This window comes from Pseudomonas sp. Xaverov 259 (genome assembly GCF_019352915.1).
Taxonomy (GTDB): domain Bacteria; phylum Pseudomonadota; class Gammaproteobacteria; order Pseudomonadales; family Pseudomonadaceae; genus Aquipseudomonas.
In genome coordinates, this window is record NZ_JAAAFV010000048.1 from 60367 (window position 1) to 104712 (window position 44346).

Annotated in this window: 46 protein-coding genes (1 of these 46 only partly in view); 21 read left to right on the top strand and 25 right to left on the bottom strand. The window is 60.3% G+C overall.

Annotated elements, in window-relative coordinates:
- The 6 genes in view from K0H48_RS21010 to K0H48_RS21035 are tightly spaced (at most 57 nt apart) and all read left to right on the top strand, a layout consistent with a single transcriptional unit that may run on beyond the window.
- Nucleotides 1-69, top strand: partial view of an antibiotic biosynthesis monooxygenase gene (locus K0H48_RS21010; protein WP_219268993.1) — the 3' portion only. The gene continues 489 nt to the left of window position 1, outside the view; only the last 69 of its 558 coding nucleotides appear in the window; the start codon falls outside the window, past its left edge; it ends in the stop codon at nt 67-69.
- Between the two features lie 57 nt (nt 70-126).
- Nucleotides 127-837, top strand: a complete 711-nt coding sequence (folM, locus tag K0H48_RS21015; protein WP_219268994.1) for a dihydromonapterin reductase — start codon at nt 127-129, stop codon at nt 835-837.
- Between the two features lie 20 nt (nt 838-857).
- On the top strand, nt 858-1418 hold the full coding sequence (gene folE, locus K0H48_RS21020; RefSeq protein ID WP_017135090.1) for a GTP cyclohydrolase I FolE: 561 nt from the start codon (nt 858-860) through the stop codon (nt 1416-1418).
- A 2-nt stretch (nt 1419-1420) separates the two neighbouring features.
- On the top strand, nt 1421-1792 hold the full coding sequence (folX, locus tag K0H48_RS21025; protein WP_017135091.1) for a dihydroneopterin triphosphate 2'-epimerase: 372 nt from the start codon (nt 1421-1423) through the stop codon (nt 1790-1792).
- A 16-nt stretch (nt 1793-1808) separates the two neighbouring features.
- On the top strand, nt 1809-2105 hold the full coding sequence (locus K0H48_RS21030) for a DUF1244 domain-containing protein (RefSeq protein ID WP_016971058.1): 297 nt from the start codon (nt 1809-1811) through the stop codon (nt 2103-2105).
- A complete protein-coding gene (locus K0H48_RS21035) occupies nt 2098-2436 on the top strand; it encodes a HopJ type III effector protein (RefSeq protein ID WP_017135093.1) in 339 nt (112 codons plus the stop codon). Before K0H48_RS21030 ends, K0H48_RS21035 begins: the two co-directional genes overlap by 8 nt.
- Nucleotides 2437-2624: 188 nt before the next feature.
- On the opposite strand, the gene trxB is transcribed toward K0H48_RS21035, so the two are convergent.
- A complete protein-coding gene (gene trxB / locus K0H48_RS21040) occupies nt 2625-3587 on the bottom strand; it encodes a thioredoxin-disulfide reductase (protein ID WP_158877550.1) in 963 nt (320 codons plus the stop codon).
- Nucleotides 3588-3879: 292 nt separating this feature from the next.
- Here trxB and cysZ point away from each other — a divergent pair, with 292 nt between their 5' ends.
- A complete protein-coding gene (gene cysZ / locus K0H48_RS21045) occupies nt 3880-4644 on the top strand; it encodes a sulfate transporter CysZ (RefSeq protein ID WP_138813878.1) in 765 nt (254 codons plus the stop codon).
- 54 nt (nt 4645-4698) lie between these two features.
- Complete coding sequence (locus K0H48_RS21050) at nt 4699-5901, top strand: glycosyltransferase family 1 protein (RefSeq protein ID WP_219268995.1); 1203 nt, start codon at nt 4699-4701, stop codon at nt 5899-5901.
- On the opposite strand, the gene K0H48_RS21055 is transcribed toward K0H48_RS21050, so the two are convergent.
- The 7 genes from K0H48_RS21055 to rplU all read right to left on the bottom strand — a co-directional run bounded on the left by K0H48_RS21055 (nt 5870) and on the right by rplU (nt 11578).
- Entirely contained in the window at nt 5870-6973 is a 1104-nt protein-coding gene (locus tag K0H48_RS21055) for an NADH:flavin oxidoreductase (RefSeq protein WP_219268996.1), read from the bottom strand. The two genes, K0H48_RS21050 and K0H48_RS21055, sit on opposite strands and share 32 nt — an antisense overlap.
- 286 nt (nt 6974-7259) lie before the next feature.
- Complete coding sequence (locus tag K0H48_RS21060; protein WP_065930526.1) at nt 7260-7742, bottom strand: glutathione peroxidase; 483 nt, start codon at nt 7740-7742, stop codon at nt 7260-7262.
- 101 nt (nt 7743-7843) lie between these two features.
- Complete coding sequence (locus K0H48_RS21065; RefSeq protein WP_017137940.1) at nt 7844-8308, bottom strand: CreA family protein; 465 nt, start codon at nt 8306-8308, stop codon at nt 7844-7846.
- Nucleotides 8309-8324: 16 nt separating this feature from the next.
- Nucleotides 8325-9443 carry a glutamate 5-kinase gene (proB, locus tag K0H48_RS21070; protein ID WP_219269035.1) on the bottom strand — a complete coding sequence of 373 codons (1119 nt, stop codon included), beginning with the start codon at nt 9441-9443 and terminating at the stop codon, nt 8325-8327.
- A 111-nt stretch (nt 9444-9554) separates the two neighbouring features.
- Entirely contained in the window at nt 9555-10778 is a 1224-nt protein-coding gene (gene cgtA, locus K0H48_RS21075; protein WP_016976186.1) for an Obg family GTPase CgtA, read from the bottom strand.
- 193 nt (nt 10779-10971) lie between these two features.
- Nucleotides 10972-11229: a 50S ribosomal protein L27 gene (gene rpmA / locus K0H48_RS21080; RefSeq protein WP_003176049.1), complete on the bottom strand. Its 258-nt coding sequence runs from the start codon at nt 11227-11229 to the stop codon at nt 10972-10974.
- Nucleotides 11230-11263: 34 nt separating this feature from the next.
- Nucleotides 11264-11578, bottom strand: a complete 315-nt coding sequence (gene rplU, locus K0H48_RS21085; RefSeq protein WP_007950961.1) for a 50S ribosomal protein L21 — start codon at nt 11576-11578, stop codon at nt 11264-11266.
- 377 nt (nt 11579-11955) lie between these two features.
- On the opposite strand from rplU, the gene K0H48_RS21090 reads away from it, so the two are divergent.
- The 3 genes from K0H48_RS21090 (at nt 11956) to K0H48_RS21100 (ending at nt 13888) form a co-directional block, all read left to right on the top strand.
- Nucleotides 11956-12924: a polyprenyl synthetase family protein gene (locus tag K0H48_RS21090; RefSeq protein WP_015372944.1), complete on the top strand. Its 969-nt coding sequence runs from the start codon at nt 11956-11958 to the stop codon at nt 12922-12924.
- 205 nt (nt 12925-13129) lie between these two features.
- Entirely contained in the window at nt 13130-13471 is a 342-nt protein-coding gene (locus K0H48_RS21095; protein ID WP_003230858.1) for a zinc ribbon domain-containing protein YjdM, read from the top strand.
- 159 nt (nt 13472-13630) lie between these two features.
- A complete protein-coding gene (locus tag K0H48_RS21100) occupies nt 13631-13888 on the top strand; it encodes a hypothetical protein (protein ID WP_138813875.1) in 258 nt (85 codons plus the stop codon).
- Between the two features lie 153 nt (nt 13889-14041).
- Here the strand turns inward: K0H48_RS21100 and K0H48_RS21105 are convergent, their stop codons facing one another.
- Together K0H48_RS21105 and K0H48_RS21110 are read right to left on the bottom strand one after the other, a co-directional pair.
- Nucleotides 14042-14659 (bottom strand): FKBP-type peptidyl-prolyl cis-trans isomerase, encoded by a 618-nt coding sequence (locus K0H48_RS21105; RefSeq protein ID WP_219268997.1) that lies wholly within the window; start codon nt 14657-14659, stop codon nt 14042-14044.
- A gap of 104 nt (nt 14660-14763) precedes the next feature.
- Complete coding sequence (locus tag K0H48_RS21110; protein WP_219269036.1) at nt 14764-15960, bottom strand: OprD family porin; 1197 nt, start codon at nt 15958-15960, stop codon at nt 14764-14766.
- A 212-nt stretch (nt 15961-16172) separates the two neighbouring features.
- Here K0H48_RS21110 and K0H48_RS21115 point away from each other — a divergent pair, with 212 nt between their 5' ends.
- The 4 genes from K0H48_RS21115 to K0H48_RS21130 all read left to right on the top strand — a co-directional run bounded on the left by K0H48_RS21115 (nt 16173) and on the right by K0H48_RS21130 (nt 22536).
- Nucleotides 16173-17069 carry a LysR family transcriptional regulator gene (locus K0H48_RS21115; protein ID WP_219268998.1) on the top strand — a complete coding sequence of 299 codons (897 nt, stop codon included), beginning with the start codon at nt 16173-16175 and terminating at the stop codon, nt 17067-17069.
- Nucleotides 17070-17178: 109 nt separating this feature from the next.
- Entirely contained in the window at nt 17179-18606 is a 1428-nt protein-coding gene (locus K0H48_RS21120) for a YfcC family protein (protein WP_219268999.1), read from the top strand.
- A 19-nt stretch (nt 18607-18625) separates the two neighbouring features.
- On the top strand, nt 18626-20452 hold the full coding sequence (locus K0H48_RS21125) for a CocE/NonD family hydrolase (protein WP_219269037.1): 1827 nt from the start codon (nt 18626-18628) through the stop codon (nt 20450-20452).
- Between the two features lie 164 nt (nt 20453-20616).
- Nucleotides 20617-22536, top strand: coding sequence for a methyl-accepting chemotaxis protein (locus tag K0H48_RS21130; protein WP_219269000.1), 1920 nt, complete (start codon nt 20617-20619; stop codon nt 22534-22536).
- Nucleotides 22537-23188: 652 nt separating this feature from the next.
- Here K0H48_RS21130 and K0H48_RS21135 read toward each other — a convergent pair.
- The 4 genes from K0H48_RS21135 to K0H48_RS21150 are packed head-to-tail and all read right to left on the bottom strand — an operon-like array spanning nt 23189 to nt 27302.
- Nucleotides 23189-23557 carry a glyoxalase superfamily protein gene (locus K0H48_RS21135; protein WP_219269001.1) on the bottom strand — a complete coding sequence of 123 codons (369 nt, stop codon included), beginning with the start codon at nt 23555-23557 and terminating at the stop codon, nt 23189-23191.
- A 29-nt stretch (nt 23558-23586) separates the two neighbouring features.
- Nucleotides 23587-25050 carry an amidohydrolase family protein gene (locus tag K0H48_RS21140; protein WP_219269002.1) on the bottom strand — a complete coding sequence of 488 codons (1464 nt, stop codon included), beginning with the start codon at nt 25048-25050 and terminating at the stop codon, nt 23587-23589.
- Nucleotide 25051: 1 nt separating this feature from the next.
- On the bottom strand, nt 25052-25912 hold the full coding sequence (locus K0H48_RS21145; RefSeq protein ID WP_219269003.1) for a MurR/RpiR family transcriptional regulator: 861 nt from the start codon (nt 25910-25912) through the stop codon (nt 25052-25054).
- 40 nt (nt 25913-25952) lie between these two features.
- Nucleotides 25953-27302: a gluconate:H+ symporter gene (locus K0H48_RS21150; protein ID WP_256666221.1), complete on the bottom strand. Its 1350-nt coding sequence runs from the start codon at nt 27300-27302 to the stop codon at nt 25953-25955.
- Between the two features lie 247 nt (nt 27303-27549).
- Between K0H48_RS21150 and K0H48_RS21155 the strand changes: the two genes are divergently transcribed.
- Nucleotides 27550-27942: a lysozyme inhibitor LprI family protein gene (locus K0H48_RS21155; protein WP_056858351.1), complete on the top strand. Its 393-nt coding sequence runs from the start codon at nt 27550-27552 to the stop codon at nt 27940-27942.
- Here K0H48_RS21155 and K0H48_RS21160 read toward each other — a convergent pair whose 3' ends face one another.
- The 5 genes from K0H48_RS21160 to K0H48_RS21180 all read right to left on the bottom strand — a co-directional run bounded on the left by K0H48_RS21160 (nt 27943) and on the right by K0H48_RS21180 (nt 32988).
- Nucleotides 27943-29388 (bottom strand): SulP family inorganic anion transporter, encoded by a 1446-nt coding sequence (locus K0H48_RS21160; protein WP_219269004.1) that lies wholly within the window; start codon nt 29386-29388, stop codon nt 27943-27945.
- 196 nt (nt 29389-29584) lie between these two features.
- The gene (locus K0H48_RS21165) at nt 29585-30478 is read right to left on the bottom strand and encodes an NAD-dependent epimerase/dehydratase family protein (protein ID WP_219269005.1); all 894 of its coding nucleotides are present in this window, start codon (nt 30476-30478) and stop codon (nt 29585-29587) included.
- A 103-nt stretch (nt 30479-30581) separates the two neighbouring features.
- Nucleotides 30582-31478: a LysR family transcriptional regulator gene (locus K0H48_RS21170; RefSeq protein ID WP_219269006.1), complete on the bottom strand. Its 897-nt coding sequence runs from the start codon at nt 31476-31478 to the stop codon at nt 30582-30584.
- A 30-nt stretch (nt 31479-31508) separates the two neighbouring features.
- A complete protein-coding gene (locus K0H48_RS21175; protein ID WP_219269007.1) occupies nt 31509-32099 on the bottom strand; it encodes an NAD(P)H-dependent oxidoreductase in 591 nt (196 codons plus the stop codon).
- A gap of 124 nt (nt 32100-32223) precedes the next feature.
- A complete protein-coding gene (locus K0H48_RS21180) occupies nt 32224-32988 on the bottom strand; it encodes a sulfite exporter TauE/SafE family protein (protein WP_219269008.1) in 765 nt (254 codons plus the stop codon).
- A gap of 190 nt (nt 32989-33178) precedes the next feature.
- On the opposite strand from K0H48_RS21180, the gene K0H48_RS21185 reads away from it, so the two are divergent.
- Nucleotides 33179-34069, top strand: coding sequence for a LysR substrate-binding domain-containing protein (locus K0H48_RS21185; protein WP_219269009.1), 891 nt, complete (start codon nt 33179-33181; stop codon nt 34067-34069).
- Here the strand turns inward: K0H48_RS21185 and K0H48_RS21190 are convergent.
- Together K0H48_RS21190 and kynU are read right to left on the bottom strand one after the other, a co-directional pair.
- Complete coding sequence (locus tag K0H48_RS21190; protein ID WP_219269010.1) at nt 34015-35421, bottom strand: amino acid permease; 1407 nt, start codon at nt 35419-35421, stop codon at nt 34015-34017. The genes K0H48_RS21185 and K0H48_RS21190 overlap by 55 nt on opposite strands.
- Before the next feature lie 164 nt (nt 35422-35585).
- Nucleotides 35586-36836, bottom strand: coding sequence for a kynureninase (gene kynU, locus K0H48_RS21195; RefSeq protein ID WP_219269011.1), 1251 nt, complete (start codon nt 36834-36836; stop codon nt 35586-35588).
- 144 nt (nt 36837-36980) lie between these two features.
- Here kynU and K0H48_RS21200 point away from each other — a divergent pair, with 144 nt between their 5' ends.
- The gene (locus K0H48_RS21200) at nt 36981-37454 is read left to right on the top strand and encodes an Lrp/AsnC family transcriptional regulator (RefSeq protein WP_123715915.1); all 474 of its coding nucleotides are present in this window, start codon (nt 36981-36983) and stop codon (nt 37452-37454) included.
- A gap of 112 nt (nt 37455-37566) precedes the next feature.
- On the opposite strand, the gene catA is transcribed toward K0H48_RS21200, so the two are convergent.
- Genes catA through K0H48_RS21215 form a run of 3 tightly spaced genes read right to left on the bottom strand, consistent with a single transcriptional unit; the run spans nt 37567 to nt 39968 of the window.
- Complete coding sequence (catA, locus tag K0H48_RS21205) at nt 37567-38496, bottom strand: catechol 1,2-dioxygenase (RefSeq protein ID WP_219269012.1); 930 nt, start codon at nt 38494-38496, stop codon at nt 37567-37569.
- Nucleotides 38497-38537: 41 nt separating this feature from the next.
- Entirely contained in the window at nt 38538-38828 is a 291-nt protein-coding gene (gene catC, locus K0H48_RS21210; protein ID WP_138813859.1) for a muconolactone Delta-isomerase, read from the bottom strand.
- A gap of 12 nt (nt 38829-38840) precedes the next feature.
- Nucleotides 38841-39968, bottom strand: coding sequence for a muconate cycloisomerase family protein (locus tag K0H48_RS21215; protein WP_219269013.1), 1128 nt, complete (start codon nt 39966-39968; stop codon nt 38841-38843).
- A 114-nt stretch (nt 39969-40082) separates the two neighbouring features.
- Between K0H48_RS21215 and K0H48_RS21220 the strand changes: the two genes are divergently transcribed.
- The gene (locus tag K0H48_RS21220; protein ID WP_219269014.1) at nt 40083-40958 is read left to right on the top strand and encodes a LysR family transcriptional regulator; all 876 of its coding nucleotides are present in this window, start codon (nt 40083-40085) and stop codon (nt 40956-40958) included.
- A 133-nt stretch (nt 40959-41091) separates the two neighbouring features.
- Here the strand turns inward: K0H48_RS21220 and K0H48_RS21225 are convergent, their stop codons facing one another.
- Nucleotides 41092-42084: a helix-turn-helix domain-containing protein gene (locus K0H48_RS21225; protein ID WP_138813856.1), complete on the bottom strand. Its 993-nt coding sequence runs from the start codon at nt 42082-42084 to the stop codon at nt 41092-41094.
- Between the two features lie 312 nt (nt 42085-42396).
- Between K0H48_RS21225 and antA the strand changes: the two genes are divergently transcribed.
- A complete protein-coding gene (gene antA, locus K0H48_RS21230) occupies nt 42397-43788 on the top strand; it encodes an anthranilate 1,2-dioxygenase large subunit (RefSeq protein ID WP_219269015.1) in 1392 nt (463 codons plus the stop codon).
- Nucleotides 43788-44279 (top strand): anthranilate 1,2-dioxygenase small subunit, encoded by a 492-nt coding sequence (antB, locus tag K0H48_RS21235; RefSeq protein WP_219269016.1) that lies wholly within the window; start codon nt 43788-43790, stop codon nt 44277-44279. The genes antA and antB overlap by 1 nt, the downstream gene beginning before the upstream one ends.
- The last annotated feature ends 67 nt before the right edge of the window (nt 44280-44346 follow it).

Consider the following 44346-nt stretch of genomic DNA (forward strand, 5'->3'; position numbering starts at 1 on the left):
TCGACCCATCTGCTGGCGAGTTGGTTGCATCCAACGCCGACGCCCAAGCCGACCCAAGCCGCTGCTTGAGTACAGGCGAGGCCGGTCGCTGGTATAGTTTCAACCTGCCAGCGACTCGAGCCTCCCATGACGGTAACCAACGCCCCGATCCTGATCACCGGTGCCGGCCAGCGTGTCGGCCTGTATTGTGCCGAGCGCCTGCTGGACGAAGGCCACACGGTGATTTTCAGTTACCGCAGTGAGCGCCCAGGCGTTGAGGCCTTGCGCAAGCGTGGCGCGCTCGGCGTGTTTGCCGACTTCTCCACTGAAGCCGGGATTCTGGCGTTTATCGCCGAGCTGAAAACCCATACCGACAGCCTGCGGGCGATCATCCACAACGCGTCGGCGTGGGTTGCGGAAACACCCGACGAAGATAGCCGCGCTTTTACCGACATGTTCAGCGTGCACATGCTTGCGCCGTACCTGATCAACCTGCATTGTTCACCATTGCTGCAACGCTCGACACCGGCCGATATCGTGCATATCAGCGATGACGTGGTGCGCAAGGGCAGCCGCCAGCACATCGCCTACTGCGCCACCAAGGCCGGGCTCGACAGCCTGACGTTGTCGTTCGCCGCGCAGTTTGCGCCGCTGATCAAGGTCAACGGCATTGCGCCGGCGATGGTGATGTTCAACGAAGGCGACGATGCGGCGTACCGCGCCAGGGTGCTGGCCAAGTCGGCGCTGGGCATCGAGCCTGGGCCTGGGGTGATCTACCAGAGTGTGCGTTACCTGCTGGACAATCCGTATGTCACCGGAACCACCCTGACCGTCAACGGCGGGCGGCATATCAAGTAAGCCGTTTGTGAGGATGTTGTATGACCTTGTCCCTGCCCCAACACTACCGCGAGATCCTCAAAGGCCTGGGCGAAGACCCGGAGCGCGAAGGCTTGCTCGACACCCCCAAGCGCGCGGCCAAGGCCATGCAGTACCTGTGTCATGGCTATGAGCAGGACCTGGAAACCATCGTCAACGGCGCATTGTTCGCCTCCGATAACGACGAGATGGTGATCCTCAAGGACATCGAACTGTATTCGCTGTGCGAGCACCACCTGCTGCCCTTTATCGGCAAGGCCCATGTGGCCTATATACCGACCGGCAAGGTGCTGGGCCTGTCGAAGCTGGCGCGCATTGTCGACATGTACGCGCGGCGCCTGCAGATCCAGGAAAACCTTACGCGGCAGATCGCCGACGCGATCCAGCAAGTCACCCAGGCCGCAGGCGTGGCGGTGGTGATCGAAGCCAAGCATATGTGCATGATGATGCGCGGCGTGGAAAAACAGAATTCAACCATGAACACCTCGGTGATGCTCGGCGCGTTCCGCGAGTCGAACACCACGCGCATGGAGTTCCTGCAACTGATTGGACGGAGCAAGTAGCAATGCCACAACTTCAACCAGGCATGGCGCGCATCCGGGTCAAGGACCTGTGCCTGCGCACCTTTATTGGCATCAATGAAGATGAGATCAACAACAAGCAGGACGTGCTGATCAACCTGACCATCCTGTATGCCGCCCAGGAAGCCGTGCGCGACAACGACATCGACCACGCGCTGAATTACCGCACCATCACCAAGGCGATCATCGCCCACGTCGAAGGCAACCGCTTTGCGTTGCTCGAGCGCCTGACGCAAGAGTTGCTGGACCTGGTGATGAGCAATGAATCGGTGCTGTACGCCGAAGTCGAAGTGGACAAGCCCCATGCGCTGCGCTTTGCCGAGTCGGTGTCGATAACCCTCGCAGCCAGCCGCTGATACTTAAGTGAGCCTTATGAACGATCAACAACGCCTCGAACTCGAAGCCGCCGCCTTCCGCCGGTTGGTGGCCCACCTGGACAGCCGCAAGGATGTGCAGAACATCGACCTGATGAACCTCTCGGGCTTTTGCCGCAACTGCTTGTCGAAGTGGTACAAGGCCGAAGCCGACGAGCGCCACATCGAGCTGAGCCTCGATGACGCCCGTGAAGTGGTGTACGGCATGCCGTATGCCGAGTGGAAAGCCCAATACCAGAAAGAAGCCAGCGCCGACCAACAGGCGGCGTTCGCCAAAGGAAAACCCCATGACTGACCTGAACACCCTGCGCGCCAGCCTCAACAGCGGCGAACATGTTTTTGCCGACACCTTGGCCTTTGTGGCTGCCGGTTACGATTACCAGCCGCAGGCTTTCACCAATGGCGGCGTAGAAAATGCCGCTGGCCAGAATGAAGGCTCGTGCAAGACCTTGGGCCTGGCGCTGCTGGAAGGCTTGAGCGATCAGGAAGCATTGCTGGCGTTTGGTGAGCATTACCGTTCGGTGGTGGCAACGCCAGAGGGCAGTGATCACGGCAATATCCGCGCGTTGATTGCCCATGGTTTGGCCGGTGTGAAGTTCACCGCACAACCCCTGACCCGCCGCTGATTCAATCTGATAACCCGGTTTAAGGTGGGAGCTGGCTTGCCTGCGATAGCGGTGTGTCAGCCACCACCGCTATCGCAGGCAAGCCAGCTCCCACATTGAATCGGGTTGGCACATCAGCACTGTGGTGCGGTTTGAATCGTGCGCATAAAAAAACCGGCCTCTCAGCCGGTTTTTTCATTTCAGCGGGTTTAGAACGAAGCGTCCTTCAAACCGTCGAGGTAACGCTCAGCGTCCAACGCTGCCATGCAACCGGCGCCGGCCGAGGTGATGGCCTGACGGTACACGTGGTCAGCCACGTCACCGGCGGCGAAGATGCCTTCGATGTTGGTCGCAGTGGCGTTGCCTTCACGGCCGCCTTGTACCACCAGGTAGCCGTCTTTGGCTTCAAGCACGCCTTCGAACAGCGAGGTGTTCGGGGTGTGGCCGATGGCGATGAACACGCCGTCGACTGTCAGCTCGTCGAAGCTGCCGTCGTTGTTCTTCAGGCGGGCACCGGTCACGCCCATGTTGTCGCCCAGGACTTCATCCAGGGTGGCGTTGAGTTTGAGGATGATCTTGCCTTCAGCCACACGGGCGTGCAGTTTGTCGATCAGGATCTTCTCGGCGCGGAAGGTCTCGCGGCGGTGAACCAGGGTCACGGTGCTGGCGATGTTGGCCAGGTACAACGCTTCTTCCACGGCGGTGTTGCCGCCACCGACCACAGCGACCGGCTTGTTGCGGTAGAAGAAACCGTCGCAGGTCGCGCAGGCCGAAACACCTTTGCCCATGAACGCTTCTTCCGATGGCAGGCCCAGGTAACGGGCGCTGGCGCCGGTAGCGATGATCAGCGCGTCACAGGTATAAACACCGCTGTCGCCGGTCAGGCTGTATGGCTTTTTCGAGAAGTCGACTTGGTTAATGTGGTCGAAAACGATCTCGGTTTCAAAGCGCTCGGCGTGCTCTTTCATACGCTCCATCAGCACCGGGCCAGTCAGGCCGTGCACGTCGCCCGGCCAGTTGTCGACTTCAGTGGTGGTGGTCAATTGACCGCCTGCCTGCATGCCGGTAATCAGCAGCGGCTTGAGGTTGGCCCGGGCAGCGTAGACGGCAGCGCTGTAACCGGCAGGGCCGGAACCGAGAATAATCACTCGCGAATGACGGGTATCAGACATGACTCACTCCTATCGACCGCCCGGACCACAAGGCAGCTGGAATAAAAAAGGACCGCGAAGCACTTGGGGAAGGCTTGAACTCGCAGGCCCTGAAAATAATGGGTGCAGCGTATAGAGGGGGGCAAGATTAAGGAAATACGGAATAACAATCCAGCTCATAGGTGGTCTCTATGCAGTCGCCGCGGTTAATCGACACCCTGGTTGCCCAGATGTTACCGCTGATGTCGCCGCTTTCGCCGAAGAGGCAAAGCCGGTAAGGTCGGCGCGTTCGTCTTCTTGCTCGGAGTTATCCATGCCCGCCCCTGCCCTTTCTGGCCCGCAATACCTGCGTGAAGGCCTCAAACTGGTGTTGAGCCCTGGCCTGCGCCTGTTTGTACTGCTGCCGTTGGCGATCAACTTGGTGCTGTTCGTCGGTTTGATCTATTTCGCCGGCCATCAGTTCAGCCTGTGGGTCGACACCTTGATGCCGACGCTGCCTGGCTGGCTGAGTTTCCTCAGCTATATCCTGTGGCCCTTGTTTGTGGTGCTGGTGGCATTGATGGTGTTTTTCACCTTCACCATGCTCGCCAATATCATCGCCGCGCCGTTCAACGGTTTTCTTTCGGAGAAAGTCGAGGTGGTGGTGCGCGGTACAGACGACTTCCCCGCCTTCAGCTGGGGCGAGTTGATTGCCATGGTCCCGCGCACCCTGGCGCGGGAAATGCGCAAACTGGGTTACTTCCTGCCACGCGCCATCGGCCTGTTTATCCTGTCGTTCATCCCAGTGGTCAACCTGATAGCCGCGCCGCTGTGGCTGTTGTTCGGTGTGTGGATGATGGCGATCCAATACATCGACTACCCGGCGGACAACCACAAGCTGGGCTGGAACGAAATGCTCGCCTGGCTGCGCCAGAAGCGCTGGCAGAGCATGAGCTTTGGCGGCATTGTTTATCTGGTGTTGCTGGTGCCGGTGGTCAACCTGCTGATGATGCCGGCGGCCGTCGCGGGCGCCACGTTGTTCTGGGTGCGTGAGCAAGGGGCCGAGGCGATGGCGCGGCAGGCGGTAGCCAAGTCATAAATCCATCATCCTAGCGTCACAATGACGACATGGCCCACGGTGACACTGTGGGTCATGACGACAGCCTCGCTTCACATCACCCTCATTACCGAAACCTTCCCGCCGGAAATCAACGGGGTGGCCAATACCCTCGGCCGCCTGTGCGAGGGTTTGCGCGCGCGTGGCCATCAGGTCGAGTTGGTGCGCCCGCGCCAGGGCGTCGATCAAAGCCGGCCCAGCGACGATGAGTTGCTGCTGTGTCGCGGCTGGCCATTGCCGGGTTACCCGGGGCTGCAATGGGGCCAGTCGTCGATGCACAAGTTGCTGCGGCGTTGGACACGACAGCGCCCGGACGTGCTGTACATCGCCACTGAAGGGCCGCTGGGGCTGTCGGCGCTGCGTGCGGCACGGCGTCTGGGGATCAGCGTGGTCAGTGGTTTTCACACCAACTTTCAGCAGTACTCGAACCAGTATGGCTTGAGCCTGCTCAGCCGCATGGTCACCCACTACTTGCGCTGGTTTCACAACCGCTCGACCCTGACCCTGGTGCCCAGCGCCAGTCAACGCCTGGAGTTGGAACGTCGCCACTTCGAGCGCCTGGGCATGTTGTCCCGCGGCGTCGACAGCCAGTTGTTCCACCCCGCCAAGCGCGATCATGCACTGCGTGAAAGCTGGGCGCTCAACAGCGACCAGATCGCCGTGCTGCATGTGGGCCGCCTGGCACAGGAAAAAAACCTGGGGCTGCTCAAGCGCTGCTTCGAAACCTTGCAGGACACCTACCCACTGCGCCAGATGAAACTGATCATCGTCGGCGACGGCCCGCAACGGGCGACAATGGAAAAGGAACTGCCCGAGGCGATTTTCTGCGGCACCCTGCGCGGTGAAGAACTGGCGCGGCACTACGCGTCCGGCGATGTGTTCCTGTTCCCCAGCCTGACCGAAACCTTTGGCAACGTAGTGCTGGAAGCCATGGCCTCGGGACTGGGTGTGGTGGCTTACGATCAGGCAGCCGCCACCCAGCATATTCGTCATGGTTACAACGGCGTGCTGGCGATGCCAGGCGATGAGGAAGCGTTTTGTGACGCAGCCAATTGGCTGCTGGAGGATGCGGAGAGTTTGCGCCGCATGCGCTTGAATGCTCGTCAGCATGCGAGCCGCCAGGGTTGGCCGGCGATTATTGAGCAGTTTGAACGTCAATTACGCGGGGTGTGCAAGGACGGGCACCCGGTGCCCGTCCTGTCGCCCCTTACACCAGGCTCGTCAACGCCTCACGACTGAACGGCAGAATGTCCCCCTCACGACCTTCGCGCACCTTTACGGCCCAGTCCGGGTCCACCAGTAGGGCACGGCCCACAGCAACCAGGTCGAACTCGTCGTTGTTCAGGCGCTCCAGCAGGTTTTCCAGGCTGGCCGGCTGGGCGACCTTGTCGGTGTTGACCATGAACTGCAGGAACTCGCAGTCCAGGCCCACGCTGCCCACGGTGATGGTCGGCTTGCCGGTGAGCTGGCGGGTCCAGCCGGCCAGGTTGAGGTCGGAGCCTTCGAACTCCGGCTCCCAGAAACGGCGCGTCGAGCAGTGGAAAATATCCACACCGGCGTCGGACAACGGCTTGAGGAATTCACCCAGCGCCTCGGAGGTTTGCACCAGGCGTGCGGTGTAGTCCTGCTGCTTCCACTGAGAGAAGCGCAAGATGATCGGGAAGTCCGGGCCTACGGCGGCGCGGGTGGCCTGGATCAATTCGATGGCAAAACGCGAGCGTTTAGCCAGGCTGCCGCCGTATTCGTCAGTGCGCTGGTTGCTGCCTTCCCAGAAGAACTGATCGACCAGATAGCCGTGGGCTCCGTGGATCTCCACGCCATCCATACCAATGCTCTGGGCATCCTTGGCGGCCTGAGCGAAGGCGTTGATCACGTCCTTGATGTCTTGTTGGGTCATGCCGTGGACGACGACGTTACCGTCCTTGAGTTTCTCCATCGGGCCGTAGGCGGGCACGCTGGCGTCAGGCTCGGTACCGATACGGCGCACGCTGCCCACGTGCCACAGCTGCGGGACGATCTTGCCGCCTTCGGCGTGTACGGCATCGACTACTTTCTTCCAACCCGCCAGCGCGGCCTCACCGTAAAAGTGCGGCACATTCGGGTAGCCGTTGGAGGCCTGATGGCCGACCACGGTGCCTTCGGTGATGATCAGGCCCACGCCCGCAGCGGCGCGGCGGCGGTAGTACTCGATGACTTTGGAATTGGGTACGCCACCCGGCGAGAACGATCGGGTCATGGGCGCCATCACCACACGGGTGGACAGTTGCAGTGCACCGAGCTGGAAGGGTTTGAACAAAGCCTGGACGGGCATGGGGCACTCCACACAAGAAGGATTTATGATGCGGATAATATGGACCGTGCAGCGTGCTGGGTAGCACTATTGATCTGGGTGATTAAGGGGTAAAAGTGAGAGAGGTTAATCGCCGCCAACCTGTGGCGAGCGGGCTTGCCCCGCGTTGGGCTGCGTAGCAGCCCCTCTTCCAGGCAGCGCATTTTCGGTTGAAGGAATGCAGGGATCTTACTGGGGCTGCTACGCAGCCCAACGCGGGGCAAGCCCGCTCGCCACAAGAAGCACTGTTAACTCCCCTCGTCAGCACTCAGCTCAGGGCTTTTTCGATGGCCTGTACGATCGTCGGATCATCCGGCGCGGTGCGCGGAGAGAAACGCGCAAGTACACGGCCGTCCTTGCCGAGCAGGAACTTCTCGAAATTCCAGGTGATATCACCAGGGAACTCAGCGCCCTCGCCCGCCAGCAGGCGATACAGCTGATGGCGATCGTGGCCGTTCACGTCAAGCTTGCTGCCCAACGGAAAGGTAACGCCGTAGTTCAGGCTGCAGAACGCCTGAATTTCTTCTTCGGTGCCCGGCTCCTGGCCTGCAAACTGGTTGCACGGCAGGCCTAGAACAGTAAAACCCTGGCCTTTGTACTGCTGATAAAGGTTTTCCAATGCCGCATATTGCGGGGTCAAACCACATTTGGAGGCCACGTTGACCACCAGCACCACTTGCCCCTTGAAGGGCGCCAGCGGCAGCTCTTGTCCGTCCAAAGCTTTGAGTTTCAGGTCGTGGAAAGCACTCATGACGAACTCCAGATATCCCATGTTCTTCGCGTTGCGGCTGTTCGAGATTACAGACCACAAGCCTGCAATCATAGACGCCGATTGAAAAACTCGCCCGCCGGTTACTGCGCGGTCGGCCAGGGCAAAATCGGAATCGCGGTGACCGCATTCTGCGGGCTGCCTTCGATCAGGCGGTCGCTGTAGACCAGGTACACCAAGGTATTGCGCTTCTTGTCGAGAAAGCGCACCACCTGCATGGTCTTGAACACCAGCGAGGTGCGCTCCTTGAATACTTCGTCGCCATCCTTGAGTTCGCCCTTGAAGTGAATCGGGCCAACCTGACGGCAGGCTATCGACGCTTCGGCGCGGTCTTCGGCCAGGCCCAGGCCGCCTTTGACGCCGCCGGTCTTGGCGCGCGACAGGTAGCAGGTCACGCCGTCAACCTTAGGGTCATCAAACGCCTCGACCACTATGCGGTCGTTGGGGCCGACAAACTTGAATACCGTCGACACCTGGCCGATTTCTTCGGCCGAGGCCAGCAACGGCATGGCCAGCAGCAGGCCGAGTAATCCTTTCATGACACGCATCGTGTATTTCCTTTATTCAGACCAGAATCAGGTTATCGCGGTGAACCAGTTCCGGTTCGGCCATGTAACCCAAGAGTCCGACAATTGCATCGGACGATTGTCCAATAATCTTCTGTGCTTCAAGGGCGCTGTAGTTGGCCAGGCCACGGGCGATCTCACGACCATCGGGCGCCACACACACCACCATCTCGCCACGGCGGAAGCTGCCCTGCACCCGTTTGACGCCGACCGGCAGCAGGCTCTTGTTGCCCTGGGACAAGGCTGACACAGCACCGTCGTCCAGAACCAGCGTGCCACGGGTTTGCAGATGACCGGCCAGCCATTGTTTGCGCGCCGCGAGCATGCCGCGTTCCGGCGACAGCAGCGTGCCAATGCGCTCACCGGCCTTGAGGCGGTCCAGCACGCGCTCCAGGCGCCCGCCGACGATGATGGTGTGCGCACCGGAGCGCGCGGCCAGGCGTGCAGCACGCAGCTTGGTCTGCATACCGCCACGGCCCAGGGCACCGCCGACACTGCCAGCCACGGCGTCCAGCGCCGGGTCATCGGCACGCGCCTCATAAATAAGCTGGGCGTCGGGGTTGTTGCGCGGGTCAGCGTCGAACATGCCGTCGCGGTCGGTGAGGATCACCAGCAGGTCGGCTTCCACCAGGTTGGCCACCAGCGCTGCCAAGGTGTCGTTGTCACCGAAGCGAATTTCGTCGGTGACCACCGTGTCGTTCTCGTTGATCACCGGGATGACCTTGAGCTCAACCAGCGCGCGCAGAGTGCTACGGGCATTGAGGTAACGCTTGCGGTCGGACAGGTCGTCGTGGGTCAGCAGGATCTGCGCGGTGTGGCGGCCGTGTTCGGCAAAGCTGGATTCCCAGGCTTGCACCAGGCCCATCTGGCCGATGGCGGCGGCGGCTTGCAGTTCGTGCATCGCGCTGGGTCGCGCGGTCCAGCCGAGGCGGCTCATCCCGGCGGCAACTGCCCCGGAAGAGACCAACACCAACTCAACACCGGCCTCATGCAAGGCCACCATCTGCTCGACCCAGACGCTCATCGCTGCGCGATCCAGACCTTTGCCATCCGCCGTCAGCAGCGCACTTCCGATCTTTACGACCCAGCGCTGCGCACCTGTCACTTTGCTCCGCATCATCTTCAACCTTAGAGTGAGGGCCGCGCGACCCAGCGCGCCCCATAACGTTATACCCGGATACCAAAACGCCGCTCTATAAGGAGCGGCGTTCAAGTTTACTGCAACGAATCAGTCGCGCACGTAAATGATTTCCGGACCGTCTTCATCATCCACGTCTTCTTCGTCCCAATCGTCGTCGCCGATGTCATGGACCGACTTCACGCCGCTGCGGCGCAGGGCTCGCTGGTCATCCAGGGCCTGCAACTGGGCGCGGGCTTCGTCTTCGATCTGCTGGTCGAGCTCGGCGAGTTCGGCCTTGAATACCGGGTCGGCCGCCAGGCGGTCGGCGCGGTCTTCGAGGTAGCGCATGATGTCGCGGGTCAGGCGCTCGGTGCCTTCTTTGGCGATAGCCGAAATCACATAGACCGGGCCTTCCCACTCCAGGCGATCAACGATTTCCTTGACGCGCTCTTCGTGCTCTTCTTCGAGGATCTGGTCGCACTTGTTCAGTACCAGCCAGCGGTCACGCTCGGCCAGGGCCGGGCTGAACTTGGTCAGCTCGCTGACGATCACTTCGGCGGCGTCTGGCGCGCTGGTGTCATCCAGCGGCGCCATGTCGACGAGGTGCAGCAGCAAACGGGTACGCGACAAGTGCTTGAGGAAGCGAATCCCCAGGCCAGCACCGTCGGAAGCACCTTCGATCAAGCCAGGAATGTCGGCGATCACGAAGCTTTTCCAGCGGTCTACGCTGACCACGCCCAGGTTTGGCACCAGGGTGGTGAACGGGTAGTCGGCAACTTTCGGCTTGGCGGCCGAGACCGAGCGGATGAAGGTACTTTTGCCGGCGTTCGGCAAGCCCAACAGGCCCACGTCCGCCAGTACTTTCATCTCCAGCTTGAGGTCACGCTGCTCGCCAGGCTTGCCCGGCGTGGTCTGGCGTGGCGCACGGTTGGTACTGGACTTGAATCGGGTGTTACCCAGGCCGTGCCAGCCGCCCTGCACAACCATCAGCTTCTGGCCGGCCTTGGTCAGGTCGCCAATCACTTCCTGGGTCGCGGAATCGATGATAGTGGTGCCGACCGGTACGCGCAGTACCAGGTCTTCACCTTTTTTACCGGTGCAGTCGGTGCTGCCGCCGTTGGAGCCACGCTCGGCATCAAAGTGCCGGGTGTAACGGTAGTCGACCAGAGTGTTGAGGTTTTCGTCGGCCATCATGTAGATGGAACCGCCGTCACCGCCGTCACCGCCGTTTGGACCACCGTTTTCGATGAATTTTTCGCGACGGAAACTCATGCAACCGTTACCGCCGTCGCCTGCTTTTACTCGGATGGAAACTTCATCAACGAACTTCATAACAAAACGCCTCTCGTCGCATGGACGAGCTTAAGAAACCAAGACATAAGACTCTTGCAAAAATGAGCGCAGCGACCTCAGAAAACGACCGCACATCCAGCGCCTGAGCCCATCACAAACAGCTTTGCAAGAGACTCACTCCACAAACGAAAAAGCCCCGTCGCGAGACAGGGCTTTTCCAGCGATCGCGCAATTAAGCGGCGACAACGCTCACGTAACGGCGGTTGAACGCGCCTTTTACTTCAAACTTGATCACGCCTTCGATTTTAGCGAAGAGGGTGTGATCTTTACCCATGCCAACACCGTAACCGGCGTGGAATTGGGTGCCGCGCTGACGCACGATGATGTTGCCCGGAATGATTTTCTGGCCGCCATACATCTTAACGCCAAGGCGTTTGGCTTCTGAGTCGCGACCGTTACGGGTACTACCACCAGCTTTTTTGTGTGCCATGAGTCAATTCTCCTAGTGAGGAATTAGGCTGAAATTAAGCCTGAATACCGGTGATTTTGATCTCGGTGTACCACTGGCGGTGGCCCATACGCTTCATGTGGTGCTTACGACGACGGAACTTGATGATGCGGACTTTATCGTGACGACCTTGGGAGATCACTTCAGCCACAACGGTAGCGCCAGCAACAACTGGAGCGCCGATGTTCACGTCATCGCCATTAGCGACCAACAGAACGCGATCAAAGGTAACGGATTCGCCAGTAGCGACTTCCAGTTTTTCGATCTTCAGGTATTCACCTGGGGCGACCTTGTATTGCTTGCCACCAGTAACAATTACTGCGTACGACATGGTATTTCTCCGATAATCCTGCTCACCCAGCGCTTTATAAGAAAAGGTATTGGCTGGCATGGCTGCATGGGATGGACGTCCCGAATGCAATTGCGTAAGGCAGGTGCTGCCCAGGAAGTTCAGGGTGCGCGATTGTACGCAAGGTAAATGGGTGTTGCAAGTGGCCGCCAGTCGCCTTGAAAGCGTAGCGAGCGAAGGGAAGACAAGGAAAAAACAGGCGAGGAAGCGGAGTTTACGGGTTGTAAATGAGCATTCCGAGCCTGTTTTTGACGCAGGATTACAGAGCGCAGTAGCTTTCATGGTGACTGGGCGCGCCTTGACACCCGGGGGTCAGGGTCCTAGCATGCCGCGCAACCCTTCTGGAGCGACTGTCGCTGATGCAACCCCAAGCTTTCTACCGCGCGGTCGCGGACGATTTTAGCGCCGTCGACGGCATCATCAAGCAGCAGCTGACGTCTAAAGTGCCGCTGGTCTCCAAAATTGGCGACTACATTACGTCGGCGGGCGGTAAACGCCTGCGTCCTTTATTAGTGTTGCTGTGTGGCAAGGCCCTGGGCCGCGAAGGCGATGACCTGCGCCTGCTGGCCGCCACCATCGAATTCCTGCACACCGCCACCCTGCTGCATGACGACGTGGTCGACATGTCCGGCATGCGCCGTGGCCGCGAGACGGCCAACGCGATGTGGGGCAATGCCCCCAGCGTGCTGGTAGGCGACTTCCTGTATTCGCGCTCGTTCGAAATGATGGTCGAACTGGGCTCGATGCCGGTGATGAAGATTCTTTCACAAGCCACGCGCATCATCGCCGAAGGCGAAGTGTTGCAGCTGTCCAAGGTCCGCGACGCCAGCACCACTGAAGAAACCTACATGGAAGTGATTCGCGGCAAAACCGCGATGCTCTTCGAAGCCTCGACCCACAGCGCCGCCGCCCTGTGTGGCGCAACAGCCGAACAAGCCGAAGCCCTGCGCACCTTTGGTGATCACCTGGGCGTGGCCTTCCAGCTGGTGGACGACCTGCTCGACTACCGTGGCGACGCCGAGACCCTGGGCAAGAACGTCGGTGACGACCTGGCCGAGGGCAAGCCGACCCTGCCGCTGATCTACACCATGCGCGAAGGCACGCCGGAACAGGCCGCCCTAGTGCGCAAGGCGATCCAGAAAGGCGGGATTGAAGACCTCGAAGCTATCCGTGCTGCGGTAGAAGCCTCGGGTTCCCTGGAGTACACCGCACAGCTGGCGCGTGACTACGTGGCCCGTGCCATCCAGTGCCTGGAAGCCCTGCCAGCCAGCGAATACCGGGATGCCCTGGTCGAGCTGAGCGAGTTTGCGGTAGCCCGCACGCACTAAAGACTCTTTGCAGAGCTGGCTTATGTGGGAGCGGGCTTGCTCGCGAAGGCGGTGTGTCAGTCAGCTATGAAGTGACTGACACACCGCCTTCGCGAGCAAGCCCGCTCCCACATTTAGACCCCATTAGCAACTCGCTGCCCCGCTACAGCCACAAAACCCTATATAATGTGCGACTTTTAGCCATCCTGACTCTCAAGGAGCTTTAGTGAGCACGTTGCCACCCTGCCCGAAATGCAATTCCGAGTACACCTACGAAGACGGCGCCCAGCTGATCTGCCCGGAATGCGCCCACGAATGGTCCGCCAATGGCGAGGCCGAAGTGGCGGGCGACGAAACCGTGAAGAAAGACTCTGTGGGCAATGTCCTGCAAGACGGCGACACCATCACCGTGATCAAGGACCTCAAGGTCAAGGGCACGTCCCTGGTGGTCAAGGTCGGCACCAAGGTCAAGAACATCCGCCTGTGCGACGGCGATCACGATATCGATTGCAAGATCGACGGTATCGGCCCGATGAAACTCAAGTCCGAGTTCGTGCGCAAAGTCTGAACCTGCTGCATCCATCCCGCGCCCGCCGCGGGGTGGCGTTTTGCCCTCCCTGCTGACCTGTCTCAATATCCACACAGAAAAACCAGGAAACCGCCAATAGGCACTTGCTATTCTACGAATAAGAATTATTCTCATTGAAACCCATCAAGGAGAACCACCATGACTTATTTGATAGATGCCTGGCTGGACCGCCCACACCCTTACCTGCGGATCCTGCATCGGGAAACCGGCGAAGTCTGTGCGGTGCTGGAAGAAGAAGCGTTGAGCGAACTGCAAGACCAGGGCGACCTGGACGTGAACGGCCTGAGTTCCAGTGAACCCGGCGTGCTGAAAGAGGTAGTACGTAACTTGTTCCTGTTTTGCTATGCCCGAGCGTTGCGCCCGGCGACAGAGCTTCATGGCAAGTTTCATCCATGAACCATCACGCAGAATCCGCAGGTGCGGGCTTTATGTGGGAGCGGGCTTGCTCGCGAAAGCGGTGTGTCAGTCACTGAATGTGTATCTGAACTACCGCATTCGCGAGCAAGCCCGCTCCCACACAAGCCCAACACCCATAGAACTCAGCGGGTATTACAGAACGTCGAGCAGCTCAACGTCGAACACCAGAACGCTGTGCGGCGGAATGCTGCCAACGCCTTGAGCGCCGTAAGCCAGTTCGCTCGGCACGTACAGGCGCCATTTGCTGCCGGCATTCATCAGTTGCAGAGCTTCGGTCCAACCGGCGATCACGCCGCCCACCGGGAATTCTGCAGGCTCGCCGCGCTCGTAGGAGCTGTCGAACACAGTGCCGTCGATCAGGGTGCCGTGGTAGTGCGTACGCACTTGGTCTTCACGGCTCGGCTTGGCGCCGCTACCTGCAGTCAGCACTTCAAATTGCAGGCCGGAAGCCAGTGTGGTGATGCCGTCACGCTTGGCGTTTTCAGCCAGGAACGCCAGGCCGGCGCCAGCAGCCGCTTCTGCCTTGGCAGCCGCTTCGGCTTGCATGATTTCACGGATCACTTTGAAGCTGGCCGCCATTTGCTCTTGGTCAACACGGCTTGGCTTGCCGTCGAACGCGTCGGTCAGGCCGGCCAGGATGGCGTCGATGCTCACGCCCGGTGGCGGGTTGTCGCGCAGTTGGTCGCCCAACTGACGGCCGATACCGTAGCTGACGCGGGTTTCGTCGGTGGACAGATTAACTTCGGACATGAAGAGGCTCCGCTGTAGGACAGCACGGTTTCCCGCGCCATCCAGAACTAAAAGGGCCCGCAGACTAGCACACAAGCCCCGCCTCTGATCAGCCCCCTGCCCTACTACCAAAGCGCCAGGTCGTAGGTCAGATACAGCCGATAGTTATCGCGGTCGCTGGCGTAGGTGGAACGATAGGTCGCTTTGCGCAACTCCACGCCCAAGCCTTTAAAGGTACTGTTCTGGATGACATAGCGCAGGTTAGTGTCCGACTCCCACTCCCGCGCCTCACGCCCCCTGTAATCACCGTTCTGCCCTTTGTAATAGCGGGTCATGAAACTCAAACCCGGCAGCACGGCTTCAAAATCATAGTCGTAGCGCAGCATCCAGGTTTGCTCACCGGCCTGGATGAACTTGCCCACACCGGCGTTGGTGAAGGAATACACCGTCGAGACACTGGCATAAGGCAGCGCAGTGTCGCCGTTGACCTTCTGATAACCGACGCCCAGCGCCTGTGCTCCCAGGCGGTAGGTGAACAACCCGCTGAACATGTCGCTGTCGACTTTGCCGTTGCGCGCCTCACCCGCATCGCTGCTGATGAAATAACGCAAATCACTGGTCAGCGTGCCGTTACCCACCGGTTGTTTATGCACAAGACCAAAAAACTGCTGACGATAGAACTCTCGCATTTCGCCGTAATACCACGTGCCGCGCAGTTGCGGCGTGAAGGCATAGGAGGCGCCGGCAAAATCGAAATCACTGCCCTGTTTGCCGCTGTAGCCCTGGGGATAAATAGCCACGCTGTCGGTGGAATTTCGCTGCTTGAATTTATCCAGGTGCCCGGCGTGCAGGTAGAGGTCGCGAATACCGCTGTACTCCACTTGAGTGCCTTGAAAAGTCTGCGGCAGCAGGCGTCCATCGTTGTGCACCAGCACCGGAATCTTCGGCAGCAAGGTGCCGGTTTTCACCACGGCATCGCCCCAGCGAATCTTCGCGGTGACGCCCAGGCTGGAGAATTCGCTGGCGGCATGGCCATCGTCATGCACCGGCAATAAACCCGTGCCGGCGTGAGTGGGGCTGGAGTCGAGCCGCAGCCCCGCCAACCCCAACGCGTCCAGACCAAACCCTAGCGTGCCTTCGGTATAGCCTGACTGCAGGTTGAGTAAAAAACCTTGCGCCCACTCTTTGCGATCCTCGCCGCCGTCGCGGTAATCGTCGTTGAAGTAGAAATTGCGCAAGGTCAGGCGACCCTTTGAGTCCTCCCAGAAACCCTGGGCCAGGAGTACCGGCGACACACTTGCCAACAGGCACGCCGAGGCCATTTTTCCTCGATTGAAAAGTTTATGCATCGCTGTTCCCTCTATGCCTTATTGTCGTTTTTTTATGGGCAGTTCCACCGCGCGACACACTGGACGGCACCTCGCGTTGGAGCGGACACTAACGGCTCGTCGAAAGCCCCACAACGTTATGCGAGATGCGCATCAGGCTATGCGCAAAGCACCGCCAAGCCCTCGCAACCGACAGGAAAATCACGGTGAATCTCAAGCAGCTCGAAGCCTTCAAGGCGATCATGTCCACCGGTTCGACCATCGGCGCAGCAACACGCATGGGCCTGTCGCAATCGGCCGTCAGCCGCCTGTTGAGTCAACTGGAAGAGGCGTTGGGTTTCGTATTGTTTCTGCGCAAAAAAGGTCGCCTGATGGCCACTGCAGAAGCGGAAGAGTTGCTGACCGAAGTCGTCGGCCTGGTAGACGGTATGCAGCGTATCCAACGCCTGGCCGACGAAATGCGCGTGGGCCGCTCGCGCAAAAGCCTGCTCAAGGTCGGGGTGCCCACCAGCATGACCCAAGAGCTTTTGCCACGGATCGTCGCGGAGTTTCTCAAGAGCCATGACGACATCGTGGTGGAGTTGCTGACCGGCTCTTACGACATGATCGAGCGCGCCGTACTCGACCGGTCCGCCGACCTGGGCTTTGTGCGCCTGCCGACGGAAATTCCCGACTTCGACATCGAGCCCGTGCTGCAAACCGAAGGCGTGTGCGTGATGCCCGCCGACCACCCACTGACTCGCCACACCTGTATCGAGGTGCAGCACTTGCGCAATGTGCCGTTGGTGATGCTGGGCCGACAACGGGCTTTACGGGCTGAGTTGAACCAGGTGTTTCGCGCGGCCAACCTCACGCCGCAAGTGCGGGTCGAAGTGCATTCGGTAGGCGCGGCGTGCAGCTTTGTCGCCGAAGGCCTGGGGGTGTCGATCGTCAACGGTTTGCTCGCCAGCCACTTCCTGCACCTGCCGATCGTGACCCGGCCTTTTCGCCCTGCACTGCCTTACGCTTTCGGCCTGGCCTATCGCACCAATGAGCCACGCCCACAAGTAGTCACGGCGTTTGCCGAACACCTCAAGCAGCGCTTGAACGCACAAAACGCATAGCCCGACCCACCCTGCGCATAACGTTGTCGCCGCCAAAACTTTGCCCTAGTGTCCGCTCCACACGCGTCACTCCCCCATAACAACAACGGCAAACGCCGGGGCAGCCAGCATGAGCGAATCACAGAATTTCTCCACAGCGGCGGCGGTGGAAAAACCCACGCAACGCAAACAGATCAACCCGGCCATCATCCTGCTGAGCATCGTTTTGCTCGCCGTGGCCTTCACCTACGCGGTGAACTCGGGCAAGTTCGAGCGCCAGAACGGGCTGGTCGTACCCGGCTCTTATCAGGTGCTGGAGAAACACAACAGCCTGGGCCAATTGTTCGCGCTGGAGCCACGCAAGGCCGGCGATAGCGTGGCCCGGCCGGTGTCGCTGGTCGAAGGTTTCATGGCCATCCCCCAAGGCATCGAGAAACGTGCAGCGCTGATCTTCATGGTGCTGTTCATTGGCGGCATGTTTGGCGTACTGAACAAGGCCGGGGTGATCGACGCCGGGCTCGAGCGTTTATTGGGCCTGACCCGCGGCAACATCTACGTGCTGGTGCCGAGCCTGATGCTGGTGTTTTCGGCGGGCAGCACGTTCATGGGCCTGGCCAAGGAGTTTATTCTGATCGTGCCGCTGATGGTCGCCATGGCCAACCGGCTGGGGCTGTCAAACCTGATCGGGCTGGCTATCGTCACCATCTCGGTGAAGATCGGCTACCTCGCCTCAATCTCCAACCCTGTGGCGCTGTCCGTCGCTCAGCCGATGGTCGGGCTGCCTATATTCAGCGGCTTAAGCATGCGCGTACTGGCCTACTGCAGCTTCTTGCTGGTGGGGATCGCCTTCGTGTTGTGGAGTATCCGCAAGTACGGTTTCGATGCGACAGCGCAGATTACGTTCGAACATAAACCCTTGCCCACGCGCCATTTGATCAACCTTATTGTGCTGCTGAGCGGCATCGGCTTTCTGGTCTACGCCTCCAACCGCTGGGGCTGGAAATACCATGAGCTGTCGGCGTTTTACCTGTTGCTGACGGTGGCGTTCAGTGTGATTGCCGGGCTAGGAGCAAGTGTCGCCGCCAGTGCTTTTGTCGATGGCATGAAGAAAGTGCTGATTGCCGGCGTGCTGATCGGCCTGGCCACCGCCGTGGAGATCATCCTCAGTACCGGCCAAGTGCTCGACACCATCGTCAACACCCTGGCCAACCTGGTAGGCGACCACGGCCCTATTGTGTCGGCCTACGGCATGTTCTTCGCGCAACTGGGGCTGGACGTGTTGATCCCGTCCACCTCGGGCCAGGCGGCGGTGACCATGCCGATCTTCGGCCCGCTGGGCCAACTCTCCGGCGTCAGCCCGCAGACCACTGTATTCGCGTTTCTGATGGGCAATGGCCTGACCAACATGATCACCCCAACCTCCAGTGGCCTGCTGGTATTGCTGGCCACCGCCAATGTCGGTTGGGGCCAATGGGCGCGCTACATCCTGCCGCTGTTTCTGATCTACGCCGTACTGGCGATGGTGTTGCTGGCCATTGCGGTCACGAGCGGGTACTGAGTCGATGAGTGTTTTCCCCATGCAAACCCTGCACAACCACATGATCCCGATGCGCGACGGCATCCACCTGGCCACCGATATCTATTTGCCGACAGGCAGCTGCGGCCCTTTCCCGGTGGTCATTGAACGCACGCCCTACGACAAGAGCAAACCCTCTCGCTCGGAAAAACAACGCGACGGCCAGCACATCTCCCGAGAACAGATGGCGGCACGCTTTACCGACCAAGGCTTTGTCGCAATTTTTCAGGACTGCCGGGGCCGCTATGCGTCTGAAGGCGTGTTTACCAAATACACCGCCGAGGGCGAGGACGGTTTCGACACGCTTGCCTGGATCGTCCGCCAGCCGTGGTGCAACGGCAAGATCGGCAGCATGGGCCTGTCTTACGCTGCTCATACCCAACTGGCGATGGCCTGCCTGCACCCACCGGGCTTGAGCAGCATGGTGCTCGACAGCGGCGGCTTCGCCAACGCCTACCAGTGCGGGATTCGCCAGGGTGGCGCGTTCGAACTCAAGCAGGCCACCTGGGCCTTTCGCCAGGCCAAGGAAAGCCCGACAGCCCTGGCCGATCCACAGGTTCGCCAAGCACTGGAGCAGGAAGATATCCATCATTGGTTTACGCGCATGCCCTGGCAACCCGGCCAGTCACCTTTGCGCCATGTGCCGGAGTACGAGACCTACGTGCTGGAGCAGTGGGCCCAGGGCACGTTCAGTGAGTATTGGCGAACGTCCGGTATCTATGCCGAGGGCTACTATCGGCAACTGCCCGACATTCCAGTGTTGTTCATGTCCAGCTGGTATGACGCCTATGTCAGCTCCACCCTGGCCAACTACAGCGCCTTCAGGCAAAACACCTCGGCCCACCAGCGGCTGGTGATGGGCCCATGGCTGCATGGTGACCGCAACATCAGCCACAGCGGCGACGTCGAGTTCGGGCCGCAGGCAGCATTCGATGGTCAGGTCGATCAGAACTGGCTGAGCTGTCGGCTGGCGTGGTTCGAACAATCGCTCAAGCCCTCGCCTCACGCGCCAAAAGCCAGCGTGCAGGTATTTCTGATGGGCGGCGGCAGCGGCCAACGTGACCCTGACGGCCGACTGCAACACGGCGGACGCTGGTTGCACTCGACGCAATGGCCGCTGCCAGGCAGCCAGGTGCAGACGCTCTACTTGACGGCTCAAGGGCAACTGAGCGGCACTGCACCAGACGCTACCGACGCGTGCTTGAGCTACCTCGCCGACCCGGCCTGTCCGGTCCCGACCCTCGGCGGCGCGCTGACCTCCGGCGCCCCCATTTTCGTTGGCGGCGCTTTCGACCAACGTGAGCGTGCCGACTTCTTCGGCACCCGTGGCGACAACCGCCCGCTGAGCGAGCGCAACGATGTGCTGAGCTTCCTTACCGAGCCGCTCATTGAAGACTTGATCGTCGCCGGTGATGTACAGATCGAGTTATGGATAGACAGCGATGCACCCGACACCGACTTCACCGCCAAGCTGATTGACCTGTACCCGCCCAGTCCCGACTACCCCGATGGTTTTGCGATGAACATCACCGATGGCATCCGCCGGTGTCGCTATCGAGACTCCTGGGAGCAGCCGACGGCGCTGACACCGGGCAAACGGGTGAAGGTCACGATCGAACCCTTCGCCACCTGCAACCTGTTCAAGCGCGGCCATCGACTGCGCCTGGATATTGCCAGCAGCAACTTCCCGAGGTTTGACGTCAACCCCAACAGTGGTGAGCCTTCTGGCCAGGCCCACCATTCAAGGGTGGCACGCAACACTGTGCACCTGAGCGCGGGTGCCGCGTCCTGCCTCAGACTGACCGTGGTGCCCGCTACCGCGCTATAAGCCTGCTGGGCCGCCGTTGCTGCCAGGCAATGGCGACCCTTCGTCGCACCCGTAAGAAATGTATTTCAGAATCATCGCGTGCCGCCGATACCCCCGTACAAACTTTGGCTGGCTCAAACAACAACACCGTCCAGCAGACACACATCATTCTTGCGGAGCATTCGATGAATAGCTGGTTCGGCAACATCAGCGTCAACCTCAAACTCGGCCTGGGCTTTGGCCTGGTGCTGGTCCTCACCTCGATCCTGGCCCTGACCGGCTGGACCAGCCTGGGCGGCTTGATCGACCGTAGCAACTGGATGAGCGACATCACCCAGCTCAACGCGTCCCTGACCAAGCTGCGCATCGTGCGCCTGCAATACATGCTCGCCAATGGCGACGAAGCCGTGGCACAGAACGTCCAAACCAGCCTCGACGCCTTCACTGCCCAGCAACAGAAACTGCTGGACAGCTTCAAGAGCCCGGAAAACCTCAAGCTGCTCACCGAGCAGAAAGCCGTCATCACGGCCTACCAGCAGTCGCTGAACAAAATGCGTGAGGCCTACCGTAACGGCAACGCCGCACGCCAAGTGATGGGTGACAAGGCCGACATCGCCAACGGGCAGATCGACGCACTCGAAGCCAGCGTGCAGCAAGCGTCCGACAGCCCGGAGCGCTTCGCCCAGTACCAGGCCGTGTCGCACGCCAAGGAAGAGTTCCAACGGGCCCGTTATGAAGTGCGTGGCTACACCAACTCCCCCAGTGAAGAAACCGAAGCCCGCGCCGCTGCACAAATCGAAAAAGCCGTCGCTGGTTTGAAAAGCCTCAGCACCGCGTTTGGCACCAGCCAACAAAGCGCACTGACCGCGCTGGAAACCGCACTCGGTGCCTATCGCAGCGCCGTACAGAGCTACAAGGCTGCCAACGCCAACATCGTCAGCGCCCGCGCCGAGATGACCACCCAGGGTGCCGATATCGTCACCATCAGCGACAAGCTGTACGACATCCAACTCGACCGCCGCGACGCCGAAAGCACCCAGGCCCGCAGCCTGCAATTGATCAGCACCTTGTTGGCATTGCTGGTCGGCATCATCGCGGCGCTGGTCATCACCCGCCAGATCACCCGCCCGATCCAGGACACCCTGGCCGTGGTGGAACGCATCGCTTCCGGTGACCTGAGCCACAACATCCAGGTGACCCGCCGCGATGAACTCGGCGTATTGCAGCAAGGTATCCAGCGCATGGGCACTACCCTGCGCGAGCTGATCAGCGGCATTCGTGACGGCGTAACCCAGATCGCCAGCGCCGCCGAAGAACTCTCGGCCGTGACCGAGCAGACCAGTGCCGGCGTGAACAGCCAGAAAATCGAAACCGATCAAGTCGCCACCGCGATGCATGAAATGACTGCCACCGTGCAGGAAGTCGCGCGCAACGCCGAGCAAGCGTCGCTGGCCGCCGCCGATGCCGATGGCCAAGCCCGCGCCGGCGACAAAGTGGTGGCCGAGGCCATCGCCCAGATCGAGCGCCTGGCTGCCGAAGTGGCGCGTTCCACCGACGCCATGACGCACCTGCAGCAAGAGAGCAACAAGATCGGCAGCGTGATGGACGTGATCAAGGCCGTGGCCGAGCAGACCAACCTGTTGGCGCTCAACGCGGCGATTGAAGCGGCGCGTGCCGGTGAAGCCGGTCGTGGCTTTGCCGTGGTGGCCGACGAAGTGCGAGGCCTGGCCCAGCGCACACAAAAATCCACCGAGGAAATCGAAGGCCTGGTCGCCGGTTTGCAGAACGGCACCCAGCAAGTGGCCACGGTGATGAACAACAGCCGCAGCCTTACCGACAGCAGCGTCGAGCTGACGCGCAAGGCCGGTGTATCGCTGGAGAACATCACCCGTACCGTGTCGAATATCCAGTCGATGAACCAGCAGATTGCAGCGGCCGCCGAGCAGCAGAGCGCCGTGGCTGAAGAGATCAGCCGCAGCATTGTGAACGTGCGCGATGTGTCGGAGCAGACGGCTACTGCGAGCGATGAGACGGCTAAATCGAGCGTGGAACTGGCGCGTTTGGGCAGCCAGTTGCAGCAGATGGTCAGTCATTTCCGGGTGTAAAACCCAAAGCGCAAATACCAAAAAGCCGCCTCGGTTCAAGCCGAGGCGGCTCCACTTCTCAGACCTTAAAGGTCATCGAAGCTGTCCCGCAGGAATACCCATACGTGATAAACACGCAGGGCATTCACTACGAGGTTCCACGTACGTCGTGCAAACTTAGACATACTCGGCCCTCCTTGAGTTGGGCCTTACCTCCAGCGCACTTACCGGAACACGTGAGCCTTCAGACGCAGGTCGATGCGTCCTTTAAGGTGGCCGGGCTAATGGTCCTTCCGCATCAATCCGGCACGGATTACTAGCCCGTGGCGGTCGGTCCAGAATTCGTCCGCATACCCGGCTCACCTGAAAAGCAACAAACGCAGAACGGGGAAGATCCTAACCAACATTGCCATCTAAGGTGTGTCAAACAGTGGTCAAATATCCAGTATGGACCGATAGATTCATTGCAAACGTTTACAGTCAACTCAGGCAAGAAAAAAATGCCTGACATATCCATGCCGGCCATCGCTCAGTCTTGCGTGATGATATGACCGGCGGTAGTATCCGGCTGCAGGTCGATGCGTCTTTTGAGAGAGCAACCCCAGCCACTAACTGGGTTTGCAATAAAAAACCGCCCTACTAAGGCGGTTTTTTATTGCCTGCGATTTACCCTTCAGCCCTCGCCTTCCTCAACAAACACCAGCCGATTCCCAAACGGGTCACCGATGCTCATCTCCCGCGAGCCCCAAGGCGTTTCTTCAACCCCAGGTTTGGCATACCGGTACTCCTTGGCCAGCAACTGCTGCTGGTAGCCGTCCACGCCTTGCGCCTGAATCCGCACCGCCGAGCCCGGCGAAGCATCGCCATGGTGCTCGGACAAATGCAGCACGCATTCGCCCAACGACACCTGTAGATACAACGGGAAATTCGCCTCAAAGCGGTGCTGCCAGTCAACCTTGAACCCCAGGAAGTCGACGTAGAACTCCAACGCCTTGGCCTCGTCGAAGATCCGCAAAATCGGGGTGACTTTTCCTAAGTGCATGGCAACCGCTCCGTGTATGAATGCGCCCACTATAGAGACGAAAACCCGCCACGCAAATCCCCGTTGCGCGCGAGGAACATCCCCGGCCGCTGACCATTGGCCTGCCCATCGCGATAACTCAGCACGCCATTGACCCACACGCCATCAATGCCCTCGGCAGCGCGTTGCGGTTCTTTGAAATCCGCCACATCACGCACGCGCAACGGGTCGAACAACACCAGGTCGGCCCAGTGCCCTTCACGAATTTCCCCGCGCTCGGCCAGGCCAAAACGCGCCGCCGACAACCCGGTCATCTTGTGCACCGCCGTGTGCAGTGGAAACAACCCCACATCGCGGCTGAAGTGCCCCAGCACCCGTGGAAACGCGCCCCACAAACGTGGATGGGGAAATGGGTCTTCCGGCAAACCATCCGACCCCACCATCGACAACGGATGCGCAAGAATACGCCGTACGTCCGCCTCATCCATCCCGTAGTACACCGCCCCTGCCGGTTGCAGGCGACGTGCCGCATCCATCAGCGAAACATCCCACTGCGCCGCGATGTCCTGCAAGTCGCGCCCGCCGACCTCCGGGTGCGGTGTTGACCAGGTAATAGTGATACGAAACGCGTCGGTGACCTGCTTCAAATCCAGCGTCGACGAGCTGGCGGCATAGGGATAGCAATCACACCCGACCGGATGGGTTTTCGCTGCCAACTCCAACGATGCCAACAGTTGCGGACTGCGCCCCCAGTTGCCCGCACCGGCACACTTGAGGTGGGAAATGATCACCGGTACCTGCGCATGTCGGCCAATCAGAAACGCCTCGTCCATCGCTTCCAGCACCGGTTCGAATTCGCTGCGCAAATGCGTGGTGTACACCGCACCAAACGCCGTGAGTTCCTCACTGAGCTGCAGCACTTCATCGGTTTCGGCATTGAACGCGCTGGCGTAGGCCAGGCCTGTGGATAGCCCTAGGGCACCCGCCTGCAGACTCTCCTGCAACTGCACGCGCATGGCGGCAATTTCGCCGGGCGTGGCAGTGCGATGCAGGTCGTCCATATGATTGCTGCGCAAGGCGGTGTGGCCGATCAAGGCGGCAACGTTGACTGCCGGATGGGCGCTTTCCACTGCCGCACGATAGTCGGCAAACCGTGGATAGGCGAATGCCTCACGTGTACCCAAAAGGTTCATTGGGTCCGGCGGATCGCTACGTAAACTCACCGGCGATGCACTGATGCCGCAGTTGCCAACGATCACCGTGGTCACGCCCTGGCTGAGCTTGGGCAGCATCTGCGGGTGGCGGATCACCACCGTGTCATCGTGGGTGTGCACGTCGATAAAACCCGGCGCCAGCACGCGGCCATTAGCATCGATTTCATGCTCGCCGGTTGCGTTCGACAAATCGCCGATCGTTCCGATGCGCCCGGCACGCAGCCCCACATCGGCGACATAGCCCGGCGTGTTGCTGCCATCAATGATCAGCGCCTGGCGGATCAGCGTGTCGTACTTCATATCAGTCTCCAAGCGGCAGGCTGTCAGGGCCGCCGCGATAATCGTCCAGGGCCAGCTTGATCCGGCGCAGGCGTTCCTGGTTGTCGTCCGGCAGGGCCAGCGCCAGCTCGGTGGCGAGCAGGTCGATGGCCAACAGCATTCCGTAGCGCGCGGCAGTGGGCTTGTAGATAAAACTGGTTTCGGCCGGTTGCAGCGGCAGTAAGACGTCCGCCAACTCGGCCAGGGGTGAGTCGGCCAGGGTGATGGCGATGATGGGCGCATCGTAGCTACGCGCAAGCTTCACCACGTCCAACAGTTCTGGCGTCAGCCCGGTAAGCGAGCACACGATCAGCACCTGCTCCGGGCCTAAAGTGGCCGCCGTGACCCGCATCATCACCGGGTCATGGCTGGCGGCAATCGGGTAGCCCAGGCGTACCAGGCGCACCTGCAATTCGTCGCTGCACAGGCTCGATGGGCCGCCCATGCCGAACGCGTGAATCATCCGTGCCTTGCCCAACAGGCTGACCGCATCAACGAAACTGGCCTGGTTGAACCCCGACAGGTGCTGACGCAACGTCGCTTCGATATCCCCCAGAATCTGCCGGTGAAAAGCCGACTGCTCCGGCAACCCGGCCGGGTCCAGAAAACGACTGCCCACGCCACTGGCCTGGGCCAATTGCAGGCGCAAATCACGTAAGTCGCGGCAACCGACGCTGCGGGCAAAACGCGACAAGGTTGCCGTGCTGACCTCGGCCCGTTGCGACAACGCTTCCAGGCTGGCCGACGCCGCAAAGCCCACGTCATCGAGCATCAGCTTGGCGATACGGCCTTCACCGGCGCTGAACGAGTCCTGACGGGCGCGGATCTGGTAGAGGATGTCCATGACGGCTCCGGGTTACAAAATGAGGCTTATAAAACAAGGCTTATAAAACAAGAGACAGGCCGTAAGTCAGACCAAACGCGACCACCGAAATCAAAGTCTCCAACACGGTCCAGGTCTTGAAGGTCTGGATCACCGTCATATTGAAGTATTCCTTAATTAGCCAGAAGCCACCGTCGTTAACGTGGGAAAAGATCACCGAACCCGCACCGGTCGCCAGCACCAGCAGTTCAGGGTGTGGATAACCCAGGCCCAAGGCAACGGGCGCGACCACACCCGAGGCCGTGGTCATCGCCACAGTGGCCGAGCCGGTAGCGATGCGCATCAGCGCGGCAAACAGCCAGCCCATCACCAGCGGCGACAGGTGGAAGGCATGCGCCAGGCCAAGAATTTCATTGGTCACGCCCGCGTCCACCAGGATGCGGTTCAAGCCGCCGCCCGCGCCCACCAGCAAGGTGATGCTGGCGGTGGGCGCCAGGCACTCATTGGTGAACTTGAGGATCGCTTCGCGATTGAAGCCCTGGGCCAAACCCAGGGTCCAGAAACTCACCAGCGTGGCGACCAGCAGCGCGATCACCGAGTTGCCGATAAACAGCAGGAATTGGTTGAAGCCAGTGCCCGGAGTAGAAATCACGTTGGCCCAACCGCCAATCATCATCAGCACCACCGGAAGCAGGATGGTGCCCATGGTCAGGGCAAAACTCGGCAAGCGGGTACGCGGCTCGCGCTCGATAAACTGGCGTTCCAGTGGGTTTTCCGCCGGCAGGTGGATACGCGGCACGATGAACTTGGCGTACACGGGGCCGGCGATGATCGCGGTAGGAATGCCGATCAATATTGCATACAGCACCGTCTGCCCCACCGACGCGTTGTACGCCAGCACCGCCATCATCGCCGCCGGGTGCGGCGGCACCAGCGCGTGTACCACCGACAGACCGGCGACCATCGGCAAGCCGACCATCAGGATCGACACGCCCACACGCCGCGCCACGGTAAAGGCGATCGGCACCAGCAACACAAAACCGACCTCGAAAAACAGCGGCAGCCCCACCAGGAACGCAATACACACCATCGCCCAATGCGCATTGCGCTCACCGAAACGGTTGATCAGCGTGCGCGCCACCTGCTCGGCACCGCCGGATTCGGCCATCATCTTGCCGAGCATGGTGCCCAACGCCACTACCAGGGCGATATGCCCAAGGGTCTTGCCAACGCCCGCCTCATACGAGCCCATGATGGTGTCCGCCGGCATGCCGGCCATCAAGGCCAGGCCGATAGACACCAGCGTGATGACGATAAACGGGTTGAGTCGGTAACGTGCAATCAGCACGATCAATGCAATGATGGCGATGGCAGCGTATGCCAACAGCCCAAAGCCCAGTGGTGCGGCCATGCGGTACTCCTTGGAAAGGGTCACGTCGAATTGGTTGTGAAACTCATAAATCATTACCGGGTTTAATTTTCAATTTTTATGAAAGTAATTTTCGCCCACGGATAAGCGCTGTCGCTTTGGGACATGCCCAACGCCAGTCGATGAAAATTCGGGGGGTGTTCTTACATGAAGTTTTTTGCGCGGGGAAACTCAGCTACCAGGGCCGAGTCTCAGATGGCAGCCCTATTCACAACCAGGAAAACCGACAATGAAGCGCAAGACCCTGCTTGTTCCTTTCGCCGCCAGCGCACTGCTGCTGGCCTTTTGCGGCAGCGCCTCGGCCGATGACAGCCCGGCGCTGAAAAAATGCCTGGATGGCGCCAACACCACGGCGGATATGGTTGCCTGCAACGCCACCGAAGCCAAGATCCAGGATGCGCGCCTGAACAAGGCCTACAAAGCCGTCCTTGCACTTCAGGAAGGCAAACAAAAGCAGCAACTGCAAGACGTACAGCGCCTGTGGATCAAATACCGGGACGCCAACTGCGGCTTTATCGGTTCCGCGACCGGCGGCACCATCGATCAGGTCAACGGCATCGGCTGCATGCTGGACATGACCCAGACCCGCGCCCAGGAACTGGAAAATATGCTGCCGCTGTAATCAGTCGTGATGCACGCGGGCGCGCTTGAGCAGCTTCTTGCAGCGCTCCGACAAATGCAGCACCCGCACATGCTTGCCGGCCTTGGTGTAGCGCTCGCGCAGGGTCATCAGCGCGGCAATCGCCGAGTAGTCGACAAAGCTCAGGTGACGGCAATCGAGCGTCACCTGGGCCGGGTCGTTGGCCGGGTCGAACTGGTTCAAAAATGGCGTGGTCGAGGCAAAGAACAGCGTGCCGTGCAGGCGATACAGTTTGCTGCCGTCGGCTTCCAGATGCTCATCGGCATATAGCTCACGCGCCTGTTGCCAAGCGAAGTTCAGTGCCGCAATCACGATGCCGCAGAGCACGGCAGTGGCCAGGTCGGTGAACACGGTAATCACCGTTACCGCAATAATCACCAGCACGTCGTTGACCGGCACCTTGTTGATCACCCGCAGCGACACCCAGGCGAAGGTCTGCTGGGACACCACAAACATCACCCCCACCAGCGCCGCCAGCGGAATGCGCTCGATCAACGGCGACAGAAACAGAATGAACAACAGGATCATCACCCCGGCAAACACCCCGGAGAAACGCCCGCGCCCGCCGGAGCTTAAGTTGATCACGGTTTGCCCGATCATCGCGCAACCGCCCATGCCGCCAAACAGGCCCGAGACCATATTCGCCGCGCCCAGGGCCACGCTTTCGCGGTCGGGGTAGCCACGGGTTTCGGTGATTTCGTCGGTGAGGTTCAGGGTCAGCAGGGTTTCCAAGAGGCCGACCATGGCCATCAGGAACGCGTAGGGCGCGATAATACCGAGGGTTTCCAGGCTCCACGGAATCTGCGGCAACGCAAAGGTCGGCAGGCCACCCGCGATGTGGGCCATGTCACCCAACGTACGGGTCGGCAAGCCCAACAAGTACACCGCAAGGCCCACGCCCAAAATCGCCACCAGCGCGGGCGGCACGGCGCGGGTCAGGCGTGGCAGCAGGTAGACAATCGCCATGGTGGCCGCCACCAGCCCGGCCATCACGTACAACGGCGTGCCGCTCAGCCAGGTTTCACCGCTTTTGAAATGCTCCAATTGCGCCAGCGCAATGATGATCGCCAGGCCGTTGACGAACCCGAGCATCACCGAGTGCGGCACCATGCGCACCAGTTTGCCCAGGCGTAACAGGCCGAACGCGACCATGATCAGCCCGCCCAGCAGCACCGTCGCGAGCAGATACTCCACGCCGTGTTGCACCACCAGCGCCACAATCACCACAGCCATCGAGCCAGCAGCACCCGAGACCATGCCCGGCCGGCCGCCGAACAAGGCCGTGAGCGTGCAGATGATAAAGGCGCCGTAGAGGCCCATCAGCGGGTTGAGGTGAGCCACCAGGGCAAAGGCGATGCATTCGGGCAGCAGCGCGAAAGACGTGGTGAGGCCGGCCAGGGCATCGGCGCGCAGACGGGTGAGGTTCATGAGGTACCAGGGAATAGCGAGGGATATGGCGGGGGATGGTACGGAATTGCGGCGGGTGGGGCCAGTGAAGTGTCAGTCAGGTAGACCGAGTGGCCTTCATCGCAGGCAAGCCAGCTCCCACACTTGAATGTATTCACAGTTCAAAATGTGGGAGCTGGCTTGCCTGCGATGGCAGCGCCGCGGTACTAAGCGAACATCACACCATCTCGTTACGAATCCACTCCACCACCGACGTGCGCTTCGGCGCCCAGCCCAGCAACTCACGCGCATGCTTGCCACGTACCCGGCTGTTGGAACCCAGGCCATAGTTGGCCATTTCATAGCCCCACTCGGCTTCAGCCTCAACCAATGGCCAGTCCTGCGGCTCGCCCAGGTTCAGCGCTTGGGCAATCGCGGTGGTCATGTCGACAAACGCCGCTTCGCTGCTTTCCACAAAGTAGAACGTGCCCGGGACGTTCTTGGTCAGCGCCAGCAGATACAGGGCTACCACGTCTTCAATGTGCACATTGGACCAGATGTTCTGGCCGGTGCCCACATGCCGTACTACGCCACTTTTGCGCGCTTGCTTGAGCAAGCGCGGCAATTGCACGCTGTCACGTTTCACGCCCAGGCTGTGGCCGTAGATCAAGGTGTTGCAGATCACCGCCGAGTTCACGCCGTCTTTGGCGGCTGCCAGGATCAGGTTGTCGATGGCCACGCGCGCGGCCTTGTCGACGGTCGGCTCCGGCAAGTTATCTTCAAAGTAGATGACATCACTGGCTTTACCGCCCGACGCATCACCGACAATGCTCGAACCGCTGGTGTGCAGGAACGGCTTGTTCGAACCTTTCAAGGCCGCCAGCAAGGTTTCCACGGCAGCACGATGGTCGCTGCTCGCGGCATTAATCACCGCATCAGCTTTAGAAGCCTGCGCGGTCAACACTGCAGCGTCATCCAGTGTGCCGATCACGGGCGTGATGCCCAGGGCAGTCATTTCAGCCGCTTGCTCGGCGCTGCGCACCAGGCCGGTGACCGTGTGGCCGGCCTTGACCAGGCCGGTGGCGATGGAGCCGCCGATAAAACCTGCTGCGCCGGTGATGAATACGTTCATGGAGGTTGCTCCTGACTGGGTAAGTGATGAGCCCAGTATCAAGGACTCATTCCTGCCGAATAAGCCCGTGTTGCCCAATTCAATCTTGCGCACAGGTCACGAATCAGCAGGCATACCGCGCAAGCTTGGTTTGAATGAAATCCAGGAAGCACTGGATGCGCAGCGCCAACTGCGAGTTACGGTAGAACACCGCGTGGATCGGCTGGCGATAGCCGCTGTTAAAGGCTTCCAGCACCGGCACCAGGCGCCCGGCGTCGATGTCGGCGATGGTCATGAAGTTCGACAGGCAGCAAATGCCCTGCCCTTCCAGCGCCAACTGGCGCACGGTTTCACCGCTGGAAGCGGCAATGCTCGGCTGGATCAGCCAGCGGTCGCCTTCCACGTGACGCAGCGGCCAGTGGTTGAGGGTTTCGGTCTGGGTAAAGCCCAGCAGTGTATGGTCGGCCAACTCGGCCACCGTCTTCGGCGTGCCGAACTGTTTGAGGTAGTCGGGGCTGGCGAGGATGTGCAGCGGTGTGCAGCCCAGTGAGCGTGCATGCAGGGTCGAGTCGGCCAGGGCACCGATGCGGATGGCAATGTCGGTGCTTTGCTCCAGCAGGTCGATGATCAGGTCATCGCTGTTCAGTTCCAGCTGGATATCCGGGTAGAGACGGCGAAACTCGGCAATGTACGGCACGATCCCATGCAGCATGAACGGCACGGCCGCATTGATGCGCAGGCGCCCGGCCGGGTTCTTCTGGCGCGACGACAGGCGCTCTTCCAACTCGTCCATCTGCGCCAGGATCACTTTGGCCTGTTCGAAAAAATACTTGCCCTCTTCGGTCAGGTCCATGCGCCGCGTGGTGCGATTGATCAGCGTGGTGTCAAGCTTGGCTTCCAGGCGCGACAAGGTGCGGCTGACTGCCGACGGCGTCTGCCCGACCTGCTCCGCAGCCGCCGAAATCGAGCCGCACTCAATCACGCTGACAAAGATCTGTAGCTCATCGGATCGGGCTTTCACAGGCTGTCCTCTTTATCGGTTGCTGGCAGCTTACACCGAGAAATTGAACACCTGCGCCAGATGCTGCTCGTAGCGCGCCACATCGGCCTCGATGGCTGGGCGTTTCATCACGTCCACACACAGGAAGGTCGGCAGGCCGGTCATGCCGAGAAACTCGTTGGCCTTGTGGAACGGGAAGTACACAGCGTCCACGCCTTTGGCTTCGAAGAAGTCGGTAGGGTCGTCGAAGGCCTGCTGCGGCGCGTTCCAGGTCAAGGAAAGCATGTACTGCTTGCCCTGGATCAGGCCGCCGCTGCCGTATTTCTGCGACGCATCGGAACGGGTGCGGCCATCACTGGCGTACAGGCTGCCGTGGCCTTCAGTGAAGACTTCGTCGATGTACTTCTTGACGATCCACGGCGCGCCCATCCACCAGCCGGGCATCTGATAGATGATCACATCGGCCCAGAGGAACTTGGCGACTTCTTCGGCCACGTCGTAGCCTTCGTCGATATGAGTGACTTTGACGTCGATGCCGGCACGGTCGAGCACGGCCACGGCGGCGTCGTGCAAGGTGGTGTTATAGCGGCCGTCGGAGTGGGCGAATTTTTTGCCGCCGTTGAGCAGGAGGACTTTTTTCATCGGAGGGATTCCAAAGGGTTGAAAATGGCTGCCGGCAGGCTATCGACATTTAACCCTTGGAATAAGCGGCAATACGGCAAAATACATTTGACCAAAACGCACGAATAACCCACGGACTATTGATTTATCCGCCAATCAGCAAGTGACCGCCCAGCAACGCCATGCCGACGAAAAATACCCGTTTGAACAACACCGCACTGATGCGGTGGCGCAACACCTGGCCCAACCACATGCCCAGCAACGCGGGCACCAGCGCCAGCAACGAAGCGCTGACTTCACCACCGCCCAAGGTGCCACGCCAAGTCAGCGCAGCGGCCAACGCCAGCGTGGAAGCGGTGAACGCCAGTCCCAGCGCCTGCACCAACTGATCGCGGTTCAAACCCAGGGCTTGCAGATAGGGCACGGCCGGAATCACGAACACACCCGTAGCCGACGTGATAAGGCCGGTGACCAGCCCGCACAACGGGCCAAGCCAGCGCTCCGTTTGAGGCTTCACCTTGAAGGTGGGCAAGAACAACCCACTCAACGCATACACCAGCAAAGCGCCGCCCAACGCGCGAACCACCCAGTGCCCGCCGCCCATGCCCAGCCACAAGGTGCCGAGCCCGGTGCCGAGGACAATCAGCAGCAGCATTGGCCATAGGCGTTTGAGCAAGGCGCTCAAATGTCCGCCGAAGGCCAGTTGCCAGAGGTTGGTGACTGCGGAGGGGATGATCAGTAAAGCGGCAGCCTGCGCCGGTAACATAGCCAGGCCGAGCATGCCCATGGCCACGGTGGGCAGGCCCAGGCCGATCACGCCCTTGACGGTGCCGGCCAGCAGGAAGGTGCCGATTACCAGCAGGGTCAAGGCGGGGCCGAGGTTTTGGTAGAACGCCAGGAAGGTAGTCATGGGGTGATTTTGCAGGATTTCGTTGAGGTCGAAAATTCGCCATATACTGAGGTAGCCTCTTGTTTTGCATGAGGCTGAAATCGCCATCGCAGGCAAGCCAGCGCCCACACTTGAATGTGTTCACAAATCAAAATGTGGGAGCTGGCTTGCCTGCGATAAGGCCAGTGAAGTCACCCGAGAACTCCCAGCCATGCACTTTGACCTGATCGACCTGCGCCTCTACCTGCACACCCTCGACACCGGCAACATCACCGCCGGCGCGGCGCGCAGCCATTTATCCCTGGCGGCGGCCAGCGCGCGCATCCGCGCGATGGAAGCCTCACTGGGCATCGAGCTACTTGAACGTAACCGCCGTGGCGTCAGCCCAACACCCGCCGGCAAAGCCCTGGCCCGCCACGCCCGGCTGCTGTTGCAACAGGCCGAGCACCTGCAACAGGACTTGGCCGAATACGCCCAGGGCATCAAAGGCCAGGTGCGCCTGCTGTGCAACACCACCGCCCTGAGCGAATACCTGCCGGAGCTGCTGGCGGACTTTTTGCGCGAACACCCCAACCTCGATATCGACCTGCAAGAGCTGCCGAGCCTGCGCATTACCCAAGCCTTGCGCCAGGGCACAGCAGACCTGGGGATTATCTCCGATGCGGTGGACACCCACGGCTTGCAGACCCTGGCGTTTCGCGATGACCCGCTGGTGCTGATCATGCCCCTGGATCATCCGTTGGCGACGGCGAACTTCATCGACAGCCTGCAATACGATTACGTTGGCCTGACCGCCCACAGCGCACTGTCGGTGTACCTGGAAGAACAGGCGCTGCACGCGGGCTTTCGCCTGCAAACGCGCATTCGCGCCGAGGGTTTTGATGGGTTGATCCGCATGGTCGCCGGCGGCGCCGGCCTGGGTATCGTGCCCCAGGCCGCCCTGGAGCGCTGGCCAATGGAAAATCGCATCAAGGCCCAACCACTGAGCGAAGATTGGGCCTGTCGCAAGCTGCTGTTATGCGCCCGCTCCTTCGAGCAGTTGCCGGGTTACGCCAAAGCCTTGTTCGACGCCTTGGCCCTGCCCTTGCGGAAAAAACCGTAATACACCGCCGACAGAATCAGCAGGAATGGCACGCCAAACACCAGCGTCATCTTGAATGCCTCGGTGAAGTATGTGGTGATCATCACCGCGCCCATCAGCACCAGCCCCAGCAGCGTGCTGTAGGGAAACAGGCGCAGCTGGAACGACAACTTCGGCCCGCCATGGCGCTTGCGATATCGGCGGAAAAACAGGTGCGTGAGGAAGATCATGAACCAGGTGAAGATCGCGCCAAACATCGAAATCGCCATCATCAAGGTGAACGAGCTTTGCGGGTACACCAGGTTCAGCAAGGTCGCCAGGGCAATCCCGGAGCTGGACAGCAGCAACGCATTCAGCGGGATGCCGCTCTTGCTCAAGGCGCCCATGGACTTGGGTGCAAACCTCGCGCGGGACAGGCTGAACATCATGCGCGTGGTGATATAGAGCTGGCTGTTCATCGCCGACAACGCGGCGATCAGGATCACGAAGTTCATCACCCCGGTGGCGCCGGGAATGCCGATGGTCTGCATCACCGTGACAAACGGGCTCTGGGTCTGGCCGGCCTGGTTCCACGGCACGATGGCGAGCATCAGCGCGAGCGTCAGCAGGTAAAACACCACCAACCGCACAATGGTAGCGCGAAAGGCTTTCTTCACCGCCTGCTCCGGGTCGGCGGCTTCACCGGCGGCCACGGCGATCATTTCTACGCTGAGGTAGCTGAAGATCGACACGATCACCGCGATCCACATGCCGCTCAGGCCATGGGGGAAAAACCCGTCGTGGGCCGTGTAGTTCTGCACGCCATAGTCAGGGTTGCCGGAGCCGAACACCACGTACACCGCGAGGATGATGAAGCCGACGATCGCCGTGATCTTGATGGTCGAAAACCAGTATTCGAAGTTGCCGAAGGTCTTCACGCTGATGGCATTGAGCAGAATCAGCACACTGGAAAACGACACGATCCACACCCACTCCGGCACGTTGGCGAACCAGTACTTCATGTACATCGCCACCGCCGTGACCTCGGCGCCCACCGCCAGCACAATCGCCGCCCAGTAGGCATAGCGCACCAGAAAGCCGGCCAGCGGGCTGATGTAGAACTCGGCATAGGCGCCGAACGAGCCCGAGGTGGAGTGCGCCACGGTCATCTCCGCCAGGCAGCCCATCAGCAATAAGGTGATCAACGCGCCGATGGCGTAACTCACCAGCACACTCGGCCCGGCATAACCGATGGCGTAGGCGCTGCCCATGAACAGCCCGGTGCCGATGGCGCCACCGATGGCGATCATGCTCATCTGGCCGGAAGTGAGCTGGCGCCTCAGGCCCAGTTCGCGATGGGTGATCTCTGCAAAGCCGTTGTCTGGCGTGGTCACGTGGTGTGCCCCTTTATTATTGTGATTGCACTGTTTGGATATTGACGCAGATCCCCTGTGGGAGCGGGCTTGCTCGCGAATGCGGTGTGTCAGTTAATGCATGTGCTCGCTGATCCACTGCATTCGCGAGCAAGCCCGCTCCCACTTTTTGATTCGTGTTGTCCTTAAGTGACGCTGTTGCGCACTTTGAATTGCGGCTGGTCCCAAGTGGAGTTATCGAGGATTTCGCCCAGGATCTCTACAGCGTCAAATACCTCGGTGAAGCTTGTGTACAACGGCGTAAACCCAAAACGCATGATGCGCGGCTCGCGGTAATCACCAATCACGCCACGGGCGATCAAGGCCTGGATCACCGCATAACCTTCAGGGTGTTCAAAACTCACATGGCTACCGCGCTTGGCATGCTCACGCGGCGTAATCAGCACCAGGCCGTGGGCGGCGCAACGGGCTTCGACCAGCGCGATAAACAGGTCGGTCAAGGCCAGGGATTTGCTGCGCAGGCTGGCCATGTCGGTCTGGGCGAAAATCTCCAGGCCACATTCGACCATCGCCAACGACGTGATCGGCTGGGTGCCGCACAGGTAGCGCGCGATGCCGGCGCTTGGCGCGTATTGAGCTTCCATGGCGAACTGGCGCGTGTGGCCAAACCAACCCGATAGCGGCTGGCGCACCACGTCCACCAACGCCGGGTTGACCCACACGAACGCCTGCGAGCCTGGCCCGCCATTCAGGTATTTGTAGGTGCAGCCAATCGCATAGTCAGCACTGGCTTGATGCAGATCGATGGGCACCGCGCCCGCCGAGTGCGCCAGGTCCCAGATACTCAGCGCGCCACATTCGTGGCTCAAGGCGGTGAGCGCCTGCATGTCGTACATGTAGCCGGTCTTGTAATTGACGTGGGTGAGCATCACCACCGCCACGTCCGGGTCGATGGCCTGGGGCAGTTCGTCCGGGCTGTTGACCAGCCGCAAGGAATAGCCCTGTTGCAGCAACTCGGTCAGGCCTTCGGCGATGTACAGATCGGTGGGAAAGTTACTCGCCTCGCTGACAATCACCTTGCGCGCCGGCTCGCGTTGGCGCTGCACACTCAAGGCGGCGCTGAGCACTTTGAACAGGTTTATCGAGGTGGTATCGGTGATCACCACTTCACCGTCACGCGCGCCAATCAGCGGTGCCAGGCGGTTGCCCAGGCGTTGAGACAAATCCGCCCAACCAGCGCTGTTCCAACTGCGAATCAAGCCATTGCCCCACTCCTCGGCGATCACCTGCTGCGCTCGCTCCAACGCCGCTACCGGCCGTGCGCCCAGAGAGTTGCCGTCGAGGTAAATCACACTTGCGGGCAAGGCGAACTGCTGACGCAGTGGCGCCAGCGGGTCCTGGGCGTCGAGGGCTTGGCAGTGGCTTCGAGAGGTCATGGGGCGTCCTGATTTTTGTAAGTAAGGATGGACCAAATAATGAACGAAGTTTTAGAGAATTTTCGTGCAAAGTGATGGGTAACAGGCTAATTAAGCTGTAGGAAATTCGAATTTAACCCCAAAACACGCGGATTTATTCTAAGCATGATTCTCGACGCCACCGACCTGCGCCTCCTGCATTTTTTGCAACTGGATGGGCGCATCAGCAACCAGGAACTGGCGGAAAAAGTCGCCCTGTCGCCCTCCGCCTGCCTGCGCCGTTTGCGCCTGCTGGAGAGCGAAGGAATCATCAGCGGCTATCGCGCCGTGTTGAATGCCGAGCAGCTGGGGATTGAGCTGGAGGCCATCGTGCACCTGTCGTTGCGCCAGGATGTGGAGGACTGGCACGAGACCTTTATCAAGAAGGTGCAAGGCTGGCCGGAGGTGGCCAGCGCCTATGTGATCACCGGCGCCAGCAACTATGTATTGCGCGTGCAGGCGCGGAATCTCAAGCACTTTTCCGACTTTATCGTGAACCACCTGAACCGCACGGCCGGAGTGATGGATATTCGTTCGGAGATTGTGTTGCAGAAGATCAAGGATCGGGATGAGGTGTTGGACTTGGTCATCCGCAAATAGCTAGCCACACCACAGAAACCCTGTGGGAGCTGGCTTGCCTGCGATAGCGGTAGTGCAGCCACCACCGCTATCGCAGGCAAGCCAGCTCCCACATTTTTTTGACCGCGTTTAATCAGTCTTCAAGGGCACGAACGCGCTGCATGCGCTTTTGCTCTACCGGCGCAGCAGACGACTGCAACTCAAAGTCAAAATCAATCTGCGCAAACCGCCCTTGCACCCCAAACTCCCGCGCCAATTGCTGATCGTCACTAAAGCGAATCTCGGCGATTAATTCATCGCGCGTCGCGTAGGCAAAATCATCATGCAGGTACGGGTCGTCCGACAGGTTGATCTGCGTGGTCAGGTGCCGGTGCCCCGGCGCCGAGATGAAGAAGTGAATATGCGCAGGCCGCTGCCCATGGCGCCCCAACTGGTCGAGCAGTTGCTGAGTCGGCCCGGTCGGCGGGCAGCCATAGCCCGACGGCACGATGCTGCGGAACCGGTAGTTGCCCTGGGCATCGGTCTCAATGCGTCGGCGCAGGTTGAATTCTGATTGCGTTGGGTCAAACCACGAATAGGTGCCACCCGTGTTGGCCTGCCACACATCCACAATCGCGCCCGCCAGTGGCTTGCCATCGGTGCCGCGCACTTGCCCGCGCATAAACAGCGGCACCGCGTCGTCCTTGCCATCGTCCAGCCGCGCTTCGTACTGGCTCAGCGGCGCGCCGGCCACGTACAGCGGGCCTTCGATGGTGCGGGGCGTGCCACCGGATTTGCCGGCCTCTGCATCCGCAGCGTCCATCAACAAGTCCAGGTAATGCTCCAGGCCCAAACCGGCAGCCAGTAAACCCGCTTCCTGATGCTTGCCCAATTCGTTGAGGTAGTTGACCGCCTTCCAGAACTCTTCCGGGGTCACTTCCAGGTCTTCGATGATGTTTACCGTATCGCGCAGGATCCGGTAGATCAGCGCCTTGGCGCGCGGGTTGCCGCCGTCGTTATGGTTGCCGCTGGCTTCTTCGAGAAACGCCTGGGCATGGGCAGTCTGGGACAGTCGGATGGACATGGTGCAAATCCTCATCTTGTAATTATTGGGTGCAAACGGGCTTAACGGTCGTCCTCATGGATCGACGAAGGGTGCCGGCACAGGGCGTTCACTTCGATGGCCATGTAGGGAAAAAGCGGCAGTTGCATCAGCAGGTCGTGCAGGTCTTGCACGCTGTCGACGTCGAACACGCTGTAGTTGGCGTAGTGCCCGGCGATGCGCCACAAGTGGCGCCATTTACCCTCTTGTTGCAGACGCTGCGCCAGGGCTTTTTCCTCAGCCTTGAGAGTGGCGGCGCGCTCGGGGTGCATGTCCAGCGGCAGGTTCACGGTCATTTTTACGTGGAACAACATGGCAGGCGCCTCTTAGTGTTTGTCACGACGAAAGAACGCCAAACGCTCTTCATCAATGGCCAGGCCCAGGCCCGGTGCGGTGGAAACATGCAGCTCAAAATCGCGGTACACCGGCGGCTCGCTGAGGATGTCTTCGGTGAGCAGCAGCGGGCCGAACAGTTCGGTGCCCCACACCAACGTGTTCAAGGTGAGGAAGGCATGCGCCGACGCCAATGTGCCGATGCCGCCTTCGAGCATGGTGCCGCCGTACAGGCCGATGCCCGCCGCTTCGGCAATCGCGGCGGTGCGCAACACCGCACGCGGGCCGCCGTTTTTGGCGATCTTGAGCGCGAACACCGAAGCCGCGCCTTCGCGGGCCAGGTTGAAGGCGTCCTCCACACACTCGATGGATTCATCGGCCATGATCGGCGCCGGGCTCGACAGGTTGAGCCGGGCCATGCCGCTGCGGTTGTTGCGCGAAATAGGCTGCTCGATCAGGTCTACACCGTTATCGCCCAGCACCTTGCAGGCACGCAGGGCCACGGCTTCGTCCCAGGCCTGGTTGACGTCGACACGTACGCTGGCGCGCTCGCCCAGGGCTTTTTTGATCGCGATCACATGGGCCAGGTCGCGGCTGGCCTCTCCAGCACCGATCTTCAACTTGAAGATGCGATGGCGGCGCAGGTCGAGCATCTTTTCGGCCTCGGCGATGTCCTGTTCGGTGTTGCCGCTGGCCAAGGTCCAGGCCACCGGCAAGGCATCGCGCACACGCCCGCCGAGCAGCTCGCTCACCGGCAGGTTCAGGCGTTTGCCCAACGCATCGAGCAAGGCGCTTTCGATGCCGGATTTGGCAAAGGTGTTGCCGCGAATGCTGCGCTCCAGGCGCAACATGGCCGCGTTGACATTGCTCGCGTCCTGGCCGATCAGCAGCGGCGCGAAGTGGCGGTCAATGTTGATCTTGATGCTGTCCGGGCTCTCGTTGCCGTAGCTCAGGCCGCCGATGGTGGTGGACTCACCGATGCCTTCGAGGCCGTCGGTGCAACGCAGGCGGATGATCACCAGCGTCTGGTTTTGCATGGTGTGCATCGCCAGCTTGTGCGGGCGAAGGGTGGGGAGGTCGACGATGATGGTCTCGATCGACTCGATGGCGCAAATCGGCATGGCGATACCCGTTGGGTTCTTGTTAGATTTGAGCCGATTCTGTGCCGTATTTTTAAAGGCTTCCAATATAGAATGGGTCTCGCACAATACCCTCAAGGTATGAAAGGAGCCGTCATGGAACTGCGTCATCTGCGCTATTTCCAGGTGCTGGGTGAAACCCTCAACTTCACCCGCGCCGCCGTTCGCCTGCACATCGCCCAGCCGCCATTGAGCCGGCAGATCCAGCAACTGGAAGATGAACTGGGCGTAATTCTGCTGGAACGCGGCCGACCGTTGCGGCTGACCGCGGCCGGGCGGTTTTTTTATGAGCACGCCAATGTGCTGCTGGAACAACTGGCCAAGGTTTGCGACACCACTCGACGCATTGGCCAGGGCGAAAAGACCTGGCTGGGCATCGGCTTTGCGCCATCGACCCTGTACGGCGTGTTGCCGGAATTGATTCGGCGGCTGCGCAACCATGAGGCGCTGGAGCTGGAATTGGGCTTGTCGGAGATGACCACCTTGCAGCAGGTTGAAGCGCTCAAGGCCGGGCGTATTGATGTGGGCTTCGGGCGCATTCGCATCGACGACCCGGCCATCGTCCAGCGCGTGCTGGTAGAGGATCGCTTGGTGGCCGTATTGCCCGCCGGTCACCCGCTGCTCGGCGCGCCCGCCACCCTCGCGCAATTGGCCGCAGAGCCGTTTGTGCTGTACCCCGGCAACCCGCGCCCCAGCTATGCCGACCATGTGATTGCGCTGTTCGACGCCCATGGTTTGAGCCTCAAGGTGGCGCAGTGGACCAACGAGTTGCAGACGGCGATCGGGCTGGTGGGCGCGGGCATGGGCGTGACGCTGGTGCCGGCCTCGGTGCAGGTGTTGCACCGGGCGGATATCGGCTACACGCCGATTGTGGAAGCCACTGCGACCTCGCCGATTATCCTGAGCCGACGGGTGAATGATCAGTCGCCAGGGCTGAGTCATTGTTTGCAACTGGTTGAAGAATTGATCTGAAACCCTCCAAACACCGCAGTTCTCCTGTGGGAGCTGGCTTGCCTGCGATAGCGGTGGGTCAGTTAACCAGAATGCTAACTGGTCCACCGCTATCGCAGGCAAGCCAGCTCCCACAGTTTGATCTTCATTGTTTTCAGAGGCTGCGCAGGCGCTTGCGCTGCAGGGTTTGGCTGGGGGATTCATCGAATAGTTTGCGGTACTCCGCCGAAAACCGCCCCAAGTGGGTAAAGCCCCAGCCCAGCGCGATCTCGGAGATGGTGCGGATTGAGCCATGCTCGAGTATTTCCTGGCGCACGACACCCAGCCGGTACTTCTTCAAATACGCCATCGGCGACAGCGCAAAGTATTTACGAAACGCATCGAACAGCTTGAACCGCGACACACCGGCAGCAGCTTCCAGATCCTCTAAATGCACGGCTTCGCGGGCGTTGTCATGAATGTATTGCCGCGCCCGGATCAGGTAATGCGGCAGCTTCACACCCAGCACGTCACGCAATTCTTCTGAATAGTTATTCGGCTGGGCCAGGATCAAACCCTTGATCAACGAGCTTTCCAGATCACGCGTAAACGCCGCCTGCTCATACAACTCGCTGCTGCACTCAAGCTCGGCAATAAAGTAGCGCGCCATGCGCCACCACGACGCAGAAGCGCCGTCCACCGCATCCATCACCGATTCAAAACGCAGTGGCGCTTCAATCGGCCGTTGCAGTAACCCTTCCAGCGACTCACTCATCGCCGCCCGCGTAATCACCACCTGCAACTTGCGACAATCACCGGATATCGCCAGCACCTGATGCTCGTTGGGCGACAAAATCACGCCTTGGTCACGGTTGGAACTCAGGCGCTCGCCGTTCTTGCTCAATTCCTGCTCGCCCACCAAGGGCAGGCTCAGGCTGTAGCTGCTGAAGTGCTCGGCGTCTTCGATATCAATGGTCACGTCAGTGCCATATTCGATCACGCCCAAAGTGGTGGCACGGGACTTGAACACATTGGCGCTGTGGTGAAAACGCAGGCGCTCGGGAGTAGATGTCGCCAGGCGATGCGGCCCGCAAATGCCGGACATCCAGCTGCAGGCGCCTTCGAGGTCAAAGCGTTGAATATGGATTTCGCGTGTATGGCTACTCATCAGGGGCACCCACGGCGGTTAGGCGGTTGCGCGCTCTGGCGGCGCGTCGTTAGCAATCGACAGCAAGTTCTACGCCACGCCCACCTGAATGCAACGGGGTGGATAGCAACCGTCGACTATGTGGATAAGCCGCAGGCATTTGCGACCTTCCCTTGGTAGGACAGTAGCGCATGGCGTCACCTGGGCGCACTGAACTGGGTATTTGCTGCCCAACTTTGCGGCCTGCCTTCACCCATTAAGCGGATAGCCCGCGCCCTGCCCCGCTGCCTCTAATACCCCACCGATTAGCCCCTATCAAAAAAGGTGCCTCCCATGAGTGGTGCAAGAAGCGTCGAGCAGTGGAAAACGTTTATCGAAGGTTGCCTGGACTTTCGGCCGGTGGATGAAGTGTTTCGCATCGCCCGCGACATGTTCACCGAGCCCGAACTGTTTGATCTGGAGATGGAACTGATCTTCGAAAAAAACTGGATCTACGCCTGCCACGAAAGCGAGCTGGCCAACAACCACGACTTCGTGACGATGCGCGCCGGGCGCCAGCCGATGATCATCACCCGCGACGGCGAGGGCCAACTCAATGCGCTGATCAACGCTTGCCAGCATCGCGGCACCACACTGACCCGCGTCGGCAAGGGCAACCAATCGACCTTTACCTGCCCGTTCCACGCCTGGTGCTACAAGAGCGACGGCCGGCTGGTGAAGGTCAAGGCGCCGGGCGAATACCCGGAAGGTTTCGACAAAGCCACACGCGGTCTGAAAAAGGCCCGTATCGAAAGCTACAAGGGCTTTGTGTTCATCAGCCTCAACGTGCAAGGCAGCGACAGCCTGGAAGACTTCCTCGGTGACGCCAAAGTGTTCTTCGACATGATGGTCGCGCAGTCGGCCACCGGTGAGCTGGAAGTACTGCCGGGCAAATCCGCCTATACCTACGACGGCAACTGGAAGCTGCAAAACGAAAACGGCCTGGACGGTTATCACGTCAGCACCGTGCACTACAACTACGTGGCCACGGTGCAGCATCGCCAACAGGTGAATACCGAGAACGGCAGCGCGTCCGCCAGCACCCTGGACTACAGCAAACTCGGCGCCGGTGACGCGAATACCGATGACGGCTGGTTCGCCTTCAACAACGGCCATAGTGTGTTGTTCAGCGACATGCCCAACCCCAGCGTGCGCTCGGGCTACGCCACCATCATGCCGCGCCTGGTGGATGAACACGGCCAGCAGAAAGCCGAGTGGATGATGCACCGCCTGCGCAACCTGAACATCTACCCGAGCCTGTTCTTTCTCGACCAGATCAGCTCGCAGTTGCGCATCATCCGCCCGGTGGCGTGGAACAAGACCGAGATCATCAGCCAGTGCCTGGGGGTGAAAAACGAGTCGGACGCCGACCGCGAAAACCGCATTCGCCAGTTCGAGGATTTCTTCAACGTTTCCGGCATGGGCACGCCGGATGACCTGGTGGAGTTTCGCGAAGCCCAGCGCGGTTTCCAGGGCCGCCTGGAGCGCTGGAGCGATATCTCACGCGGCAGCCATCGCTGGGAAACCGGCCCAACGCCGAACAGCGAAGCCATCGGCATTCAACCGGCCATGACCGGCACCGAATTCACCCACGAAGGCCTGTATGTGAACCAGCATCGCAACTGGCAGCAATTTCTGCTCAGGGGCCTGGACCAGCAAGCGCTGACACTGCGGGAGGTGAAGTGATGGATGCCCAATTGCAGTACCGGATCGAGCAATTCTTCTACCGTAAATCCGAACTGTGCGACGCCCAGGACTGGGACGCCTATGTGCAGCTGTTCGACCCGCAGAGTGAGTTCCACCTGCCGCAATGGGATTCCGAACACGTTTACACCCGCGACCCCAAGCGCGAGATGTCGCTGATCTACTACGCCAACCGTTCGGGCCTGGAAGACCGCGTGTTCCGTTTGCGCACCGGCAAGGCGGCGTCCGCCACGCCGATGCCGCGCACCTTGCACCTGATCAATAACGTGCGGATCGCCGAGCAGGCAGACGGCACGCTGGAGGTGAAGCTGAACTGGCACACACTGTTCTATCGCCTGGCCACCTCAGAGCAGTTTTATGGGCCTGCCACTTACCACCTCAAGCCGGAGGGCGACAGCTGGCTGATCACCCGCAAGCACGCACTGTTGCTCAACGACACCATCAACTCCGTGCTGGATTTCTATCACCTTTGACTGCGCCCATGTGGCTGGCTGACCTCTGTGGCGAGCGGGCCTCTGTGGGGAGCTGGCTTGTTGTGGC

What these genes read in the sequence shown, in the direction of transcription:
- folM (WP_219268994.1), top strand. Translation starts at nt 127, where the DNA reads ATGACGGTAACCAACGCCCCGATCCTGATCACCGGTGCCGGCCAGCGT.
- folE (WP_017135090.1), top strand. Translation starts at nt 858, where the DNA reads ATGACCTTGTCCCTGCCCCAACACTACCGCGAGATCCTCAAAGGCCTG.
- folX (WP_017135091.1), top strand. Translation starts at nt 1,421, where the DNA reads ATGCCACAACTTCAACCAGGCATGGCGCGCATCCGGGTCAAGGACCTG.
- K0H48_RS21030 (WP_016971058.1), top strand. Translation starts at nt 1,809, where the DNA reads ATGAACGATCAACAACGCCTCGAACTCGAAGCCGCCGCCTTCCGCCGG.
- K0H48_RS21035 (WP_017135093.1), top strand. Translation starts at nt 2,098, where the DNA reads ATGACTGACCTGAACACCCTGCGCGCCAGCCTCAACAGCGGCGAACAT.
- trxB (WP_158877550.1), bottom strand. Translation starts at nt 3,587, where the DNA reads ATGTCTGATACCCGTCATTCGCGAGTGATTATTCTCGGTTCCGGCCCT.
- cysZ (WP_138813878.1), top strand. Translation starts at nt 3,880, where the DNA reads ATGCCCGCCCCTGCCCTTTCTGGCCCGCAATACCTGCGTGAAGGCCTC.
- K0H48_RS21050 (WP_219268995.1), top strand. Translation starts at nt 4,699, where the DNA reads ATGACGACAGCCTCGCTTCACATCACCCTCATTACCGAAACCTTCCCG.
- K0H48_RS21055 (WP_219268996.1), bottom strand. Translation starts at nt 6,973, where the DNA reads ATGCCCGTCCAGGCTTTGTTCAAACCCTTCCAGCTCGGTGCACTGCAA.
- K0H48_RS21060 (WP_065930526.1), bottom strand. Translation starts at nt 7,742, where the DNA reads ATGAGTGCTTTCCACGACCTGAAACTCAAAGCTTTGGACGGACAAGAG.
- K0H48_RS21065 (WP_017137940.1), bottom strand. Translation starts at nt 8,308, where the DNA reads ATGCGTGTCATGAAAGGATTACTCGGCCTGCTGCTGGCCATGCCGTTG.
- proB (WP_219269035.1), bottom strand. Translation starts at nt 9,443, where the DNA reads ATGCGGAGCAAAGTGACAGGTGCGCAGCGCTGGGTCGTAAAGATCGGA.
- cgtA (WP_016976186.1), bottom strand. Translation starts at nt 10,778, where the DNA reads ATGAAGTTCGTTGATGAAGTTTCCATCCGAGTAAAAGCAGGCGACGGC.
- rpmA (WP_003176049.1), bottom strand. Translation starts at nt 11,229, where the DNA reads ATGGCACACAAAAAAGCTGGTGGTAGTACCCGTAACGGTCGCGACTCA.
- rplU (WP_007950961.1), bottom strand. Translation starts at nt 11,578, where the DNA reads ATGTCGTACGCAGTAATTGTTACTGGTGGCAAGCAATACAAGGTCGCC.
- K0H48_RS21090 (WP_015372944.1), top strand. Translation starts at nt 11,956, where the DNA reads ATGCAACCCCAAGCTTTCTACCGCGCGGTCGCGGACGATTTTAGCGCC.
- K0H48_RS21100 (WP_138813875.1), top strand. Translation starts at nt 13,631, where the DNA reads ATGACTTATTTGATAGATGCCTGGCTGGACCGCCCACACCCTTACCTG.
- K0H48_RS21105 (WP_219268997.1), bottom strand. Translation starts at nt 14,659, where the DNA reads ATGTCCGAAGTTAATCTGTCCACCGACGAAACCCGCGTCAGCTACGGT.
- K0H48_RS21110 (WP_219269036.1), bottom strand. Translation starts at nt 15,960, where the DNA reads ATGGCCTCGGCGTGCCTGTTGGCAAGTGTGTCGCCGGTACTCCTGGCC.
- K0H48_RS21120 (WP_219268999.1), top strand. Translation starts at nt 17,179, where the DNA reads ATGAGCGAATCACAGAATTTCTCCACAGCGGCGGCGGTGGAAAAACCC.
- K0H48_RS21125 (WP_219269037.1), top strand. Translation starts at nt 18,626, where the DNA reads ATGCAAACCCTGCACAACCACATGATCCCGATGCGCGACGGCATCCAC.
- K0H48_RS21130 (WP_219269000.1), top strand. Translation starts at nt 20,617, where the DNA reads ATGAATAGCTGGTTCGGCAACATCAGCGTCAACCTCAAACTCGGCCTG.
- K0H48_RS21135 (WP_219269001.1), bottom strand. Translation starts at nt 23,557, where the DNA reads ATGCACTTAGGAAAAGTCACCCCGATTTTGCGGATCTTCGACGAGGCC.
- K0H48_RS21140 (WP_219269002.1), bottom strand. Translation starts at nt 25,050, where the DNA reads ATGAAGTACGACACGCTGATCCGCCAGGCGCTGATCATTGATGGCAGC.
- K0H48_RS21145 (WP_219269003.1), bottom strand. Translation starts at nt 25,912, where the DNA reads ATGGACATCCTCTACCAGATCCGCGCCCGTCAGGACTCGTTCAGCGCC.
- K0H48_RS21150 (WP_256666221.1), bottom strand. Translation starts at nt 27,302, where the DNA reads ATGGCCGCACCACTGGGCTTTGGGCTGTTGGCATACGCTGCCATCGCC.
- K0H48_RS21155 (WP_056858351.1), top strand. Translation starts at nt 27,550, where the DNA reads ATGAAGCGCAAGACCCTGCTTGTTCCTTTCGCCGCCAGCGCACTGCTG.
- K0H48_RS21160 (WP_219269004.1), bottom strand. Translation starts at nt 29,388, where the DNA reads ATGAACCTCACCCGTCTGCGCGCCGATGCCCTGGCCGGCCTCACCACG.
- K0H48_RS21165 (WP_219269005.1), bottom strand. Translation starts at nt 30,478, where the DNA reads ATGAACGTATTCATCACCGGCGCAGCAGGTTTTATCGGCGGCTCCATC.
- K0H48_RS21175 (WP_219269007.1), bottom strand. Translation starts at nt 32,099, where the DNA reads ATGAAAAAAGTCCTCCTGCTCAACGGCGGCAAAAAATTCGCCCACTCC.
- K0H48_RS21180 (WP_219269008.1), bottom strand. Translation starts at nt 32,988, where the DNA reads ATGACTACCTTCCTGGCGTTCTACCAAAACCTCGGCCCCGCCTTGACC.
- K0H48_RS21185 (WP_219269009.1), top strand. Translation starts at nt 33,179, where the DNA reads ATGCACTTTGACCTGATCGACCTGCGCCTCTACCTGCACACCCTCGAC.
- kynU (WP_219269011.1), bottom strand. Translation starts at nt 36,836, where the DNA reads ATGACCTCTCGAAGCCACTGCCAAGCCCTCGACGCCCAGGACCCGCTG.
- K0H48_RS21200 (WP_123715915.1), top strand. Translation starts at nt 36,981, where the DNA reads ATGATTCTCGACGCCACCGACCTGCGCCTCCTGCATTTTTTGCAACTG.
- catA (WP_219269012.1), bottom strand. Translation starts at nt 38,496, where the DNA reads ATGTCCATCCGACTGTCCCAGACTGCCCATGCCCAGGCGTTTCTCGAA.
- catC (WP_138813859.1), bottom strand. Translation starts at nt 38,828, where the DNA reads ATGTTGTTCCACGTAAAAATGACCGTGAACCTGCCGCTGGACATGCAC.
- K0H48_RS21215 (WP_219269013.1), bottom strand. Translation starts at nt 39,968, where the DNA reads ATGCCGATTTGCGCCATCGAGTCGATCGAGACCATCATCGTCGACCTC.
- K0H48_RS21220 (WP_219269014.1), top strand. Translation starts at nt 40,083, where the DNA reads ATGGAACTGCGTCATCTGCGCTATTTCCAGGTGCTGGGTGAAACCCTC.
- K0H48_RS21225 (WP_138813856.1), bottom strand. Translation starts at nt 42,084, where the DNA reads ATGAGTAGCCATACACGCGAAATCCATATTCAACGCTTTGACCTCGAA.
- antA (WP_219269015.1), top strand. Translation starts at nt 42,397, where the DNA reads ATGAGTGGTGCAAGAAGCGTCGAGCAGTGGAAAACGTTTATCGAAGGT.
- antB (WP_219269016.1), top strand. Translation starts at nt 43,788, where the DNA reads ATGGATGCCCAATTGCAGTACCGGATCGAGCAATTCTTCTACCGTAAA.